Genomic DNA, 57,671 nt, shown 5'->3' on the forward strand with positions numbered 1-57,671 from the left:
CGCCGGTGGTGGCGAGGGTCGCCACGCCGACGAGGCCGGCGTTGCGGCGCGCCATTCGGCTCGGACCACGATGCTTCCCGGTGGCACGGGTGAACGCCATGTAGTGGCTGATCCTTTCCTTCCCTCTCGCCTACCGGGTTAGCTGACGGGTTCGGAGCAGGAAGGTCTCCTACGGGCCCCTCCGCGCGGAGCGAAGGCGTCCGATTCACCCCAGGGACTGCGTGCGGGTCCCCGGCTCCCCAGGCTCGCGCCTTGCGGGGACTCGGCGATGACTGTCCGTTGCCGCGGATGCGGCGTGGTGCAACGGCCGGACAGCCGGGTCGACGCTAGGCCGATCTTCGGGCAATCGCCAAACAGACGCGCTCGTTTGTAAGACATGCCACAGGGCATTCAGGCATGATCGACGACAATACGGACATACGAGAGGACCCCGACGAAGCAGGTCGTCGGGGTCCTCCGCCGTCCGTGACGGCAACTCAATCAGCCGGTGACGACGGTCACTTCACCGATGCCGAGTGCCCGCACCGGCTCCGCGATCTTCGACGCGTCGCCGACGAGCACGGTCACGAGCCGGTCCACCGGGAAGGCGTTGACCACGGCCGCGGTCGCCTCCACCGTGCCCGTCTCGGCAAGCCGCGCGTACAACTGCGCCTGGTAGTCGTCCGGGAGGTGCTGCTCGACCTGGTCGGCGAGCGTTCCCGCGACGGAGGCGGCCGTCTCGTACTTGAGCGGGGCGACGCCCACCAGGTTCTGCACCGCCACGTCCCGCTCGGCGTCGGTCAGCCCCTCGGCGGCCAGCGTGCGCAGCACCTTCCACAGGTCCTCGAGCGCCGGGCCGGTGTTCGGGGTGTCGACCGAGCCGCTGATGGCGAGCATCGAGGCGCCGTTGCCCTTGCCGTCGGAGCGCAGCACCTGGCCGAAGGCCCGCACGCCGTAGGTGTATCCCTTCTCCTCGCGCAGGACGCGGTCCAGGCGGGAGGTGAGGGTGCCGCCGAGGCAGTACGTGCCGAGCACCTGCGCCGGCCAGACCCGGTCGTGGCGGTCGGCGCCGACGCGGCCGATGAGCAGCTGCGTCTGGACGGCGCCGGGGCGGTCCACGACGACGACCCGGCCGGTGTCGTCGGCCGTGATGGGCGGCATGGGGCGGGGCTCGGCCGGAGCGCCCGTCCAGGCGCCGAGGGACTCGTCCAGCACCTTGTCCAGGTCGACACCGGTGAGGTCGCCGACGACCACGGCGGTGGCCGCGGCCGGCCGGACGTGGGCGTCGAAGAAGGCGCGGACGGCGGCCGCGTCGATCGCGCCGACGGTCTCCTCGGTGCCCTGGCGCGGCCGGGACATCCGGGCGGCGGCCGGGAACAGCTCCTTGGAGAGCTGCTTGGCGGCCCGGCGGGCCGGGTTGGCCGTCTCGTGCGGGATCTCGTCGAGCCGGTTGCGCACCAGGCGCTCGATCTCGGTCTCGGCGAAGGCGGGGGCGATCAGGGCCTCGGAGAGCAGGCCGAGCGCCTTGGGCAGCCGGGAGACCGGCACCTCCAGGGAGACCCGCACGCCGGGGTGGTCGGCGTGGGCGTCGAGGGTGGCGCCGCAGCGCTCCAGCTCAGCGGCGAACTCCTCGGCGCTGTGCTGGTCGGTGCCCTCGGAGAGGGCGCGCGCCATGATGGTGGCGACGCCGTCCAGGCCCTCGGGCTCGGCGTCCAGCGGGGCGTCGAGGAAGATCTCGACGGCCACCACCTGCTGGCCGGGACGGTGGCAGCGCAGCACGGTCAGGCCGTTGTCGAGCGCGCCGCGCTCCGGGGCGGGGAACGCCCAGGGCTTGGCCTCGCCCGGCTGGGGCTGCGGGTGGAAGGTCATGCTCGTCAAAGACGCGGCAGCGTCGGTCACTGGTCCGCTCCCTCTTCCTCGTCGCTGTCGCTCTGTTCGCCGGCCACCGGCTCGTAGACCAGGACGGCGCGGTTGTCCGGACGCAGTCGGGCCTGGGCGACCTCGCGCACCTCCTCGGCGGTGACGTCGAGGACCCGGTTCACGGCCGTCAGGGCGAGCTGCGGGTCACCGAACAGCACCGCGTACCGGCACAGTTCGTCGGCGCGGCCGGCGACCGTGCCCAGCCGGTCCAGCCACTCGCGCTCCAACTGGGCCTGGGCGCGCTCCATCTCCTCGGGCGTCGGGCCCTCGGTCGCGAAGCGGGCGAGCTCCTCGTCGACGGCCGACTCGATCCGCGGCACCTCGACGCCGCCGGAGGTCTTGACGTCCAGCCAGCCGAGCGAGGGCGCGCCGGCAAGGCGCAGCAGGCCGAAGCCGGCGGCGACGGCCGTGCGGTCGCGGCGGACCAGGCGGTTGTGGAGACGGGAGGACTCGCCGCCTCCCAGGATGGTCAGGGCCAGGTCGGCGGCGTCGCACGCGCGCGTGCCGTCGTGCGGCAGCCGGTAGGCGGCCATCAGCGCACGGGCCGGGACCTCCTCCTCGACGACCTCGCGCAGCTGCTCGCCGATGACGTCGGGCAGCGAGCCGTCGCGCGGCTCGGGCTTGCCGTCGTGGCCGGGGATGGAGCCGAAGTACTTCTCCACCCAGGCGAGGGTCTGCTGCGGGTCGATGTCGCCGACGACCGAGAGCACCGCGTTGTTCGGCGCGTAATAGGTGCGGAAGAAGTTCCGGGCGTCTTCCAGGGTGGCGGCGTCCAGGTCGGCCATCGAGCCGATGGGGGTGTGGTGGTACGGGTGGCCCGCCGGGTACGCGAGGGCGGTCAGCCGCTCGAAGGCGGTGCCGTACGGCACGTTGTCGTAGCGCTGGCGGCGCTCGTTCTTGACGACGTCCCGCTGGTTCTCCATGGACTCGTCGTCCAGGGCCGCGAGCAGCGAGCCCATGCGGTCGGCCTCCAGCCAGAGCGCCAGCTCCAGCTGGTGGGCGGGCATGGTCTCGAAGTAGTTGGTGCGCTCGAAGCTCGTCGTGCCGTTGAGCGAGCCCCCCGCGCCCTGCACCAGCTCGAAGTGACCGTTTCCGTGGACCTGCTTCGAGCCCTGGAACATCAGGTGCTCGAAGAGGTGGGCGAGGCCGGTGCGGCCCTTCACCTCGTGACGCGAGCCGACGTCGTACCAGAGGCAGACCGCGGCGACCGGGGTCAGGTGGTCCTCGGAGAGCACCACGCGCAGGCCGTTGGCCAGCCGGTGCTCGGTCGCTGTCAGGCCGCCGGAGCCGGCCTCGGCCGTGGCCGTGTGACCCATGGGCATGTACGTCCCTTCGATCGCGATGTGAAAAAGTCCTGCCACTGTATGCAAGCGCGCCGACACCTGGCGAAGTTCCCGGCCGTCACGGATGTCCCTCTTCCGGGTCGCGGTCGGCGTTGTCGGTGGCACGGTCCACAATGGTCCGCGTCAGATCAACCATGTTGGTGAAGGAGCCGCAGCCGCGATGGCCCGCCGCAGCACGAAGACACCGCCGCCGGACGACGCGTTCGAGGAGCGAATCCTCGACATCGACGTCGTTGACGAGATGCAGGGCTCCTTCCTCGAGTACGCGTACTCGGTGATCTACTCCCGCGCGCTGCCCGACGCCCGCGACGGCATGAAGCCCGTGCAGCGGCGCATCGTCTTCCAGATGAACGAGATGGGCCTGCGGCCCGACCGCGGCTTCGTGAAGTGCGCCCGGGTCGTCGGCGAGGTCATGGGCAAGCTGCACCCGCACGGCGACGCGTCGATCTACGACGCGATGGTCCGCATGGCACAGCCCTTCTCCATGCGCGTGCCGCTCGTCGACGGCCACGGCAACTTCGGCTCGCTCGGCAACGACGACCCGCCGGCCGCCATGCGGTACACGGAATCGCGGATGGCCCCGGCCGCACTGCTCATGACGGAGTCCATCGACGAGGACACCGTCGACTTCGCGCCGAACTACGACGGCCAGGAGCGGGAACCGGTCGCGCTCCCCGCCGCGTATCCGAACCTGCTGGTCAACGGCGCGTCGGGAATCGCGGTCGGCATGGCGACCAACATGCCCCCGCACAACCTGGGCGAGGTCGTCGCGGCGGCCCGCCACCTGATCCGCCACCCGAACGCGGACCTGGAGGCGCTGATGCGCTTCGTGCCGGGTCCCGACCTGCCCACCGGTGGCCGGATCGTCGGCCTGTCCGGCATCAAGGACGCGTACGAGACGGGCCGCGGCACCTTCAAGATCCGCGCGACCGCCACCGTGGAGAACGTGACGGCGCGCCGCAAGGGCATCGTCGTCACCGAACTTCCCTTCACGGTCGGCCCCGAGAAGGTCATCTCCAAGATCAAGGACCTGGTCGGCTCCAAGAAGCTCCAGGGCATCGCGGACGTCAAGGACCTCACCGACCGCAACCACGGCCTGCGCCTGGTCATCGAGGTGAAGAACGGCTTCGTGCCCGAGGCGGTCCTGGAGCAGCTGTACAAGCTGACGCCGATGGAGGAGTCCTTCGGCATCAACAACGTGGCGCTGGTCGACGGACAGCCGCTGACGCTCGGCCTCAAGGAGCTCCTGGAGGTCTACCTCGACCACCGCTTCGACGTCGTCCGTCGTCGCTCCGAGTTCCGGCGCGGCAAGAAGCGCGACCGGCTCCACCTGGTGGAGGGCCTGCTCGTCGCGCTCCTCGACATCGACGAGGTCATCCGGCTGATCCGGCAGAGCGAGAACTCGGCGGAGGCCAAGGAGCGCCTGATCGAGCGCTTCTCGCTGAGCGAGATCCAGACGCAGTACATCCTGGACACCCCGCTTCGCCGGCTCACCAAGTTCGACCGGATCGAGCTGGAGAGCGAGCGCGACCGGCTCACCGGCGAGATCGACGAGCTGACCGGGATCCTGGAGTCCGACGCGGAGCTGCGCAAGCTGGTCTCGGCGGAGCTGGCGGCCGTCGCGAAGAAGTTCGCCACCGAGCGGCGCACGGTCCTGCTGGAGTCGGCGGGCGCCCCGGTGACGGCCGTCTCCCTCGAGGTCGCGGACGACCCTTGCCGGGTGCTGCTCTCCTCGACCGGACTGCTGGCCCGTACGGTGACCGAGCAGCTGCCGACGGTGCAGGACGGCAAGCGCGCCAAGCACGACGTGATCGTCTCGACGGTCCCGGCGACCCAGCGCGGTGACATCGGCGTGGTGACCTCGGCCGGCCGGCTGTTGCGGATCGCGGTCATCGACCTGCCGCAGCTGCCCGACACGGCGAGCGCGCCCACGCTGGCGGGCGGCGCGCCGCTGGCCGAGTTCGTGTCCCTGGAGGCGGACGAGACCGTGGTCTGCCTGACCACGCTCGAGGAGGCCTCGCCCGGCCTGGCGCTCGGCACGCTGCAGGGCGTGGTCAAGCGCGTGGTGCCGGACTATCCGGCGAACAAGGAGGAGCTGGAGGTCATCACCCTCAGGGAGGGCGACCGGATCGTCGGCGCGACGGAGCTGCGCACGGGCGAGGAGGACCTGGTCTTCATCACCTCCGACGCCCAGCTGCTGCGCTATCCGGCCTCCCAGGTGCGGCCGCAGGGCCGTCCCGCGGGCGGCATGGCCGGCATCAAGCTGACGGCGGGCGCCGAGGTGATCTCGTTCACCGCCGTGGACCCGGCGGCGGAGGCCGCCGTGTTCACGGTGGCCGGCTCCTCCGGCACGCTCACCGGAGCGGCCCCGACCTCCGCCAAGCTCACCCCCTTCGATCAGTACCCGCGCAAGGGCCGGGCCACCGGCGGAGTCCGCTGCCAGCGCTTCCTGAAGGGCGAGGACGTCCTGCTCCTGGCCTGGGCGGGAGCGACCCCCGCCCGCGCCGCCCAGAAGAACGGCACCCCGGTGGACCTCCCGGAGCTCGACCCGCGCCGCGACGGCTCGGGCACGCCGCTGGCGAAGCCGGTGGACGTGGTGGCGGGACCGATCGGCTAGCCGGCCCCCGGCTCGATACCGGGACGCCCCCCGGTCCGCGCGTCGGCGCGGGCCGGGGGGCGTTCTCGTATCGAATCCGGACCGCTCAGGAGTCGTACCGAATCCGGGATCGCTCAGGAGGAAGCAGCGTCCGGCTCGTCCTCGGTGCCGGGCACGTACCGCAGCACGCCCCACATGCTGTGCTCGTCGGGGACGTCCCCCGGGCCGTTCTGCTCGCAGGCGGCGAGTTCCTTGCGCAGGGCGGCGGCGTCGACCCCGGTGCCGATGAGCACCAGCTGGGTCAGCCGGGGCTCGTCCGCGGGCCAGGGCTCCGGGGAGAAGCGCAGGAAGCGGCCGACCGCGTGGACGCCGTAGCGGTTGGCCGGGTCGGCCGTGCCGAAGTCGACGAAGCCCTTGATCCGGTAGAGGCCCTCGGGGCGCGAGTCGAGGAAGGCCATCAGACGGCGCGGGTGCAGTGGGGTCGAGGCCGTGAGCGAGACGGTCTCGTAGGCCGCGTGCGGGTGGGCGTGGTCCTCGTCCTCGGAGCCGTACAGGATGTCCTCGATCGACATCTGTCCCGCGATCTCGTCCTCGGGCACGACCCGGTCGAAGAGCAGCTCCGGGTCGACGCGGCCCTGGACGGCCTCGACCACGGCCGCCCGTCCGGCGAGGCCAGTGACCGTCTCCCGTACGGTACGGAGCTCCTCGGGCGCCACCCGGTCGGCCTTGTTGACGACGACGAGGTCGGCGGCGGCGAGGTGGCGGTCGGTCTCCGGGTGGCGGGCGCGGGTCCCCGCGAACTCGGCCGCGTCGACCACCTCGACCAGTCCGCCGTAGACGATCCGCTCGTTGTCGCTGGCCAGCACCATGCGGACCAGCTCCTGCGGCTCGGCGAGACCGCTGGCCTCGATCACGATCACGTCGAGGCGGAGCTCGGGGCGGGTCAGCACCTCCAGATACTCGTCCAGCTCGCTCGCGTCGACGGCACAGCACAGGCAGCCGTTGCCGAGGGAGACGGTGGAGCCGACCTGACCGGCGACGGTCATGGCGTCGATGCCGATGTCGCCGAAGTCGTTGACCATGACCCCGATCCGCGTCCCGCGCGCGCTGCGCAGCAGATGGTTGAGCAGGGTCGTCTTCCCCGCCCCGAGAAACCCGGCCAGGACGACGACGGGGATCTGCTGGGTGGTCAAGGGTCATGCCTCCGGGCCGTCGGGTACGTGCGGGCGGTGCCCGCGCCTGCGAAGCCCCCAGGATAGGCAGACCGTCCCCGCCGCCCTGGCGGCGACATTTCCGGTCGGCCGGCAGACCGTCCCCGCGGTCCTGCCGGTGGCATTTCCGGTCGGCCGGCAGACCGTCCCCGCCGCCCTGGCGGCGACATTTCCGGTCGGCGCCCTCGTCCCCGTACCGTTTCCGCCATGAGCCCCGCACCCTCCTCCTCCGCGCGGCCGCCCGTCCGCCGGCGCAGGTTCGGGTGGCCGCAGCGGGTGTTCTCGCAGGTCCTGCTGATGCAGCTGGCCATCGCGACCGGGGTCACGGTGCTCGCCACCGGTCTGTTCCTCGCCCCGCTCAGCGCGCAGCTCGACGACCAGGCCATGCGCCGCGCCCTCGCCATCGCGCAGACCACCGCCTCGCCGCGGATCGCCGCCGAGGTGATGACCACCCGGCCGTCGGCCGGAGGGCCGGTGCAGGCGGAGGCGGAGCGGATCCGGCGGTCGACGGGGGCCGAGTACGTGGTCGTCATGGACATCCGTGGCGTCCGCTGGTCCCACACCGACCCCGCCCGGATCGGGAGTGTGGTCTCCACCGACCCGAGCGACGTCCTCGCCGGCCATGAGGTGATGGAGATCGACAGCGGCACCCTGGGTCGCTCCGCCCGGGGCAAGGCGCCGCTGCGGGACGGCCGCGGCGAGATCGTCGGCGCGGTGTCGGTCGGCATCGAGTACGACAGCGTCCGCGACCGGCTCGTCGCCGCGATCCCCGGCCTTCTCCGCTACGCCGGCGGCGCCCTCGCCGCGGCCGCGCTCGCCGCGTATCTGATCTCCCGCCGACTGCAGCGGCAGACCCACGACCTGGCCTTCTCCGACATCTCGGCGCTGCTCGCCGAGCGCGAGGCGATGCTGCACGGCATCCGCGAGGGCGTGGTGGCCCTCGACCGCACCGGCAGGATCCGGCTGATGAACGACGAGGCCCAGCGGCTGCTCGGGCTCGGTCCCGAGGCCACCGGACGCCCGCTCGACGAGGTCCTGGGCACGGGCCGTACCGCCGACGTGCTCGCCGGCCGGGCCACCGGCGAGGACCTGGTGACCGTGCGCGGCAACCGGGTGCTCATCGCCAACCGGATGCCGACGGACGACGGAGGCGCCGTCGCCACCCTGCGCGACCGCACCGAACTGGAGCGGCTCGGCCGCGAGCTCGACTCGACGCGCGGTCTGATCGACGCCCTGCGTGCGCAGGACCACGAGCACGCCAACCGGATGCACACCCTGCTCGGCCTGCTCGAACTGGAGATGTACGAGGACGCGGCCGAGTTCGTCACCGAGGTGGTCGGCGTGCACCGCGCGACCGCCGAGCAGGTCACCGAGAAGGTCCACGACCCGCTGGTCGCCGCGCTCCTCGTCGGCAAGGCCACGGTCGCCGCCGAGCGGGGCGTCTCCCTGCGCATCGCGCCCGGCTCGCTGCTCCCCGACCGGCTCGTGGACCCGCGTGAGCTGGTCACGGTGGTCGGCAACCTCGTCGACAACGCCCTGGACGCGGCCTCCGGCAGCCTCCCCGCGCGCGTGGAGGTGGATCTGCGGGCCGAGGGCCGGACGGTGGTGCTGCGCGTGGCGGACAGCGGTCCCGGCGTGCCCGACGAGCGGCGGGAGCTGATCTTCACCGAGGGCTGGAGCACTAAGCAGCCGCCGGCGCACGGCAAGCGGGGTCTCGGGCTCGCCCTGGTGCGCCGGCTCGCGGAGCGCCGGGGCGGCAGCGCCCGGGTGGGTACGGGAGCGGACGGCGGGGCCGAGTTCACCGTGGTGCTGCCGGAGGCGCTGAGCGAGGCGGACGACGAGCTCGCCCCCGTGGCCGTGGAGGAGGCGCGGTGATCGGCGTCCTGGTGGTCGACGACGACGTACGGGTCGCGCGGGTCAACGCCGCGTACGTGGCGAAGGTGCCGGGCTTCCGCGTGGTCGGCGTCGCGCACTCGGCGGCCGAGGCCCTGGCCCGGCTGGCCGAGGCGGAACCGCCGGTGGATCTGGTGCTGCTCGACCACTATCTGCCGGACGGCAACGGGCTCGCCGTCGTACGGGAGCTGCGTGCCCTCGGCCGGCAGTGTGACGTGATCATGGTGACCGCGGCCCGTGATGTCGCGACCGTACAGGCGGCGATGCGGCACGGGGCGCTGCAGTACCTGGTGAAGCCGTTCAGCTTCGCCGGACTGCGCGCCAAGCTGGAGGCGTACGCGGCGCTGCGCCGCACCCTCGACGGCGGCGGCGAGGCGGAGCAGGCCGAGGTGGACCGGATCTTCGGGGCGCTGTCGGCCGGGTCGGTGGAGCCGGATCTGCCGAAGGGCCACTCCCCCACGACGGCCGGGCTGGTGCGGCAGGTGCTGCTCGTGGCGGACGGGCCCCTGTCGGCGCAGGAGATCGCCGAGCGGGCCGGGGTGAGCCGGCAGACCGCCCAGCGCTATCTCAAGCTCCTGGAGCGGACCGGCCGGGTGCGGCTCTCGCTGAGGTACGGCGAGACGGGCCGCCCCGAGCACCGGTACGTGTGGGTGACCTCGGCGGCGCCCTGACCCGCGGGCCGCGCCGGGGGCCTTCATCGGGCCGCGCTGGAGGCCCTCGTCAGGGGATGTCCTCGTCAGACCGCGCCGGCGCCCGTGAGTGCCCGTACCTCCGTCTCGGCGTGCCGGGCCTCGTCGGGCGGCTCGGGCGAGGTGACGGTGCCGAGCCAGCCGGCGAGGAAGCCGAGCGGGATGGACACCATGCCCGGGTTCTGCAACGGGAAGAGCTGGAAGTCGACGCCGGGGAAGAGCGATTCGGGACTGCCGGAGACGACCGGTGAGACCAGCACGAGCAGGACGGCGGGGATCAGCCCTCCGTAGACCGACCAGACCGCTCCGCGGGTGGTGAACCTCCGCCAGAACAGCGAGTAGAGCAGCACCGGGAGGTTCGCGGAGGCGGCGACCGCGAAGGCGAGGCCGACGAGGAAGGCCACGTTGAGGTCGCGGGCGAGCAGGCCGAGGCCGATGGCTGCCACGCCGATCCCGGCGGCGGCGAGCCGGGCGACGGTCACCTCGCTGTACCGCTTGGCGTGCGGGCGGCGCAGCGAGGCGTAGAGGTCGTGGGCGACGGAGGCGGAGGACGCGAGCGTGATGCCTGCGACGACGGCCAGGATGGTGGCGAACGCCACGGCGGCGACGACGGCGAAGAGGACCGTGCCGCCGGTGGAGCCCGCTCCGCCGCCGAGGTCGAGGGCGAGCAGGGGTACGGCGGTGTTGCCGGCGCTGTTGGAGGCGCGGACGGCGTCGGGGCCGACCAGGGCCGCCGCGCCGAAGCCGAGCACGATGGTCATCAGGTAGAAACCGCCGATGAGCCCGATGGCCCAGACGACCGACCGCCGGGCCGCGCGCGCGGTGGGCACGGTGTAGAAGCGGGACAGGATGTGCGGGAGTCCGGCGGTGCCGAGGACGAGGGCGAGGCCGAGGCTGACGAAGTCGGCGCGGGCGGTCCAGTCGCCGCCGTAGCGCAGCCCGGGGGCGAGGAAGTCCAAGCCGTGGCCGCTGCGTTCGGCCGCCGTGGTGAGCAGCTGGTCGAAGTCGCCGTGGAAGCGGAGCAGTACGAGCACGGTGAGGGTGATCGTGCCGGCCATGAGGAGCACGGCCTTGACGATCTGGATCCAGGTGGTGGCCCGCATGCCGCCGAGCGACACGTAGACGACCATGAGCGCGCCGACGCCGACCACGGTCCAGGAGCGCGCGGCTGCGCTGGTGCCGCCGAGCAGCAGGGCCACGAGGCTTCCGGCGCCGACCATCTGGGCCACGAGGTACAGCACCGAGACGGTGACGGAGGACGTTCCGGCGGCGATACGGACGGGGCGCTCGGCCATGCGTGAGGCGACGACGTCGGCGAGGGTGAAACGGCCGCAGTTGCGGACGAGTTCGGCGACGAGGAGGAGCACGACCAGCCAGGCGACGAGGAAGCCGACGGAGTAGAGCATGCCGTCGTAGCCGAAGAGCGCGATGAGGCCGGAGATGCCCAGGAAGGAGGCGGCGGACATGTAGTCGCCGGCGATGGCGAATCCGTTCTCCATCGGGGAGAACAGCCGGCCGCCGGCGTAGAACTCCTCGGCGGAGCCGTGCCGGTTGCGGCTGACCCAGGTGGTGATCCCGAGGGTGACCGCGATGAACGCGCTGAACAGCAGCAGCGCGAGGGTCTGGTGGTCTCCGGTCACCGTCGCACCCCCCGGGTCATCTCCTGGGTGTCCCAGCGCAGTTCCAGGGCGGCCCGGTCCCGGCGCAGCCGTGCGTGCCGCGCGTAGGCCCAGGTCAGCAGGAAGGTGGTGGCGAACTGGCCGAGGCCGGCGACCATGGCGACGTTGACCGCCCCGGCGACGGGGCGGGCCATGAGGCCGGGGGCCGCGGTCGCGGCGACGACGTACGCCAGGTACCAGAGGAGGAAGGCGAGGGCGGCCGGGAAGACGAAGCGGCGGTAGCGGCCGCGCACTTCCTGGAAGGCGGGGCTGCGCTGGACTTCCAGGTAGATGTCGGCGGTGCTGGGCGGGGCGGTCTGCTGGGCGCGCGCCTGTGCCCCCGTCTGTGCCCGCGCCCCCGTCTGTGCCTGTGCCTGTGCCTGCTGCGGCGGTACGGTCCCGGACGGGTGCGGGGCCGCCGCCGTGCCGTTCGCGTCGGATTCGTCGGCGTCGTCGGCGTCGTGTTCGCCCCAGCCGGCGGCCAGCTCGTCGTACCAGGGATCGTCGATCCGCACCGCCGCGGCGTCGCGCCCTTCCTGCTTCTCCACCGGTGAACTCTCCTTGTCAGCGAACCGTTTCGGCCGCGTGCCCAAGGATGGACAGAGCGGGAAGATCCCGGACTCTTCTCCCGCCCCTCTTCACCCCATTGTGTGAAGGAACCCCCGGATTGTGTGAAGGAACCCCCGGCGCGCGTGACGCCGGGGGCGGTGGCTCAGGCGTCGATACGCGAGCGGTCGAGGGTCGCCGCGGAGCTGGTGATGAACTCCTTGCGGGGCGCCACGTCGTTGCCCATGAGCAGGTCGAAGACCTGCTCGGCCGCCTCCAGGTCGCCGATGTTGATCCGGCGCAGGGTGCGGTGGCGCGGATCCATGGTGGTCTCCGCCAGCTGGTCGGCGTCCATCTCGCCGAGACCCTTGTAGCGCTGGATGGAGTCCTTGTAGCGGACCCCCTTGCGCTGGAACTCGAGCAGGGTCTGCCGCAGCTCGTTGTCCGAGTACGTGTAGACGTACTTGTCCTGGCCCTTCTTGGGCTGGACCAGCTCGATGCGGTGCAGCGGCGGCACGGCGGCGAAGACGCGGCCCTGCTCGACCATGGGCCGCATGTAGCGCTGGAAGAGGGTCAGCAGCAGCGTACGGATGTGGGAGCCGTCGACGTCGGCGTCGGTCATCATGATGACCTTCCCGTACCGCGCGGCGTCGATGTCGAAGGTGCGGCCCGAGCCCGCTCCTATGACCTGGATGATCGCTCCGCACTCGGCGTTCTTGAGCATGTCCGAGACCGAGGACTTCTGGACGTTGAGGATCTTGCCGCGGATCGGCAGGAGGGCCTGGAACTCGCTGTTGCGGGCGAGCTTGGCGGTGCCGAGCGCGGAGTCTCCCTCGACGATGAAGAGCTCGCTGCGCTCGACGTCGTCGCTGCGGCAGTCGGCGAGCTTGGCCGGCAGCGAGGAGGACTCCAGGGCGGTCTTCCTGCGCTGCGCCTCCTTGTGCTGGCGGGCCGCGATGCGGGTGCGGGCGGCGGCGACGGCCTTCTCCAGGACGGCGCGGGCCTGGGCCTTGGCGTCGCGCTTGGTGGAGGTCAGGAAGGCCTTGAGCTCCTTGGCCACCACGTTGGCCACGATCCGGCGGGCCGCGGAGGTGCCCAGCACCTCCTTGGTCTGGCCCTCGAACTGCGGCTCGGCGAGGCGCACGGTGACGACGGCGGTGAGGCCTTCGAGGGCGTCGTCCTTGACGATGTCGTCCTCGGCCACCCGCAGCATCTTGGAGGCGCGCAGCACCTCGTTGACCGTCTTGGTGATCGCCTGCTCGAAACCGGAGACGTGGGTGCCGCCCTTGGGCGTGGCGATGATGTTGACGAAGGAGCGGACCATGGTGTCGTAACCGGTGCCCCAGCGCAGGGCGACGTCGACGCCGAGCTCGCGGGTGACCTCGGTGGGGGTCATGTGGCCGCGGTCGTCGAGGACCGGGACGGTCTCCTTGAAGCTGCCCTGGCCGGTGAGGCGCAGCACGTCGCAGACGGCCTTGTCCTGGGCGAGGAACTCGCAGAACTCACTGATGCCGCCGTCGAAGCGGAACGTCTCCTCGCTCTTGCCCACGCCGTCGAGGTCGCGCTCGTCACGGACGACGATGGTGAGGCCGGGGACGAGGAAGGCGGTCTGACGGGCACGCTGGTGCAGCGTCTCCAGGGAGAGCTTGGCGTCCTTGAGGAAGATCTGGCGGTCCGCCCAGTAGCGGATGCGCGTGCCGGTACGGCCCTTCGGGACGCGCTTGCCCTTGCGCAGACCGCTGCCCGGGTCGAAGGGGGCGTCGGGACCCTGCTCGGTGAAGATACCGGGGACGCCGCGGCGGAAGCTGATGCTGTGGGTGGTGGTCCGGTCGACCTCGACGTCGAGGCGGGCGGAGAGCGCGTTCACCACGGAGGCGCCGACGCCGTGCAGGCCGCCGGAGGCCGCGTAGGAGCCGCCGCCGAACTTTCCGCCGGCGTGGAGCTTGGTCATGACGACCTCGACGCCGGAGAGCCCGGTCTTGGGCTCGACGTCGACCGGGATGCCGCGGCCGTTGTCGTGGACCTCGACGGAGCCGTCCTCGTGGAGGATGACCTCGATGTGGTCGCAGTAGCCGCCGAGGGCCTCGTCGACGGAGTTGTCGATGATCTCCCAGAGGCAGTGCATCAGGCCGCGGCTGTCGGTGGACCCGATGTACATGCCGGGGCGCTTGCGGACGGCTTCGAGCCCTTCGAGGACGAGCAGGTGCCGCGCGGTGTAGTTGGAACCGTCACGGTCTGCGGTCAGCAGCGCACTGGACGGCACGGACGTCTCGGCGGTCACGCGGTTCGCTCCTCGCTGAATTTGAAAACTGGCCCGGTGGGGTAAGGCCCGGCGTCGGTCACCGGTCAGAGGGTACCGATGCCTGGTAGAGCCGTTGTCACGCCACCCTCCTGATTCCTCATGCTAGTCCAGAGTCGCATGGGTGTTCGATCCCTCGATGGGGTGACGTGAACATCACGTTCCCTTCCAGGCATGAACCATTTAGGGTTCGGGCACGTCCTCATGAACAACCGGCAACCCGCCGGAGGGACTCAACCACACACAGCAATGCGAAACCCGTAGAGCGAAGCAATACGGCTCATTCGCCGCCAACCGGCAGCAGACAGCCACCTTGGGAAAAAGTTTCGAGGAAAAGCCACGAGCGGGAACGTTTTCGGCCTGGTTGGATGTTGACCCTGGTACGACAGCTCGTCGAGCTAGAGAAGAGGCGACGTGACTACTGTTCTGACCCCCGCGAGCCCCCTGACGGCCGCTGACCGCTGCGACCGCTGCGGCGCCCAGGCGTACCTGCGTGTCGTCCTGACCAGCGGCGGTGACTTGCTCTTCTGCGCCCACCACGGGCGTAAGTTCGAGCCGGAACTCAAGAAGATCGCCGCAGAGATACAGGATGAGACGGACCGGCTCACCGACGTGCCGGCCCGCACCATGGGAGACGAGCACTGACGCCTCGCGTCCACGACGAGCCAGGGGCCGGTTCCTGACATCCGGCCGACGGGCGGCCACCCCCGCGACCTCGGGGGTGGCCGCCCGTTCTCGTACGGTGACCGGCGCATGACGCGGGGTCACGAGCCCGTGCCCGCCGGTCGCCGGCAGGGCACGACGACCACGAGACGGAAGGCCCGTCAGAAGCGCTGCGGCAGCACCTCGGAGACGCGGGTGTAGACCCCGGGGTTCTCGGCCTCCCCGCAGCCGCTCCCCCAGGACACGAGGCCGATCAGCCGCCCCTGCGCCACCAGGGGCCCTCCGCTGTCCCCCTGACAGGCGTCCTTGCCGCCGTCCGGGTCGCCCGCGCACAGCATGGTGTCGGCCCGGTAGGCGACGCCGAAGCCGCTCGGGTACGCCCGCTCACACGTCCTGTCGGCCAGCACCTGGACCCGCGCCGAGCGCAGCGACATCGCGTACGTCCCGTGGCCGGTCATGTCGCCCCAGCCGTACACCTGCGCCGGCGTCCCCGGTGTGACCGCCGCATCGCCCGGGGCCGCCACCCCGATCACGTACGAGGCCGGCAGCGCCTTCTCCAGCGTGAGCATCGCCAGATCGCCGGAGTTGGTCGACGGGTTGTAGCGGGGGTTGACCCAGGTGCCGGAGACCCGCACCTCTTGACCGCCCTTCCCGCGCAGCGAGGTGCGCCCGGCGATCACCTTGAAGTCGGAGAGCTGCCACGGCTCCCCGCCCAGGACGTCACGGCCCAGGCAGTGGGCGGCGGTGAGCACCCTCGTGGGGGCCACGACCACGCCTCCGCAGAACTGCCCTGCCCGCGTACCCCCGAACCGGTCACGGCTGGAGAGCGCCACCACCCAGGGCGCCTCACTGATACGGGTCGGCTGCCCGCCGACCACGACGCTGTCGGCGGACGCGGGAGCCGCGGCGGCGAGCGGCCCCGCCGCCACGGCGATCAGGCCCAGGGCACCGGTCAATGTTCGGGCGATGGGACGACGCATGGAGCCTCCTGACTCTCCGGTGATGTCGATTCACCCAGCGTCGTCCAGGCACGCGTCCCCTGCACCCGCGCATGCGCCGAAGGGCCCGGCTCCCCGCGCGGGGGAACCGGGCCCTTCGTTCGTCGTACGCGTCCCTCGGCGGGATCAGTCGAGGTAGTCGCGCAGGACCTGCGAGCGCGACGGGTGACGCAGCTTCGACATCGTCTTCGACTCGATCTGACGGATGCGCTCACGCGTCACGCCGTAGACCTTGCCGATCTCGTCGAGGGTCTTCGGCTGACCGTCGGTGAGACCGAAGCGCATGGAGACGACGCCCGCCTCGCGCTCGGAGAGCGTGTCGAGGACCGAGTGCAGCTGCTCCTGCAGAAGCGTGAAGCTGACCGCGTCGGCCGGGACGACCGCCTCGGAGTCCTCGATGAGGTCACCGAACTCGCTGTCGCCGTCCTCGCCCAGCGGGGTGTGCAGCGAGATCGGCTCACGGCCGTACTTCTGGACCTCGATGACCTTCTCCGGGGTCATGTCGAGCTCCTTGGCCAGCTCCTCCGGGGTGGGCTCACGGCCCAGGTCCTGGAGCATCTGGCGCTGCACACGGGCGAGCTTGTTGATGACCTCGACCATGTGCACCGGGATACGGATGGTGCGGGCCTGGTCGGCCATGGCTCGGGTGATCGCCTGACGGATCCACCAGGTGGCGTACGTGGAGAACTTGTAGCCCTTGGTGTAGTCGAACTTCTCGACGGCGCGGATCAGACCCAGGTTGCCCTCCTGGATCAGGTCCAGGAAGAGCATGCCGCGGCCGGTGTAGCGCTTGGCCAGCGAGACCACGAGTCGGAGGTTGGCCTCCAGCAGGTGGTTCTTGGCGCGGCGGCCGTCCTCGGCGATGATCTCCAGCTCACGCTTGAGCTTGGGGGCCAGCTTGTCGGAGTTCGCCAGCTTGTCCTCGGCGAACAGACCGGCCTCGATGCGCTTGGCGAGCTCGACCTCCTGCTCCGCGTTGAGCAGCGGGACCTTGCCGATCTGCTTGAGGTAGTCCTTCACCGGGTCCGCGGTGGCACCGGCGACGGCGACCTGCTGGGCCGGAGCGTCGTCCTCGTCCTCGTCGGACAGGACGAAGCCCTTGCTCTCGCCCTCGGCCTCCTCGTCGTCACCCTTGCCGGGCGCGACGTCCTCGAGCAGCTCCTCGCCCTCGAGCAGCTCTTCGTCGTCCTTCTTGGACGTGGTCTTCTTGGCCGCCGTCTTCTTGGCGGTGGCCTTCTTCGCCACCGTCTTCTTGGCTGCGGTCTTCTTCGCGGCGGCCTTCTTGGCCGGCGCGCCGGCCTCGTCGGCCGGGTCCGCGCTCTCGGCCGCCGGGGCCGCGGAGGCGGCCGAGACGGTCTTCGTCACGGTCGTCCTGGCGGTGACGGTCTTGGTGGCGGTGCGCTTGGCCGGGCTCTTCGCTGCGACGCTCTTGCGGGCGCGCTTCGGCGACTCCGCTGCACTGACCATCAGCGTCACACCCTCTTCCTCGAGGATCTGATTGAGGCTGCGCAGAACATTCTTCCACTGGGTTGGCGGAATCTGGTCAGCCTCGAAGGCCCGACGCACGTCATCGCCGGCGATCTGCCCATCAGCCTTTCCCCGCTCGATGAGCGCCATCACAGACTCGGACTCGGCGATCTCCGGCGGGAGCGTACGGGATGTGCTGGCCGACACGAACAACCTCTCGGAACGATGGAAAACGGCTTCCGGCCCCGCCCTGGATCGGGCCGGAGCCGACGACCGTCGGCCGGGAATGTGCCGACGGCGCGGGCTGGACCGGGGAACTGCACAGCGCCCTGAGCGGCTGCTGTATTCCTTCCTCGGCCGTCACCTCTTAGGTCATCGCGCGGCTTCGAGGAGTGTTACGCCCAATCCGCGTGGCCCGAGTCACACCTCATTTGCGACGATCCGCCATCAAACATACGAAACGCGACGTGATCACGACGTCCCGGCCGTGCTCCCGCCCGCTCCGGAGCGTGCCGCCAGACCCTGGCGCACCCGGGGACGGTTCTCCGCCCCCGGGCTCCGCTCGGGTCCGGCGGCACGCGATGCGGGCCTCACGGTGCTTCTGCCCACGGCTCGGCGGATCAGTGCTCGCGGGGAGCCGGCACGACGCGCTCCACCTCGGGGTGGACGGTCAGCAGCTGGCGCATGGCCGTCTCGGCGGCCAGGGCGTCCCCGGCGGCGAGCGCGTCGACGATCCGGGCGTGGTGGGTGAGGCAGTTCTCGTTGGGGCGGTCGCAGCCGGTGGCGGGCGATCCGGAGACCTGGAGGGCGGCGCCGACGATGCCGGAGAGGTGCTCCAGCATGCGGTTGCCGGCGAGCTGGATGAGCAGGGCGTGGAACTCGGCGTCGGCGCGGGAGAAGGTGATGCCGTCTCCCTGGGCGTAGGCGTGGCCCATGATCTCGACCATGTCGGCGAGGCGCTGCTGGACGTCTTCGCGGCCGTGGCCCGCGGCCAGCCGGGCGGCGAGCGGCTCGATGGTCCAGCGGAGCTCGTTCAGCTCGCGGCGTTGGTCGTCGCGCTGCGGACCGAAGGCGCGCCACTCGATGATGTCGGGGTCGAGCAGGTTCCAGTCGCTGACCGGCCGGACCCGGGTGCCGACGTTGGGGCGGGCGCTGACCAGGCCCTTGGCCTCGAGCACGCGCAGCGATTCGCGGACGACGGTGCGTGAGACCTCGAAGCGCTGGCCGATCTCCTCGGGCACGAGAGGGCGGTCGGCACCGAGGTCGCCGGAGACGATCATCTGGCCGAGCTGCTGGACGAGCTGTCCGTGGAGCCCGCGGCCGCGGCTGCCGGCGGCCCTGCGGCCGACTCGGCCGAGGTCCTCCGTGGCCTCCCAGGCCGGCGGTCCGACACGGTCGGCTCCGGGCGCCTCCGCGTAGGGGTAGCGGTCGAGGTCGCCCGGCGCGCCGAGGCCGGACTCGACGGGGCGGGCGGGGGTCATCATCGTATGCGCAAGGGTACTCACGCATCCTTTGTCGGCGTGGCTCTCGCACCCCTTGAGGTCTTTGGTGAAAAGCACACGAAAGGGTGATCGGCACCCGCTACACAATTGACGATCAATCGGACATAACGCGCATTTCCCAAGGGACTTGCCGTCGGAGTGAAAGCTTTCGATCCGAAAGTGATCACCAACGGGCCCTTTTGTGACGGCCGGTGAACACATAGGCGCAGAGCAGGACCGTCAACGTCAGCGTCAGCGCCACTCCCACGGGCTGCCCGAGCACCCGCAGTGCACCCATCAGCCAGCGATCGGCCGCCGACGACCACTCGACGCTCGCGAACTCGCGCAGCCGGGCCGGAAGTCCGGCCACGGAGCGCCGGGGCATCCCGGCGAGCATCCGCTGCAGCGGCGGGGCGAAGACCACGGGCACGGCGAGGACCGCCGCGACCCCGGCGGCCGCGGCGCGGAAGACCCCCGCCCCGAGCACGCCTGCCCAGGCGCATCCGATCACCAGACCGAACCAATTCGCGGACAGCGACGGCCAGTTGCGCGGTACGGGGATCAACTCGCCCCCGTAGACGAGGCGAAGCGCCCCCAGGTCGGCCACGACGACGAGCACCGCGAGCACCGCGCCGACGGCCGCCGCGACCGCGAGTTTGGCCCGGAGCAGGCCGAGGCGGCGCGGGACGGCGCCGCGCCCGGTGGTGAGGGCCGGATAGCGATACTCCTCGCCGAACGAGAAGGCGCCGAGCAGCCCCGCCCCGAGCGCCGCGGGCGGCAGCGGGGAGATCCCCGGCCAGCCGGCCAGCAGGGCCGGCATCGGCGTGCGCCCACTGCGCGCGAGCAGCACGGCCAGGGCGACGGACACCAGCACGACCCCGGCGGCGACGAGCGGCGTGGAGGGGACACCGAGCAGACGGCGGATCTCGTAGCGCAGCGGACGCAGCGGGGACCGGTGCGGGGCGCGGCGCGCCCGGCGGCCGGGGGCGGGGGCGGGGGCGGGGGCGGGTGCGACGTCGGAGGCGGTCGTCGCGGCCGGCGTCGCGGCCGGCGTCGCGGGGTGCGGCGGGTGGGCGGCCTGGGTCTGGCGGGCCGGGGCCTTGGTGTCACCGGTCTCGTCGGCGAGGCGGTGGAGGAGCACACCGTTGCGGAAGGCGGTCTCGCCGACGGTGGCGCAGTCGCTGCCGTAGACGGAGAGGCGGTTGCCGCCCTCCGTGACCACCTCCACCGGGCGGCGGGCGGCCCGGGACTCCTGGGCGAGGACGGCGGCCAGCCGGGCCGCGTGCGGGGTGCGCACCGCGACCCGGGGGCGTAGCCGGGTGCGGGCGAACTCGACGGCGTCCTGGTCGGCGGCGAGCCGGCCGCCATCGAGGGTGACGACCCGGTCGGCGTTGCGGGCGGCGTCCTTGGGGTCGCTGGTGGTGTAGAGGACGGTGCCGCCCTCGTCGGCGTGGGCGCGCAGCAGTTCGTAGAGCCAGGCGCTCTCGCGTACGGAGAGTCCGGCGGCGGGCTCGTCGAGGAGCAGGGTGTGCGGGTCGCCCAACAGGGCCGAGGCGAGCCCCAGTCGGCGGTCCATGCCGAGGGACAGAGTGCCGATGCGCTGGTCGTGCATGCCGGTGAGCCCCACGAGCCGGAGCATCTCGTCGGCGCGGGCGGCGGGGACGCCGGTGGCGGCGCACAGCATGCGCAGTTGGCTGCGAAGGGTGCGGGACGGGTGGCCGGGGACGTCACCGAGCAGGACGCCGACCTCTCGGGCGGGGTGCGCGACACGGTGCAGCGGGCGGCCCCGGAAGTAGGTGACGCCACGGCCCGGTTCGAGCTGCAGCATGAGCCGGAGGGCGGTGGTCTTGCCGGCGCCGGCCGACCCGATCAGGGCGGTGACGGTGCCCGGCCGGGCCTCGAAGGTGAGATCGTCCACGGCGGGCGGAAGGTCCCGGCGGGGGGTGCTGGTGAGTCCGATGGCCTGGAGCATCGCTTCTCTCGCGGGTAGGTGAGACCGCTCCGCGGCAGGGCGGCTGTCCCAGCAAGATAACGTCCCATTTCGGACTTTTGGTGCAGGATTGACGGCTCGGGGCGGACGGACGACCGCCCGTCAGACCTCCGGGCGCAGCATGGGCGGGTTCAGCAGCGTGGCCCCACCAGCGCGGAACAGCTGGGCGGGGCGGCCGCCCTGACGCGTCGTGGTCCCACCCGCCGGAACCAGGAAGCCGGGCGTGCCGGTCACCTTGCGGTGGAAGTTCCGAGGATCGAGGGCCACCCCCCACACCGCTTCGTAGACCCGGCGGAGCTCGCCCACCGTGAACTCGGGCGGGCAGAAGGCGGTGGCGAGCGACGAGTACTCGATCTTCGAACGGGCTCGCTCCACCCCGTCGGCCAGGATCCTGGCGTGGTCGAAGGCCAGCGGCACCGGCGGCTCGCCCTCGGGGTCCGTCACGCCGTCCTGCCCGAGGAGCTCCTCGACGGGCGCCCAGCGCGCGCTGTTGGCGTCACCACCCGCCCGCGGCGCCGGCAGGTCCGGCGCGAGCGCCAGGTGCGCCACGCTGACCACCCGCATCCGCGGATCCCGGTCGGGTGCTCCGTACGTCGCCAGCTGCTCCAGGTGCGCGCCGTTGCCCGGCACGGGGGGCGGGGCACCCGGATCGTGGACGCAGAGCCCGGTCTCCTCGACCAGCTCGCGCGCGGCGGCGGCGTCGAGGTCCTCGTCCGCCCTGACGAAGCCTCCCGGCAGTGCCCAGCGTCCCTGGAACGGGGCCTCTCCCCGTTTCACGACCAGGGCGCACAGGGCGTGGCGCCGCACGGTGAGCACGACCAGATCGACGGTGACGGCGAAGGGCGGAAAGGCCGACGGGTCGTAGGGAGGCATGCCCGTGATCATAGTCGTCTTCCTGACGATAAACACGCCCGTGGGGAGGATCAGCCGCCACTTCTTCTCGGCCCCGCCCCTCCCCCACCCCCTGTTCTTCCGTTCCGAGCCGCCGACCGCCGCCGAAACGCCCGTGGCGGGTCACACCCCCAGCTGGAGGCCGGGCGCCGCCTCCTCGACCATGCCGAGCCCGAGCCGTCCGACACGGGCCGCGAACGGCTCCCCCGCGACCCGGAGTCCCGACAGCCGGATCTCCCCGAGCGGGGCGGAGCGCAGCGGCTGCAGGGCGACCGTGCGGCCGGGGGCGTCGGGGCGGACGCCGACGACCGCGGTCAGCAGCTGCACCCCGGCCGCGGCGGCCACCGCGGCCGGCCGGCAGGCCGCCGGATGCGGCACCGGCACGGCGCCGGTCGTCCGCCGCTCCCCCGCGTACATCTCCGGAAGCCGGTGGTCGAAGGCCTCGGCGGCGTCCAGGACACCCCGCAGCAACGACGCCGCCTCGTTCTCGTATCCGGCCGCGGCGAGCCCGGCGACGGCGACCGCCGTCTCGTGCACCCGGACGGCTCCCGACCGGTGCCCGAACGGGTTGTAGCCGGGCTCCTTCTCCCCGAGGCCGCGCAGCCCCCAGCCCGAGTCGAGCGCCGGGGCGGCGAGCAGCCGGGCCAGCCGCTCGGTCTGCGCCTTGTCGAGGAGTCCGGGGGCCGACCGACCGGCGGCGGTGAGCCCCGTGTCGAGGAGGTGCGCGGCCCAGCCGCCCAGGTGCGGCAGCGGGTGGCCGTCGGGTGTCCGGGCGAGGAGTGGCCGACCACCGGAGCGGTCGTCGAACCAGAACCGCGCCCGGAACCGCTCGCCCAGCTCCCGCGCCCATTCCCGCCACGCGTCCCCTCCGGGCCGTCCGCAGGCGTCGAGCAGGTCGGCCCCGAGCACGGCCGCGCGGTGCGCGTGGGCCTGGGTCTCGGCCCGCGTCGGCCCGGCGGGCCACGGATCCGGCACGAACCCGCCGGCGTCGACCGCGCCGCGCAGCCAGTCGAGGCACCGTTCCGCGACGGGGAGCAGCTCCGCGAGGTCCTGCTCGGGAAGACCCCAGCGGCGGGCCTCGGCGAGGACGACGGGGAAGGCGAGGGTGGCCTCGACGCCGGTGCAGCGGGGCGGCAGCAGGGGGCCCGCGTCCCTGAGCGGTCCGGGAATGCGCCCGGACTCGGGCCCCCCGCCGAGAAGTTGGGTGCGGCCGAGGGCGCGGAGGGTGGTGACGGCGAGCCGGGTGCCGAGCGGAAGGGCCATGCGGGCGGCCCAGAGCGCCTCGGCGGTGACGGGGCCGCAGCGCCAGGGCACTCCGGCCGCGAGGTGGACGTCGGCGGGATGGGCGGGGTCGCGCTGGAGCAGCGCGCGCAGGTCGGCGACGGAGGCGGACAGCAGGGGCGCGAGGCGTGGGTCGTCCCCTTCGGCGACGGCGTCGGCCAGGGCGTGCCCGCCCGGCCGGCCGGTGCCGGGGGTCTGTCGGCGGCGAGCGTGCTCGGTCCTGATCCGGAGGGTGAGGACGAAGCGGTCTCCGGGGGCCAGTTCGGCCTCCCAGCGGAGGAGTCCGGCCGCCGCCAGCGCGTCGCTGGGCGGCGGGTCCGCCGCGACGGTGACGGCGGTGCCGTCCCCGTGGGCCCAGCGGAGCCCGGTGCCGTGGACACTCGCGGCCAGCTCAGGGCCCGGCCGCCCGGCCGCCACCGCGCCCAGGTCCGCGAGATCGGTGCCCAGAGCGAGCTCCACGGGGAGCCGCAGCGGCCGGTTCGCGGAGCTGCGCAGGGTGATCCGCTCGGTCCCGTCGGCCTCGCGGGTCCGCTCGACGAGGAGGCCGGGGTCCGGGCCGGTGTCGCCGGGCGCGCGCAGGACACCCAGGAAGTCGGCGCGGTCCGCTGCGGCCGTCCGGCCGTGGAGGGGGACGGGCTCGCGTCCGGCGACGCGCAGGAAGCAGCGGGAGAGGAGGCGACGTCCGGCGAGGAAGACGCCTTCGAATCCGGTACCGGTGAGCTGCCCGTGACGGGGGCTGAGGGTGAGGGCGGGGAGGGCGACACCGATGAGGATGTCGTGGAGAGCGGGCAGGTCGCCGGGGCGGGCCGTCCCGGCTCCCGCTCCCGGCGGCGGAGCTCCGGTGTGGGACGGGCGTCCGGCGGAGGGTCCGGGGACCTGGGCGGGGCTGGGGGCCATGACAGGTGTGCGGTGCTCTCTGTGCGGTCCGGACGGCTCGGCCGGCGCCGGAGGCGACCGCGGAGGGCGCCGCTCGGGTGGTCCGGATGTCCGGCCGTGGGGCGGCACTGCTCCTGCGCGACCGCCACAGACGTGAACGCCGCCGCGGGCCGCCGAGTCACGGCCCGAACCGACCCCGACCGGAAGACGCCCCGCCACCGTGCCGCAAACCGCCCGCCCGACCGGGCGAACGCACCCCGCGGAGCAGGTGCCCAGCTCGTTACCCGGGGCCTCGACCGGGCGCCCCGGACCCCAGCGGCGAGCCCTTCACACGACCACCGCAGCCCCGCCACACACCGCCCGCCCGACCGGCCGAACGCACCCCGCGGAGCAGGTGCCCAGCTCACGGTCCTGGGCGCCCCCGACCGGAAGACGCCCCGCACCCCTGCCGCGAACCGCCCGCCTGACCGGGCTAAGGCGACCCGCAGGGCGGGTGCCCAGCTCACGGCCCGGGACGACCCCGACCGGAAGACACCCCGCAGCCCCGCCACACACCGCCCGCCCGACCGGCCGGAGACACCCCTCGGAGCAGGTGCCCGGCTCATTCGCCGGCCCTCGTCCCGCGTCGCCCGGTCCGCCGCACGGCCGCGCGCTGAGGCGGCCTGGGGGCCGCGTCGCGGCGGCGGGTGGCCGAGGGGGCACGGGCCGGGCCCCGGCCCGCGCCGGCGGCGCGCAGTCCTGCCTGCCGGGCGGTCCGCCGTGCGGCCTGCCGGGCCTGCTGTCGCCGCCGGTCCCGGGGCTCGGCGGCCGGGGAGGGATCGTGCCCGTCGGCTCGGGTGGCCTCGTCCGGGATCGGGCCGGGCTCGGACGGCAGGTTCGGCCCCTGGCTGCGCTCGGGGGTGTCGCGGTCCGCGCTCTCACCGGTGATCGCCGGTGTCGGGGGCGACGTGGCGGCGAGGCGGGCGTCCCGCTCCTTGCGCAGGCAGTCGCGCAGCGACTCGGGGTCCAGACCCTCGTTGCACGCCTGGTGGAGCAGCCGTGCGAAGAGGTACTCGGAGTCGGCTTCCAGGGCGAGGCCGAGCGCCACCCGCGCGGAGGGTTCGTCGCCGGTGGACCAGGCGACCCAGCCGGCCAGGGTGAGGGGTGCCGCCGCGTACTCCTGGTACGGGGCGACGCAGCGTCGGGACAGGGCGCGCCAGAGCCGCAGCGCGGGGGCCGCCTCGGGGCCCTCCATCCATTCGGCGGCCTGGTCGCGGGTGTCGCGGTCCTGCAGGCCGAGGATCACCGTGGCCGCCTCGTCGGGCGTGAGGAGCGCGTCGTCCCGGGCGTCGGCGGTCGCCGTCCCCGCGGCCGCCCCGTTGACGAGTCCCGCGAGACCCGCCGGAACGGCGCTCCGTCCGGCGCCGTCCCCCGCCGGCGGAGGCTCGGGCGGCGCGGCGAAGCGTGCGATGAGCCGGCGGACCAGAGCGAGGGTGGTCTCGCGCGTCTCCAGGCGGCCCAGGCCGCCCGGCGCCCCGGCGAGGATCCTGGGCACGATGACCGCGGCGGCGTCGTTCAGAGCGGCACGCTGCGCCGCGTCGCCCTCGGAGCCCCACGGCTTGAGCCGGGCCTCCATGTCCTTGAGGCTGCCTCGCACCTGGATCCCCGCGTAGGCGGCGGACGCCGCCATCACCGACGTACCGGACAGGGCGAGGGGCGTGCCGTCGGGCGGGCAGCAGCGGGCGTCGGGGCAGCAGTACGAGAAGTAGAGGCCGTCGGAGATGCAGAGGGCTTCGAGGACGGGGATGTCGAGGGCGCCGCAGGCGGTGCGCAGGCGCTGGGCGAAGGGGCGCAGCCGCTCCATCACCCGCTGCCCGGTCTCGCCAGGTGCGGGGTCCTGGCAGAGGAAGACGACGATGGCGTCCGGGCGGTCGCCGCGGCGGGTGCAGCCCTCGACGAGGCATTCGGCGAGGTGATCGGCGGTGGCGGACCATTCGTAGGGCGAGCTCGGGATGCCGACCCTGACCCGGCCGCCGAACCGTCCGCGCTCGCCGTGCAGCGCGACGAGGACGACGGAGTCGCTGGGATGGAAGCCGAGCATGAACGGCAGCGCGTCGGCCAGCTCGGCCGGGCCGCGCAGGGTGATCTGCTGGGTCGAGGACGGGCCGTGGGATTCGTGGTGGTTCGTGTTCATGGTCACGACGGTCCCGCGATCACGGTCGGTCGCGAAACCCCTGTGGATAACTCCCGCTCCGACCGCTCGGCGAGTTTTCCACAGGCTCGGCCGCTCGTTCGCGCTTTGTCGCACCCATCGGGTTGCATGGGGGCATGACCAACGCAGACCGCCCCGAGGACCGCGCCGCCCTGCGCGCGGCCGCCGACGCCGTGCTCGCCCGTCTCGTCTCGGACCCGACCGGGGCGGCGAGACTCCGCGAGGACCAGTGGCGCGCCATCGAGGCGCTGGTCGCGGACAGACGCCGGGCGCTGGTCGTGCAGCGGACCGGCTGGGGCAAGTCCGCGGTGTATTTCGTGGCGACCTCGCTGTTGCGCGAGCGCGGCGCCGGCCCGACCGTGATCGTCTCGCCGCTGCTCGCGCTGATGCGCAACCAGGTCGAGGCGGCGGCTCGCGCGGGCATCCGCGCCCGCACGATCAACTCGTCCAACACCGAGGAGTGGGACACCGTCCAGCGGGAGGTGGCGGACGGTGAGGTCGACGTGCTGCTCGTGAGCCCCGAGCGGCTCAACAACCCCGACTTCCGGGACCAGGTGCTGCCGCGGCTCGCCGCCGCCACCGGGCTGCTCGTCGTCGACGAGGCGCACTGCATCTCGGACTGGGGGCACGACTTCCGGCCGGACTACCGGCGGCTGCGGACGATGCTGGCGGACCTGCCGCGCGGGGTGCCGGTGCTGGCGACGACGGCCACGGCCAACGCCCGGGTGACCGCGGACGTCGCCGAGCAGCTGGGGACCGGCACGGACACGGACGCGCTGGTGCTGCGCGGCCCGCTGGACCGCGAGAGTCTGAGCCTCGGCGTGGTCCGGCTGCCGGACGCGGCGCACCGACTGGCCTGGCTGGCCGACCATCTCGACGAGCTGCCCGGCTCCGGGATCATCTACACGCTGACCGTCGCCGCGGCCGAGGAGGTGACGGCCCATCTGCGCCAGTGCGGGCACACGGTCGCCTCGTACACGGGGCGTACGGAGAACGCCGACCGGCAGCAGGCGGAGGACGACCTGCTGGCCAACCGGGTCAAGGCGCTCGTGGCCACCTCGGCGCTCGGCATGGGCTTCGACAAGCCGGACCTGGGCTTCGTGGTCCATCTGGGTTCGCCCTCCTCCCCCATCGCCTACTACCAGCAGGTGGGCCGTGCCGGGCGCGGCGTGGAGCACGCGGAGGTGCTGCTGCTGCCGGGCAAGGAGGACGAGGCGATCTGGCAGTACTTCGCCTCGGTGGCCTTCCCGCCAGAGGAGCAGGTGCGCCGCACCCTCGACGTGCTCGCGCAGGCTGACCGGCCGCTGTCCCTGCCCGCCCTCGAACCCCTGGTCGAGCTGCGCAGGACACGGCTGGAGACGATGCTGAAGGTGCTCGACGTGGACGGCGCGGTGCATCGGGTGAAGGGCGGCTGGACGAGCACGGGCCGGCCGTGGGTCTACGACACCGAGCGGTACGCGTGGGTGGCCCGGCAGCGGGCGGCCGAGCAGCAGGCCATGCGGGACTACGCGGCGACGTCAGGCTGCCGGATGGAGTTCCTGCGCCGGCAGCTGGACGACGAGGCCGCGGCGCCGTGCGGTCGTTGTGACAACTGCGCGGGCGTCAGGTTCGACGCGAAGGTCTCGGAGACGGCGCTCGACACGGCCCGGGGGGAGCTGGGCCGGGCGGGTGTGGAGGTGGAACCGCGCAAGATGTGGCCGACCGGACTCGCCGCCGTGGGCGTGGATCTGAAGGGGCGTATCCCGGTGGGCGAGCAGTCGTACACGGGCCGGGCGCTGGGCCGGCTTTCGGACATCGGCTGGGGCAACCGCCTGCGTCCGATGCTCGCCGACTCCGCGCCGGACGGGGAGGTCCCGGACGACGTGGTGCAGGCGGTGGTGAGGGTGCTCGCCGACTGGGCGAAGGGGCCGGGCGGTTGGGCCTCGGGGGCGGCGGACGCCCCGCCCCGGCCGGCCGGCGTGGTCACGGTCGCCTCGCACCGCAAGCCGCGGCTGGTGGGCTCGCTCGGCCGGCGGATCGCCGAGATCGGGCGGATGCCGCTGCTCGGTTCGGTGGAGTACGCGCCGGAGGCGGAGGACCTGCGGATCTCCCGGACGAACAGCGCGCAGCGGGTGGTCGGGCTGCAGCGGGCGCTGGTCGTCCCGCCGGAGCTGACGGAGCGTCTGGCCTCGGCGGGCGGGCCGGTCCTGCTCGTGGACGATCTCGCCGACAGCGGCTGGACGTTGGCCGTGGCGGCGAGGCTGCTGCGACGGGCGGGAGCGGAGGGAGTGTTCCCGCTGGTGCTCGCCGTCCAGGCGTAGAACGGGGAGTGAACAATAGGTAACTGGGCAGGGATATGAGAGGCATACCGGTTCATTCCCGTCAGCGGCCTCAATTGCTCGTTGCCGCCCGCGCACGGGCCAGGAAGAATTGGGAATCCGCCCCGCACGGCCCGTACGTGGTCCGGTAGGACCATGCCGTGGTGCGCCCTCACCCGACCCTGCCCGCGGAGCGGGCGCGTATCCGAAGGGAGGATCGTGACCTTCGGATTCGCTCCGTCCTCAGCCGCTCCGGGCAACGCGTCGTCCGGGTCGGCCAGCCGCCTCGCCCGGATGCTCGAGCCGGCGGAATGGGCCGCGGCGGGAATCCCGCTGCTGCGCAACCCTCGTGAGGTCGTCAGCGGCCTGCACTCACGTCACCGGCCCACGCCCTCGACGGCGGTGATCGCGGTGCTCGACCACGAGGAACGGCTCGCGGCGAGCGCCTCCTTCACCCGCAGGCCGGCCCCCGCGGACGGCTGGGAGTTCCGCAACGCGCTTCTCGCGCATCTGCGCCGGGTGCTCCCGCATGACCTGCGGCGCCGGTCCCCGGTGCGCACGGCCGTGCTGCTCTACTGCCGCGAGGGGGACGAGCGCTGGACCGAGGAGGACGGCGCGTGGATGTGGGGCCTGCGGGACGCCTGCACGCTCCACGGGCTGCGCTGCGGTGCGTACATCACCCTGACCGGAGGCGGCTGGCAGGTGCTCGGCGAGGGCCGGGGCGGGCGCAGGCCCAGCTCCGACTCGCGTCCCACACCACTGGGTGAGGACTCCGTGGTCGAGCAGCTGGCGCCGCGGATAGCGAGCGGTGCGCCCGAGGCACTGCGCTGGGCCGCCGCCCGCTGAGCGGACAGCCGAACACCGACCGCCCCGCGGCTCCGTACGCGACGCACAACACAGCACACCTCGGCGCTTCTCGGCGCACACGCACGCACGGCACACACGACACAACGGCAAACTGCCGCCCCACCGCGGACCGTCTACCGCGCCCCGCACCGCGCCTCGGACACACCGAGGAACGGCCGGGACGTTCTTCCGCTCCCGCACGAGGCGCGCGCTCAGGGACGGGCGTCCGCCCGGCCGCCGTGCGACGGCGGCCGGGACACGGACGGGCGTGGTCAGACTCCGGCGCCGAGCGCGGCGTTGACGCGCTGCGGGTCACCGCAGACGATCAGCAGCGCGGTCGCCCGCCGCATCGCCTCCGGGAGCCGGAGGGCGACGTCCTCGTCGGTTCCGCCGTTGACGGCGACGACGACCACGGGCCGGTCGGCGGCCCGGGACACGGAGGCGGCGTCCGCGAAGAACACGTCCTCGCGGGCGTCCTGCTGCGCCCAGTAGGCGGCCTCGCCGAAGGACAGCTCGTGCGCCGCCCACGGGTGCTGCTCGCCGGTGGTGAGCACCAGGACGTCGCCGGGCGCACGGCCGGAGTCCAGGAGCAGGTCCACGGCCTCCTCGGCCGCGTCGACGGCACCGTCGGCGGCGGCGGGGATCAGCTGGATCTTCGGTCCGGACTGCTCGTCGGAACGATTCTCCGCGCGGGCGGCGGGAGCCGGTCCGGCAGCGGACGGGCGCGGGGCCGGCGGCGCGGGCCTGGCGGGGCCGGGGCCCGGACGTCCGGGACGCGGAGAGGCCGCGGAACGCGGGCCGGGGACGGGTCGGGGGGTCGGCACGGGGCGGCCTGCGGCCGCGGTCGCGCGGGGACCCTGGGCACTCTCGTGAATCTGAGGCTCCTCGGGGGTGAGAGGCATGGGTGATGTCTATCAAACGCCGTCGCACGGGGCTCCGGCGGGTGGGCGCACTCGTGCGCCCCGGCTGCTGAGACGGCACTGCCGGAGAGTTCCCCCAAGGGCCTCACCGGAGCGTCCGTCCGGACTCGGCGTCCAGGCTCAGAAGCCGGAAGTCAAAAGTGATCGGAAGTCGTCAGCGGTCGGGAGTCCTAAGTGGTCAGAAGTCCTAAGTGGTCAGAAGTCGAAGCCGAGTTGGCCCCCGCTTTCCAGTGCGGCCGCCTCGGCGGAGATCCGGACCTTCTTGAGATGCCGCCAGCGGGGCATCGCGTCGAGATACGCCCAGGAGAGCCGGTGGTAAGGGCTGGGGCCCAGCTCATGGAGGGCCGCCTTGTGGACCGGCGACGGGTAGCCCGCGTTGGCCGCGAAGGCGTAGGCGGCGTACCCCTCCGCCTCGGCCTCCAGCTCGGCCATCAGCGCGTCGCGCCGCACCTTGGCGATCACGGAGGCGGCGGCGACGGCGACGCAGGACTGGTCGCCCTTGATCACCGTACGGACCTGCCAGGGGTTGCCGAGGTAGTCGTGCTTGCCGTCGAGGATCACGGCGTCAGGGCGGACCGGCAGACCTTCCAGCGCGCGGATCGCGGCGAGCCGCAGCGCGGCGGTCATGCCCAGTTCGTCGATCTCGGCGGGCGAGGCGTCACCCAGCGCGTACGCCGTGACCCAGCCCTCGAGTTCCATGGCGAGCGCGGAGCGGCGTTTGGGGGTGATGAGCTTGGAGTCGGTGAGTCCGGCGGGCGGGCGGCGCAGACCGGTGACGGCGGCGCACACCGTGACGGGACCGGCCCATGCCCCGCGTCCGACCTCGTCGACCCCGGCAACGATCTTGGCGCCGGTGGTGGCCCGGATCGATCGCTCGACAGTGTGGGTGGGTGGTTCGTACGGCATGGCGCCTGACAGGTTACGCCGATGGATACCTCCCTTGGTACCCGGATTCCATGTGCTGGTCCACCCCCGGGTGGACGTGGCGGCAGCGGGACCACGACCGGGTCGCTCGTCCCGGCGACCTCGGCGTCGACTCCTTCGCTGTCGCACACCTTCGAACGACACCTCGCCATCGCCGGGATCGCTTCGCGGACCACGCCATGATCCGACGCTCGATGGCACGGCAGTCGCGATCGTGAACATCACGGACCGCACCGGCGGCACAGTCGGCAGAGCACCAGGGCACGGGCTCCTCTCCATACGTACGGGGAGGAGCCCGCGCCCGGATCAGTGTGCGTAGGGGTCTGCGTCCGGGTCGTACTGCTCCTCACGCGTGGGGCTGCCGCACGACACCGAGCGGCTCACCTCGCGCTCGGCCAGGATGTCCCGGGCCCGGGCCTCGGACAGGCTGGTCTCGTACCAGGCCTCGTCACTGTCGTCGCGGAGCCGGTCGGCGATGTCCCGCAGCGCGCAGGAGCGCAGGGGTTCGGGCAACTGGTCGAGCGCGGGCACGGCGTCGGCCGAGAGGCCCTCCAGGTAGCGCACGTCGATCTTGCCGAGCCGGTCGTGGCGTTCCACGTTCTGCTGGGCGATGACGGCGTCCGGCTGGATCAGGCCGAAGGCGAGGACGAAGCCGGCGGCGCTGACCGCCAGGGCGCGCGGCAGCAGACGGGCGCCCCAGATGCCGGCCGCCATGATCAGCAGGATCGCCACACCGAGCCAGATCTCCATGGTGGCGACGGAGATCCGCAGCCTGGTGAGCCCGTACGCGTCGACGTACAGGTCCATCCTCCGCAGCGCGGAGGCCACCACGACGAGGGTGAGGACGCACAGGGTGCCCAGGACGGCCCGGACGAGACGCCGGTCTCCGGCGTCGGCGCGGGGCGCCCAGCGCAGGGCCAGGCCGATCACGCCCAGGGTGAGCAGGGTGGCCATGAGAAGCTGCCAGAAGCCCTGCCGCGCGTACTCGGCGTACGTCAGGCCGGTCTCGCTGAGGACCTTGTCGTAGCCGCCAAACAGCACGGTGAGCTGGACCGTGTTGAACGCCGCGAAGAGCAGGTTCAGGACGACGAGCGGGAGTGCCCATTCCAGCCGGCCGCGCGCCCGGCCGGGGCTGAAGGTCAGACGGTCCCAGCGCAGCGGGGCCGCCGCGGTGCGGGCGACGGCGAGGGCGCCGAACAGCCCGAGCAGGAACAGCAGCAGCCGCCAGGGCGCCTGGTCGAGCGAGATGTCCGGGATGAGGGAACCGAGCAGGTCGGCGAAGGCGGCGTCGGCCCCGGCGAACAGCGCGCCGAAGACGACCAGCAGGCCGACGGCGATCAGGATGGTGCGCAGGAGCGGCCCCCAGCGCCCCTGGGACGAGCCCGCGCGCTCGCGGAAGCCGCGCCAGCCCCACATCATGCCGGTGCCCACGGAGTCGAAGAGACCGATCGGCCCGAACAGCATGCTCGGCCAGCCACGGCCGCCGTGCAGGGCGAAGCCGGTGAGTCCGATGGCCGTGACGACAGCGAGGAAGGTCGGCCAGCCCGCGTCACTCACCGCGGGCACGACGAGCAGTCCCGCGGCGCCGACTGCCCAGACCAGCGTCCACGGACGCAGCCGACGGCCGGCCGCGAGGGCGGCGAAGGCTCCGGCGAGGGTGGCGGGGACCGCCACGAGCAGCAGGTTCACCCCGGCGCCCGCGCCGAGCAGCAGGGCCGAGCACAGGGCGGTGCCGAGCACGGCCCAGAGCGTCGCGGCGGTCGGCCGGGCCGGTGCGGCGGGCCTGAGCCGGCTCGGCGCCGGCTTCCTCGGCGGCATCCAGGTCTGGTACGGCGGGTAGCCTCCCGGCCCGTACGCCCCCGGATGCCGCGGCGCGCCGGGACCCGGCGGCCCACCGACCGCGGCGGCTCTCGCGGCGGGCGCGACCGACGGGGGCACGGCTTGCGGCGGTGCGGCTTGCGGCGGTGCGGCGGGGGCTGGCGATGCGGGGCCCGACTGCCGCTGCCCGGCCGCCGCGGCGTCCTCGGGCGCGGCGCCGGCCTCTGGCTGCGGCTTGTCCTCGGGCTCTGCCTTGCCCTCGGGCTCTGGATTGTCCTTCGGCTTTGGAGTGGCCTTGAGCTGCGGATCGTCCTTGGGCTGCGGATCGTCCTTGGGCGGCTCTGCGGGCGATGTGTCGGTCACGGGACCCCCTCCCAACCCGGTCCGCGCGGCCATGCGGCCTGAGAGGCGGTCCCGGGTGTCTCGGCGGCACGCTGTTGTCATGATCAGCGCTGCGGAGTGGCCGACTCTAACCGCGGTAAACCCCGCCTGACCGCTCAGGGCACGGCTGTGGCAGGACCGTGACACTCGGACCGCCGGAACCCGTCGCCCGCCGACGGGTTCCGCCCCCAACGTCCCGTCCCGAACGTCCGACCAGCTAGGAGCGCGCTCCCGCCGGCAGCCAGTCGGGCAGTTCCTCGGTCTGCGCCAGCCATGCGGCGGGCGGGGCGCCCGCGGCCGTGGCGGCGACGACCCCGCCGGCGATGGCGCAGGTGGTGTCGACGTCACCGCCGACCTCCGCGGTCGTCCAGAACGTCCGCTCGAAGTCCCCGAGCGCCCGGGCCGCTGACCAGAGCGCGAACGGCACGGTGTCGTGCGCGCTGGTGCGCCGGCCGCTGCCGAGCACGGCCGCGACCGTCCCGGCGTCGCCGTAGTCGAGCATGTCGCGGGCCCGGCGAAGACCGGCGCCGACCGCACTGCGCGGGACGAGGGCGACGACTCCGTCGAGCAGCGCCTCGGGCGTCGGCGGCCCGTCAGGGCTGGCGGCGAGGGCCGCCGCGGCGGCGACGGCCATCGCTCCGACGACCGCCTCGCGGTGCTGGTGGGTGGTGTAGGCGGAGATCTCGGCCTGGTGGGTGGCCTGCTCGGGGTCGTCCGCGTACCAGGCGCCCAGGGGCGCGATCCGCATGGCCGCGCCGTTGCCCCACGAGCCCTGCCCGTTGAAGAGCGCCGCCGCGAGCTGCCGCCAGTCCCCGCCCTCGCGGATGAGGCGGAGCATCCGGTTGACGGCCGGTCCGTAGCCGCGGTCGAAGTCGTGGTGCCGGGCGAACGACTCGGCGAGCGCGTCCTGGTCGATGCGGTCGTGGCTGACCAGCACGGCGAGGACCGAGCAGGCCATCTCCGTGTCGTCGGTCCATTGCCAGGGACCGGTCGGCAGCTCGTGCCGCTTCAGCAGGGGATAGTTGGCGGGTACGAAGAACTGGGAGCCCAGGGCGTCTCCCACGGACAGCCCACGCAGGCTGGCCAGGGCGCGGTCGAAGCGCCGGTCAAGAGAGGAGTCAGCGGTCATCGCCCCGCCACTCTATCCGGTGGGGCCGTACGGTTCCGGGGTACGCCAGCGTTCGAAGGGCCGGTCGAGCCGATACTTCCCGTCCTCTCCGAGCAACAGCGTCCTGGTCTCCGCGTTCCCCGGGTTGGACAGGGACTCGAAGTCGGCGACGGTCCAGTGGAACCAGCGCATGCAGAACAGCCGCATGGTCAGCCCATGGGTGACCAGGAGGACGTTGGGCGGGTGGTCGGGCGCCTCGAAGCTGCGGTAGAGGCTCTCCAGGAATGCCCCGACCCGGTCGTACACATCGGCTCCCGACTCGCCCTGGGCGAAGCGGTAGAAGAAGTGCCCGTAGGCGTCGCGGTACGCCTTCTGGAGGCGCACGTCCTCCCGCTCCTGCCAGTTGCCCCAGTCCTGCTCGCGCAGCCGGGGCTCCTCCCTCACCCGGACGAGGCGCGGGTCGAGCCGGAACGCGCGCAGCGTCTCGTGGGTGCGGCGGTACGGGGACACGTAGACACTGACCCGCTCGTCCCCGAAGAGCTCCCGCAGCCGCTCCCCCGTCTCCTCCGCCTGGCGCCACCCGGTCGCGGTGAGCCGGAGCGCGTGGTCGGGCTCCCGCTCGTACACCGTGTCGTCGGCATTGCCCACGGACTCTCCGTGCCGTACGAGGACGATGCGCCGCGGTCGTGCCATGGGACCGACCCTAGACGGAGCCCCGAGGGCCGGCTCAGTCGAGCAGGCGTCCGGAGTCCATCCGGCGTATCGTCGCGGCCCCGGCCACCGCCCCACGACCTCGGCCACCACCCCACGGCCCGGCCACCGCTCCCAGGGCCGCTCAGCCGGATCCAGCCGGATCCGGCCGTTCACACCGTCCAGGTCGGTTCGAGCTGCACCACGTCGCCGGTCATCGCCGCCACGTCGGCCTCGGTCTGGGCCCGCAGGCCGAGGCGCTCGACGCGCTCCACCCGGTACTTCCCGTGTTCCGCCACCGAGTTCCACATCGACAGGACCAGGAACTCATGCCCGGGCGCCTCCCCGAACAGGCCCCGGAGCATGCCCGGGGACCCGGCCATCGCCGGGTTCCACACCTTCTCCTGCATCAGCGCGAAGTGCTCGACCCGCTCCTCGTGCACCCGGCAGTGCGCGACCCGGGCGACGTCGGCGTCCGCGAACCGCGGCTCGAAGCCGGTCTTCACGTCGAAGCGGTGATCGAACAGCTTGACCTGGGCGTTTCGGAACGTACCGACCTGCGCCGCGGCCAGCCGGTCGTGGGACCGGGCCATGAAGGAGTCGTAGAAGGCACGGCTCTCCCAGAACGCGAAGACATGGGCGACATCCGGCCGCCGCCGGCTCCATCCCCCGCCCTGTCCCCGGAATCCCGGCTCACCGAGCAGCCCCGCCCACTTCCGCTGCCCCCGCTCGAACCCTCGACGGTCCACCACGGTGCAGCGAATCCACTTGACCAGCACCGCGCCATGGTACGGGGCGGAGCGACGCGCCGTCAGACCTCCGCGGAGTGCACCCGCACCAGGGCCGCGGCCTCCTCGTCGTCCAGTTCGATACCGAAGAGCTCGTCCAGGGTGGCGACCAACTCCTCGGGCCCGACCTTGCGTTCCTCCCTGCTGCCGTCCACGTGCACCGCGGTCAGACCGTCTCGGACCAGCGCCCAGCGCACCTCCGCCCCGGGCCGCTGGGCCACCACCTGGCCGATGAAGCGCGACCGGGGATGGCTGGAGCTGTAGTGGTTCATGAGCTCGAAGTCCTCGGGATACAGGCTGTGCGGCGCGAACGCGTACAGATCGGTCCACCCCTCCGGGCGAAGCGCCCGCAGCACATGGACACCCCTGCCCTCCCCCTCCTCCTTCTCCTGCTCCTCCTCGACAGTGACAGCGAAACCCCAGCCGTCCTGCTCGACCCGCGCGCCGTCGACCAGAGGCACCGGCTCCAGCGGCCCCTGCCACCCGAATCCGGCGTCGACCAGCCACTGTCCGCCCTCGACCGTGACCACGAGCAGCGCGTGCGTGATCGGTGTGCGCGCGTCCCCTCGTGTACGGTTCCGGGCGCCGCGCCCGGAGACATGGAAGCCGATCCGCTCCAGGGCGGCGGCGAGCAGGCTGTTCTGCTCATAGCAGTAGCCGCCGCGGCGCCGGTCGACCAGCTTGGCCCGGAGGCTTGTGACGTCCAGCGCGATCCGGCGCCCGAGCGCCACGTCCAGGTTCTCGAAGGGAATGGCCGAGACGTGCGCCCGCTGCACGGCGCGCAGCGTCGCCAGATCGGCCGCCAGCGGCCCCGAGTGTCCGATCCTCGCCAGATAGGCGTCCAGATCCAGCTCTTCCCCGCCCCACATACGACACTCCCCCGCCGCCGATGCCATGTTGATCACATGACACCATGAACGACCCGTCAGGAACCGCGCAGGGAGAGGGGATTCACGATGAGCGGACTCAACAAGGGGGTCGGCAAGGTCGAGGTGGCGCTCAAATGGGACCCCAGTCCGGCCGGCGCGCCCGCGCACGACCTGGACATCATCGCCGGGGTCTACACGGCGGACGCCCCGTACGGCCCTCCGGCCTATCTCGTGCACTTCGACAGCCGCTCCCCCGACGGCACGATCACCCTCCACCGTGACAGCCGTACGGGACAGGGCCTCGGCTACGACGAGGCGATGACCCTGGAACTGCCTCGGCTCGCGGACCGCTACGCGCGCGTGGTGGTGGGCGTGGCCATACAGCAGAGCGGCGGCCGGCTGACCTTCGGCGAGGTGGCCCGGACCGGTGTGCGGGTCCGTGAAGGCTACACCGACCTCCTGGAGGACGACCTCACGGCCGTGGCGGACTCGACCGCCGTGACCGTCGCCGAGTTCGTCCACGACGGGGCGGAAGGCTGGACCTTCCGCCCCCTTCTCCACGGCTTCGACACGGATCCGGGCGACTTCGGCGCCCTGATGGGCGCCCGGCGCTCCTGAGACGGGCACGACGGCCCTGAGGAAGTCCGTCAGCCCGCCGCCCAGCCGGGAACGGTCGGCAGCACCCGCTCGGCGACCCGCGTCAACGCGGTGTCGTCGACGGGGATCCCTTGGTCCTGGCGCCAGATGACGAGTTCATAGGAACCGCCGCCGTCCTGCGCGTCCTTGGCGATCAGCAGATGCCGGGCGATGCCGCCCGTGGTGGTCTGGGCCTTGCCGCCGCCCAGCGGGACGTTGAACGCCAGGGTGCGATCCGAGTAGAAGAACGCCGGGCGCCCCAGAACCTTCGTGGGCTCCACCGTATTCCCGAGCAGCCGCCCCATCTGGGCGACGGGGAGGCGGTCGTAGGAGACCGAGAGTTTCAAGGAGTACGTGGGCAGGTCGACGGCGCCCGACGGGGTCGGGATCCTGTCGCTGCCCCCGAGCGTGGTCCACCCGTGGGTGCCGTACGCGTTCGTGGCCTGTTCCCCCGGAGTCGAGAGCAGTGCCGGCAGGTCCGGGCGGTTCAGCGCCTGGCACAGCCGTGTCCCGGAGACGTACCGCGGCGGCACGGCATCGGTCGCCGCCGTCGTGCAGACGGCGGGCCCCCGGTCCACGGAGCCTTCCTGGGAGGTCTTGGCCAGGAACCAGAAACCGCCCGCCAGCACCGCGCCCATCGCCAGCGCGGCCGCCACCTGTGCGCCCGCGCTCGGCCCCTTCGCCGATCCGCCCACGCCCTTCGCCGATCCGCCCACGTCACCGGCTCTCCCACCGGCCACGTCACCGGCTCTCCCACCGGCTGTCTCTCCGGCCATGTTCCACCCCACCCCTGTACGCGCTCGCTGCGCGACGGCAGAGCCTAACCGGTGATCGTCCGGGCGCGAGGCCGGATTTCCCGCGCACGCGGGAGAGGGTGCCGACCACCGGTCGGCACCCTCTCTCACACGCTATTCGGTCGCGCCGGCCGGAACGGTCAGCTGCAACCGCTGGTCGAGCCGCAGCCCTCGCAGATGTAGCACGAGCCGGCGCGCTGCATCTTCGTCCCGCAGGAGAAGCAGAGCGGGGCGTCCGCGCTGATGCCGAGCTGCATCTCCACGAGCTCCGCGGAGGTGTGGGCCTGCTTGGGGGCCGGGACCTCGACCTTGGGGGCCGGGGCGGCGACCGCCTTCAGCTCCTGGGTGCGGGGCGCCGACTGGGCGAGGCCCTCGACGTCGACGTCCTCCTCGGCCGGCTCGTACGAACCGGTCTCCAGGTGGCGCTGGCGCTCCTCGGCCGAGTGGATGCCGAGGGCGGAGCGGGTCTCGAAGGGCAGGAAGTCGAGCGCCAGGCGGCGGAAGATGTAGTCGACGATCGACTGCGCCATCCGCACGTCCGGGTCGTCCGTCATGCCGGCCGGCTCGAAGCGCATGTTGGTGAACTTCGAGACGTAGGTCTCCAGCGGGACGCCGTACTGCAGACCGACGGAGACGGCGATGGAGAAGGCGTCCATCATGCCGGCGAGGGTCGAACCCTGCTTGGACATCTTCAGGAAGACCTCGCCGAGACCGTCGTCCGGGTAGGAGTTGGCGGTCATGTAGCCCTCGGCGCCACCGACGGTGAAGGAGGTGGTGATCCCCGGGCGGCCCTTGGGAAGGCGCTTGCGGACCGGGCGGTACTCGACGACCTTCTCGACGGCCTCGCGGATCGTCGCCTCGGTCTTCGCGGTCACCTCGGCCTTCTCGTCCTCCTTCTTCTTGGCGGAGAGCGGCTGGCCGACCTTGCAGTTGTCGCGGTAGATCGCGAGCGCCTTGACGCCCATCTTCCACGCCTCGAAGTAGATCTCCTCGACCTCCTCGACGGTCGCCGTCTCCGGCATGTTGACCGTCTTGGACAGGGCGCCCGAGATCCAGGGCTGGATGGCGGCCATCATGCGGACGTGGCCCATCGCGGAGATGGAGCGCTCGCCCATGGCGCAGTCGAAGACCTCGTAGTGCTCGGTCTTCAGGCCGGGGGCGTCGATCACATTGCCGTGCTCGGCGATGTGGGCGACGATCGCCTCGATCTGCTCCTCCTGGTAGCCCAGGCGGCGCAGGGCCTGCGGGACGGTGCCGTTGACGATCTGCATCGAGCCGCCGCCGACCAGCTTCTTGAACTTGACCAGGGCGAGGTCGGGCTCCAGGCCGGTGGTGTCGCAGGACATCGCGAGACCGATGGTGCCGGTCGGGGCGATGACCGAGGCCTGGGAGTTGCGGAAGCCGTTCTTGGCACCGAGACGGACGACGTCCTGCCAGGCCTCCGTGGCGGCGGCCCAGATCGGGGTGTCCAGGTCGTCCATGCGGACGGCCTTGTCGTTGGCGTCGGCGTGCTGCTTCATGACGCGCTGGTGCGGCTCGGCGTTGCGGGCGTAGCCGTCGTACGGGCCGACGACCGCGGCGAGCTCGGCGGAGCGCTTGTACGAGGTGCCGGTCATCAGGGAGGTGATGGCACCGGCGAGGGCGCGGCCGCCGTCGGAGTCGTACGCGTGGCCGGTCGCCATCAGCAGGGCGCCGAGGTTGGCGTAGCCGATGCCGAGCTGGCGGAAGGCGCGGGTGTTCTCGCCGATCTTCTGGGTGGGGAAGTCGGCGAAGCAGATGGAGATGTCCATCGCGGTGATGACGAGCTCGACGACCTTGGCGAAGCGCTCGACGTCGAAGGACTGGCTGCCCTTGCCGTCGTCCTTGAGGAACTTCATGAGGTTCAGCGACGCGAGGTTGCAGGACGTGTTGTCCAGGTGCATGTACTCGCTGCACGGGTTCGAGCCGTTGATGCGGCCGGACTCGGGGCAGGTGTGCCAGTGGTTGATCGTGTCGTCGTACTGGATGCCCGGGTCGGCACAGGCCCACGCGGCCTCGGCCATCTTGCGGAAGAGCGCCTTGGCGTCGACCTCCTCGATGACCTCGCCGGTCATACGGGCGCGCAGGCCGAACTTGCCGCCGGCCTCGACGGCCTTCATGAACTCGTCGTTCACACGGACGGAGTTGTTGGCGTTCTGGTACTGGACGGACGTGATGTCGTCGCCGCCCAGGTCCATGTCGAAGCCCGCGTCACGGAGGGCGCGGATCTTCTCCTCCTCCTTGACCTTGGTCTCGATGAAGTCCTCGATGTCGGGGTGGTCGACGTCGAGGATGACCATCTTGGCGGCGCGGCGGGTGGCGCCGCCCGACTTGATCGTTCCCGCGGAGGCGTCGGCGCCGCGCATGAAGGAGACCGGGCCGGAGGCGTTGCCGCCGGAGGAGAGGAGCTCCTTGGAGGAGCGGATGCGGGAGAGGTTCAGGCCGGCGCCGGAGCCGCCCTTGAAGATCATGCCCTCTTCCTTGTACCAGTCGAGGATCGACTCCATGGAGTCGTCGACGGCCAGGATGAAGCAGGCGGAGACCTGCTGGGGCTGCGGCGTGCCGACGTTGAACCACACCGGGGAGTTGAAGCTGAAGATCTGGTGCAGGAGGGCGTAGGCCAGCTCGTGCTCGAAGATCTCGGCGTCGGCGGGCGAGGCGAAGTAACCGTAGTCCTCGCCGGCCTTGGTGTAGGTCTTCACGATCCGGTCGATGAGCTGCTTGAGACCGGTCTCGCGCTGCGGGGTGCCGACGGCCCCGCGGAAGTACTTGCTGGTGACGATGTTGACCGCGTTCACCGACCAGAAGTCGGGGAACTCGACGCCGCGCTGCTCGAAGTTGATCGAGCCGTCGCGCCAGTTGGTCATGACGACGTCACGACGCTCCCAGGTCACCTCGTCGTACGGATGCACGCCGGGGGTGGTGTGGATGCGCTCGATACGCAGGCCCTTGCTCGCCGCCTTGGCTCCCTTGGTGCGGGAACCACGTGCCGGACCGCTCGCCGTCTCTGTCATGCCGCCTCCCATATACGGGCAAAACACCCTGGAGCGCCCGGAAAATTCCAGGGCTCGGTTTTCTGTACTGCTGTCTGTACTGCTGCTGCCACGAGCGCCTCTCGGGCCACCCGGGGCACGTCTTTCCCGGCCGCGCTGCGGCCGGCCGCCGGACCGTCCCGGTCCGGCCCGCCGGTCAGTCGGCGGCGTTGGCGGGAACGGGGACCCCTGGGGTCGCCACGGTCCCGCCGCCCTCAGCGGGAGGCCGCTCACGGAGTTCCGCGATGGCGGCCTCGAAGTCTTCGAGGCTGTCGAAAGCCTTGTAAACGGACGCGAAGCGCAGGTAGGCGACCAGGTCGAGTTCCTGCAACGGGCCGAGGATGGCCAGACCCACGTCATGGGTGGTCAGCTCGGCGCTCCCGGTGGCGCGCACCGCCTCCTCGACCCGCTGGCCGAGCTTGGCGAGGGCGTCCTCGGTGACGGGTCGCCCCTGGCACGCCTTGCGCACGCCGGAGATGACCTTGGTACGACTGAAGGGCTCGGTGACCCCGGACCGCTTCACCACCATGAGCGAACAGGTCTCCACCGTCGTGAAACGACGGGAGCAGTCGGGGCACTGGCGGCGGCGTCGGATCGACGTGCCGTCGTCGGTGGTGCGACTGTCGACGACGCGGCTGTCGGGGTGCCTGCAGAAGGGGCAGTGCATTGGTTCCGACCCTCCCTCATGGCACGACTGAATAGCTTCGCCGGGCCTGTCAAGGCCCCCTCGAAGCGACCACCAGCATAGGCGATCCGAACACCCCCGGCAGACCGGGGACCACTACTTGTGGGTGGCGGATGCAATCCAACCACTAGATCTTGGGTCGATCCGCAATTTCGGCACCTGCGCGTGTCGCGCCGCCGACGGGCGCGGGAGGCGCCGCGCGGACGGCCACGAGGGTACGGGAAGGGCGCGGCGGCGGGGATTCCGGGGTGGCCGGTGCGACACTGGGAGGGCACCCCGACGAGCGGGGTCGACCCCTGCGGCCCGGCCGTGAAGGCTACCGTGATGACCGATGTCAGCGGCGGCCGGGTCGGCGTATACACCCACCTACACACACACGTAAGCCGAACTGCGAATTTTCACTCGAACGTGTGTTTGGCGCAACCTTTCGAAAGCTACTACCGTTGTGCCAGCCAGGGAGACCATTCGAGAGGGGCCGACGACGTGACCACCACCGCAGACAGTGCCACCATTACCGCCCAGGACCGCTCCCAGGGCCGACTCGAGCCGGTGCATGCGATGAATGACGCAGTCATGAACGGGGAGGAGCCCGGCCGACCCGCCCGCTCGCTCCCCGGCCGACCTCCAGGGATCCGGGCCGACAGCTCCGGCCTCACCGACCGGCAGCGCCGGGTCATCGAGGTCATCCGCGACTCGGTGCAGCGCCGCGGGTACCCGCCGTCGATGCGTGAGATCGGCCAGGCCGTGGGCCTCTCCAGCACCTCCTCCGTGGCACACCAGCTGATGGCCCTCGAGCGCAAGGGCTTCCTCCGTCGCGACCCGCACCGGCCCCGGGCGTACGAGGTGCGCGGCTCCGACCAGCCCAGCACCCAGCCGACGGACACGACGGGCAAGCCCGCCGCCTCCTACGTCCCCCTGGTCGGCCGCATCGCGGCCGGTGGCCCCATCCTGGCCGAGGAGTCCGTCGAGGACGTCTTCCCCCTCCCCCGACAGCTGGTGGGTGACGGCGAGCTCTTCGTCCTCAAGGTGGTCGGCGACTCCATGATCGAGGCCGCGATCTGCGACGGCGACTGGGTCACGGTCCGCCGCCAGCCCGTCGCCGAGAACGGTGACATCGTCGCCGCCATGCTCGACGGCGAGGCCACGGTCAAGCGCTTCAAGCGCGAGGACGGCCACGTCTGGCTGCTGCCGCACAACGCGGCGTACCAGCCGATCCCCGGCGACGAGGCCACCATCCTCGGCAAGGTCGTCGCCGTGCTGCGACGGGTGTGATTCCACCTCGTCGGCCCTGAACCGGGCCCCGGGACCCACTGCGCCGGTCCCGGGGCCCTGCGTTTTCCCGGATACCGGGCCCCGCTCCTCCTCGCGCCCCGTGCCGTGCCGTGCCGCTACGCCTCCGCGGCCGTGGCCACCGCGTCGATGGCCGCCAGCGACCGCCGCACCTGGTTGCGGTCGGTCGTGTACCAGAAGTCAGGCAGCGAGGCCTTCAGATAGCTGCCGTACCGCGCCGTGGCGAGCCGCGGATCGAGAACGGCGACCACACCGCGATCCCCCGTCGCCCGTACGAGCCGGCCGGCGCCCTGCGCCATCAGCAGCGCCGCGTGGGTCGCCGCCACGGCCATGAACCCGTTGCCGCCAGCGTCCTCGACCGCCTTCTGCCGCGCGCTCATCAGCGGGTCGTCCGGGCGCGGGAAGGGGATCTTGTCCATGACGACCAGCTGACAGCTCGGGCCGGGGACGTCCACGCCCTGCCACAGCGACAGCGTGCCGAACAGGCAGGTCTTCGGGTCGGCGGCGAAGTTCTTGATCAGCTCACCGAGCGTGTCCTCGCCCTGGAGCAGGATCGGAAGCTCGGGGATCCTGGTCCGCAGCTCCTCAGCCGCCTGCTGGGCGGCGCGCATCGAGGAGAAGAGTCCCAGCGTCCGGCCGCCGGCGGCCTGCATCAGTTCGGTCAGCTCGTCGAGCATGTCGCCGCGCTCGCCGTCCCGCGCGGGCCGGTTCAGGTGCTTGGCGACGTAGAGGATGCCCTGCTTGGGATAGTCGAAGGGCGAGCCGACGTCGATGCCCTTCCACACGGGCACGTCCTCGCCCTGGGTGCCCTCGGGAGCGAGGCCCAGCGAGGCGCCGACTCCGTTGAAATCGCCGCCCAGCTTGAGCGTGGCGGAGGTCAGCACCACCGAGCGGTCCGCGAACAGCTTCTCCCGCAGCAGGCCCGAGACGCTGAGCGGCGCCACCCTCAGCGAGGCGCCGAAACGGTCATGACGCTCGTACCAGACGACGTCCCACTCCGAGCCCTGGGTGATCCGCTCGGCCACCCCGTGGACCGACTCGACCGAGGCGAGGGCCTGCTTGCGGACGGCGTCCTCGTCCTGGACGGAGCGGTCGCGGGTGGAGCCGAGCGCCGTGATCACCGCCCGTGAGGCGTCGCGCAGCGCCATCAGCGCATAGCCGAGGTCCTCCGGGATCTCCTCCAGACGCCCGGGCAGAGCCAACTCCATCAGCTTCTCGAAGCCCTCGGCGGCGGTCTGCAGCTGATCGGCCACCTTCTCGTCGACCAGCCTCGACGCCCGCCTCACCGCCCGGTTGACCTGGCCTGGGGTGAGCTCGCCGGTGGCGACGCCGGTCACCCGGGAGACCAGCTCATGGGCCTCGTCGACGATCAGCACCTCGTGCTGCGGCAGCACCGGCGCGCCCTCGATCGCGTCGATGGCGAGCAGCGCGTGATTGGTGACGACGACCTCGGCGAGCTTGGCCCGCTCCCGGGCCGCCTCGGCGAAGCACTCCGCCCCGTACGCGCACTTGCTCGCGCCCAGGCACTCGCGCGAGGAGACCGAGACCTGGGCCCAGGCCCGGTCGGAGACGCCCGGCGTGAGGTCATCCCGGTCGCCGGTCTCCGTCTCGTCCGACCAGTCCCGCAGCCGCAGCAGGTCCTGGCCGAGCTTGCTGGTCGGCGCGGCCGCCTCGAAGGGGTCGAAGAGGCCCTCCTCCTCGTCCTGCGGAACACCCTCGTGGAGCCGGTGCAGGCACAGATAGTTCGACCGGCCCTTGAGCATGGCGAACTCCGGGCGCCGGCGCAGCTGCGGATGCAGCGCCTCGACCGTCCGCGGCAGGTCGCGCTCGACGAGCTGGCGCTGGAGCGCCAGCGTCGCCGTCGCGACCACCACCCGCTCCCCCTGCGCCAGCGCCGGTACGAGATAGCCGAGGGACTTACCGGTGCCGGTGCCGGCCTGGACGAGGAGGTGGGAACCGTCGTCGATGGCCTCGGCCACGGCCTCGGCCATGGTGACCTGGCCGGGGCGCTCCACACCGCCGACGGCGGAGACGGCGGCGTGGAGGAGATCGGGGAGGGATGGCTTCGTCATAGCGCTTCCACCCTACGGGGCGGCACTGACAGCCGGGGCCCTCCCCGTGATCACGCCAGCGGGTTCGGGACGGTCCCGTGGACGGCCGCGTGGGGCCGCTCGGGGCGGTCGCGGTAGCCGTCGAGGTGGAGGCGGTTGCGGTTGAGGCACAGCCGCTCGATCCTCGGGACCAGGAGATCGAACAGCTCGAACCGTTCCTTCAGCTCCGGGAAGCGCGCCTGGTGGCGGAGGATCTCGGCGCGCACCAGGGTCCAGAACTCCTCCTCGGGCACGTCGAGTTGCTCCTCGCAGAGCGGCGCGAGGTAGCGGAAGACGCCCACGAAAAGGCCCGAATGGATGAACTGGGTGAGGAAGCCGGGTTCCTCCGTGAGGAGCACGGCCCGCACGTCGTCCGGCATGGTGGCGTGCTCGGGGAGCGGCACGGCGCTGATGTTGACGTCGTCGACGAAGTCCTTGATCGCCAGGCGGACCGGCACGTCCTCTTCGTCGTAGACCACGATGGCGTTCTCGCCGTGCGGGGAGAAAACGGTGCCGTACTGGTAGAGGAAGTGCAGCAGCGGCGGCAGCAGGGCGGCGAAGAGGCGCTGGAGCCAGGCGCGGGGGGTGAGGTCCGAGCGTGCGACGAGCTCCGCGACGAAGGCCCGGCCCTCGGGGTCGACGTGGAGCAGTGAGGCGAGGGTGCGGGCGCGCTCGCCCGGGGGCAGCCGGAGGGGTTCACGCCAGATCGCGCCGAGGAGTTCCTTGTACTGGTACGGCACTTCCGGCAGCCGGTCGTACAGCGGGTGCTCGACGGTGACGGACGCGACCTCGCCGAGGAGGATCACGCCGCACTCCTCGCGCAGGAAGGGGTCGGCGTCGCGCAGGCCGTGGACCCATGAGGTGACGGCGGGGGCGGCGAGGGTCCGCTCGGTGGGCAGGCCGCGCCAGACCAGGGTGTTGAGGACGGAGAGCGGCAGCTTGACGGTGTGCCGGTCGGGGCGGGTGGTGTTGAGGAAGGTACGGACGGACTGCTGCGGCAGCCGGAGGTCGGGGTCGGCCGGGAGCGGGACGACGGCCCCGGCGGCGATCGCGGGGGCGTAGAGCGGCAGCAGGATCTCGTCCCACTGCCAGGGGTGGACGGGCAGCAGCAGATAGCCGTCGGGGTCGAGGCCGCGGGCGCGCAGGACGCCGTGGAAGCCCTCCCGGACGTCGGGGTCCAGTTCGCGGGCGTAGAGCAGGTCGGGGGTGTCGAGGCCGGGGACGCCGCGATAGGCGGCGATCCGGGTGCTGACGGCGATCCAGGGAAGGCGGGCGGGGCGGCGGGCCTCGGGGGCCCAGCGGGCGGCGTCGGAGGCGGAGAAGCCGATCCGGCCCTTGTTGACGACGAGCCACGGGTGCCCGGTCTGGTGGCCTTCGAGTTCCGCGTAGCCGAGGTCGGCGAGGCGGGCGGCGGGCAGGGCGGTGTGGTCGAGCCGGGCGTCGGCGGCGAGGGTGGTGGTGAGCTCGCGGATGAGGTGGCCGAGGGTGGCGCCGTCGAGGTCGAGCAGCCGGCGGGCGCGGACGAGGAAGGCGAGGGGGTCGGTGGCGGGCCTGCCGTCGAGGGTGAGCGAGCCGGGCTCGACCCGCCAGCTGTCGTACGCGCCTCGGCGGGCGGTGAAGGCGAGGGTGCCGCCGTCGTCGAGGGTGAGGGTGTGGCGGCCGGGGCCGTCGCCCGGCCGGGGCAGGACGATCTCCTCGTAGGCGAACTCGGCGACGGCCTTGGCCAGCAGGCGTGCGCCGGCGCGGGACCAGGCGGCGGCGTGGAGCTCGGGGGGACCGTAGAGGTCCGACGGTGCGGGTGGTGCGGAGTCGTGGGGTGCAGGAGACGTCGACACGAGGACTCCTCGGGGTGGGAACCGCTGTGGGTCGAGCGGTGTATGTAAGGCAGAGGGTGTTCAGAGGACGTGGCGCAGGGCGCGGTCGCGGACCATGAGCGCGGCTCGTTTGTCGGGCAGGTCGACTTCCGCGGAGAGGCGGAAGCCGGCGGACAGGAAGGCTGCTACGGAGGGGGTGTTGCGCAGGTCGGGTTCGGCGAGGACCCGGGTGCATCGGGGCCGGTGGTCGAGCACGAGGTCGGCGACGGCTCGCAGAAGGGTGGTGCCGATGCCGCGGCCGCGGTCGGCGACGCCGCCGATGAGGAGGTGGATGCCGGTGTCGTGCGGGCGCGCGGGGTAGTGCCGGGCGAGCGGGTCGAGGTCGGCGCGGTAGATCTCGAAGTAGCTCATCGGCGTGGAGTCGAGGACGCCGAGGCAGGGCACGCTGCGTCCGTCGCCGTCGAGTTGGGCGCGGATGTGGTCGGCGGTGACGCTTTCCGGGCCTTGGAGTTCCCAGAAGGCGGCCACGGCCGGGTCGTTCATCCAGCGGGCGATGAGCGGCAGGTCGCGGTCGAGCCGGACGGGGACGAGCTGGAAGCGTCCGGCGGGTGTGCCGGCCGGGCGCCAGCCGGCGAGGCCGTCGAGAAGGTCGTCGGCGTCGCTGCGGTCCTGTTCGCCCTGGGCGAGGAGGGTGACGAGCTCCTCGGTCAGGTGCAGGTCCAGGGTGTCGTCGGTGCTCGGGTCGGCGACCCGGTCGGCGCCGGGTGGGCCTGCGGTGCCGGGGTGCGCTTCGGTGGGAGGCACGGAGCGCTCTCCTCTCGACGGATCGGGGACGGGGGGCGGATCGGACCGGAGGCCGGTCGGGTGCGGGAGACCCGGGGGCCGGTGGGGACGGTCCCGGGCGGTGGTTCAGGTGCGGAGGGGGTTGGTGATGGTGACGTAGACGGACTGGGTGTCGACGGGGCCCACGAGCTCGTCGAGGCCGTGGAGCCGGGTGAGGAGGTTGGCCTTGCAGCGCAGGGTCGCCGCTTCCAGGAGCCGGTGCGGCAGCGGGGAGCCGAGGCTGGTGGCGCCGGTGAGGAACCGGCGCAGGGCGGCGAGCAGGACGCGCTCGTCGGCGAGGTGCTGGGAGCCGAAGGCGCCGATGAGGCCGAGGACGTTGTTGATGCCGAGGTAGTAGGCGAAGCGTTCGTCGGTGACCTGGTCGGAGACGAAGGTGTCGCTGACGGTGCCGATGCCGGGCAGGCGGCTTTCGAGCTCGTCGCGGCGGGACTCCCGGAAGTAGTAGCCCTGATTGTCCCGGTAGCGGCCGCCGGCGGGCCAGCCCTCGGGGTCGAGGAGGACGAGGGTGTTCTGCTGGTGGGCCTCCAGGGCGACGCCGGCCTGGCCGTCGAGCCAGAGCACGGGGCGGACCACGAGGTCGAGGTAGCGCAGGAACCACTCCGCGGCCACGGCGGTGGTGGGCCGGCCGGTGCGGGCGGCGAGGCGGAGGACGATCTCCGCGAGGCGTGAGCGCATCCGGGGGGAGCCGGGCCAGGGGCGCGGGGCGGTGAGCCCGGCGAGGCAGACGGCGTCGTCGCCGGCGGTGAAGGGGTTGTGGCGGATCATGACGTCGAGTCCGGGGACGGGTTCGCCGTCGGGGGTGTCGACCGCGAGCCATGCCGGGTCGCGGACGATGTCGAAGCCGGGGTGGGCGGCCTGCCACTGGTCGACGAGGCCGGTGCGCAGCAGCCGGTGGACCTCGACGCCGCGGTGGAGTTCCTTGCGGAGGTTCTCCCGGCGGGAGTTGGTGATCCGCACGCCGAGGGAGAGCTTGAGCATGGCGCGGGCGCCGGGGCGGTGCACGGTGCGGACGGAGGAGGTGGGGTGCCAGCGGCTGCCGTGGGGGCCGAGGTCGTGGAGGAGGCCGGTGTCGAGGAGGGCGGCGACGGCGGGGCGATGGCGGAGTTCGCGGGCCTGCCAGGGGTGGAGGGGCAGGGCGGCGGTGCCGGCGGGGAGTTCGAGGCCCTCGGCGAGGCCGGCGGTGAGCTGGGCGGCGGCGACGTGGCGGCCCTGTTCGGTCCAGGCGGAGTCGGTGGCGAGGACGGTGGGGTCGACGGCCATCCAGTGGAGGGGGAAGGAGCCGTGCAGTTCGGGTGAGTAGAGCCGGGCCTCGGCGTCGGAGAGTCCTTCGCGGCTCTTGGGGGTGGGGTGGAGCGGATGGCCGAGCAGCAGGGACTGTTCGGCGGTGAGGAAGAGGTCGGCGTCGGGGGCGGGCCGGGGGTCGCGCCTGCGTGCGGTGATGAAGTCGGCGGTGCGGCGGCTGGAGTCGGCGACCCGGCCGACGAGTTCGGTGGCTTCGGGGCGGCCGGTCTCGCGGCTGAGCAGAGCGGCGAGGGTGACGGCGTCGACGGGCGGTGCGGAGGTGGGGAGGCCTTCGAGGGCGGCGGCGCCGAAGCGGTGCCAGCCGGTGGGCGACCAGTGGCGGACGGGGACGAGGAGGGCGGTGCCGCTGGTGTCGAGGGCGATGCGCAGGGTGCCGCCGCCGGCCGGGGCCGGGAGGTTCTTCTCCCGTACCCAGCAGCGCAGCAGGTTCTCGACGGCGGCGTGGTCCGCGGCGCGGGCCGGGTCGGGGTCGTCCAGCGGGTCGGCCGGCGCGGCCCCGGTCGGCGCCGGGGCGGGGGCCGGCGCGGCGCCGCGCGGCTCGTGGGCCGCGGGGTGGGGGCCCGGGTACTGGCGGGGGACGGTGGGCTCGGCGGTCAGCGGGCCGCCGGGGGCGCCGGTGCCGGAGGCTTCGGAGGCGGAGGTGGGGTTCACGGGGTTTTCCTTGAAGGGGAGGGGACCGGGCGGGGGCGGGCCGGTTCAGTGGGACGGCCCGGACGGTCGGGGCCGGTGGGCCCGTTCGGCGGCGGCCAGGGCGTCCGCGAAGCGGGCGAGGACGGCGGCCGCCTGCTCGTCGGTGATCGTGAGCGGGGGCAGCAGACGGACGACGGCGTTGTGCCGGCCGCCGAGTTCGACGATGAGCCCGCGGTCCAGGCAGTGCCGCTGGACGGCGAGGGCGAGCTCGGGGTCGGGCGGCGGGGTGAGGTCGTCGGGCCCGGTGGCCTCGGGGTCGACGAGTTCGACGCCGATCATCAGGCCGCGGCCGCGGACGTCGCCGATGGCGGGGTGGGTGGCGGCGAGGCCCTGGAGCTGTCCGAGCATGCGGGCGCCGAGGGTGGCGGCGCGTTCGGCGAGCTTGTTCTCCCGGACATGGGCGAGGGTGGCGGCGCCCGCGGCCATGGCGAGCTGGTTGCCACGGAAGGTGCCGGCGTGGGCGCCCGGTTCCCAGGCGTCGAGTGCCGACTTGTAGACGACGACGGCGAGGGGGAGGGAGCCGCCGATGGCCTTGGAGAGGACCATCACGTCGGGGACGACGCCGCTGTGCTCGACGGCCCAGAAGGTGCCGGTGCGGCCGACGCCGGTCTGGATCTCGTCGGCGATCAGCGGGATGGCGCGGGCCTCGGTGATCTTCCGCATGCGACGCAGCCATGCGTCCGGCGCGGGGATGACGCCGCCCTCGCCCTGGACGGGTTCGAGGATCATTCCGGCGGGGGTGGGGATGCCGCTCTTGGGGTCGTCGAGCACGGTCTCGGTCCAGCGGGCGGCGAGTTCGGCGCCGCGTTCGCCGCCGACACCGAAGGGGCAGCGGTAGTCGCGGGGGTAGGGCAGCCGGGCGACGCGGACGTCGGTGGCGCCGCCGGAGGCGTCGAGGGCGCCTGCGGTCATGCCGTGGTAGGCGCCGCTGAAGGCGACGACACCGCGTCTGCCGGTGGCGGTGCGGACGAGTTTGAGGGCGGCTTCGACGGCGTCGGTGCCGGCGGGCCCGCAGAACTGGATGCGGGCGTCGGCGGCGAGCCCGGCGGGCAGGGTGGCGAACAGCTCGGTGACGAAGGCGTCCTTGACCGGGGTGGCCAGGTCCAGGACGTGCAGGGGCGCCCCGGAGTCGAGGACCTTGCGGATGGCCTCGAGGACGACGGGGTGGTTGTGTCCGAGCGCCAGGGTGCCCGCGCCGGAGAGGCAGTCCAGGTAGCGGCGGCCGTCGGCGCCCTCGATGGTGAGTCCCCTGGCCCGCACGGGGACGATCGGCAGGGAGCGCGCATAGGTGCGGGCGGCGGATTCGCGCTGCGCCTGGCGGCGCAGGATGCCGTCGTGGGCGCTGCCCTCGGCGGCCGCGCGGGGTTCCTCACGGGTCCGCGCGGCCGGTGGTACGGCCGGAGCTGGTTCGGTCACGGCCACGGCTCGGTGTCCTCCCGCTGTAACGGTTGCGTTGCACATCGGTACGTTGCAGGGCCGCCCCAAGGAGGGCCCTGAAGGCTGCCGTTGTGTTCCCCCGCACGTACCAACGACGGCGTCTGCCGGGGATCACGGGCGGGAGCCAAGATCCTTGGCGTGTCCCGGATCACGGCACGGCAACGACCGGCGCGGGGCCGGAACCGCGGCCCTGCCTCGTACCGTCCCCTCCGGCACCGGCATAGTGGGGGCTTCGTGCGACGCGGGCTTCCGCGCCGCCGCGGTTCACTGATGCACAAGTTGACGTAGTCCCAGGGGGATCACGAGATGCGATCGATTCGTCCGCTGCTGGCCGCAGCGTCCGCCGTCGCGGCGCTGACGCTGACGGCGACTGCCTGCGGTCCGACCGAGGACAACGCGGGGGGTGACCAGAAGCCCACCGCCTCCGCGACCCCGTCCGCGGGCGGCAAGATCACGATTCCTGACGACCTGAAGCAGCGTCTGAAGGAGCACGGGATCGACGTCGAGAAATGGCGGGGCGGCGAGTGGAAGAACTGGGACAGGGACAAGTGGCTGCGTGAGGCCAAGGACTTCGTCAACCCGATCATCGAGGACCTCTGGGACCCGGACCGGATGCGGGACGCCGAGCGCCCGGACAAGCCGGTCGAGGAGGAGGACATCTCGGGTGACAAGGGCGTGACGGACCCGACGCCGGCCCCGGTGCGGGCGAAGGCCGTGGAGCCGCCCTACCACTCGTCGGAGCCGGCCTCCGGCAAGGTGTTCTTCGACGGGCCCGAGGGCTCGATGGTCTGCTCGGCGACGGTCGTGCAGGACCCGGCGCACCCGGGCAAGTCCAACATGGTGTGGACGGCAGGGCACTGTGTGCACGCGGGCAAGAAGGGCGGCTGGTACCGCAACATCGCCTTCGTCCCGTCGTACAACGACAGTGGCAAGCCGACCGCCGCGCTGGAGAGCGCGACCCGCGAGGAGATCGCTCCGTACGGCGTGTGGTGGAGCGACTGGGCGCAGACCTCTCAGCAGTGGATCGACCAGGGCGGCCAGACCGGTGGTAAGGGCGCTCCGTACGACTACGCGGTGCTGCACGTGACCCCGGAGAAGGGCGGCACGGGCAAGTCCCTGGAGGAGACGGTCGGTTCGGCGCTGCCGGTGGACTTCAACGCCCCGGCGGTCCCGAAGATCGCCAGCATGACGGCGACGGGCTACCCGGCGGGCAAGCCCTTCGACGGCCAGAAGATGTTCCAGTGCGCGGACAAGCCGGGCCGCCTTTCGGTGAAGGCGGAGCAGCCGACGATGTACCGGATCGGCTGCACCATGACCGGTGGTTCGTCCGGCGGTGGCTGGGTGGCCACGGGCAAGGACGGCAAGCCGGCGCTGGTGTCGAACACCTCGATCGGGCCCGTGTCGGCGGGCTGGCTGGCCGGTCCGCGGCTCGGCGCCGAGGCCAAGGCGCTCTACGACGGCGTCAGCCGGAAGTACGCCGACCAGTAGGACACGCACGGTTGTCGGGCGGGATCGATGCGGTCCCGCCCGGCCCGTACGGGCATACTGTGCACCGCTAGTGACGCGTCCATGGCAACCCATCCGTGGCGGCCGTAGTCGGCCCGGCCCGGACGCGCGAACACCCCAGGGGGACATCACTTCATGCGTTCCATACGACTCATGCCCGCCGTCACCGGCGTGGCCGCGGCGCTCGCTATAGCGCTGACCGCCACGGCCTGCGGCCCGACGGAGACCCCGGCGGCGGACAAGCCCGCCGACGGCACCGCCACCGCCACCGCGAGCCCGGCCGAAGGCGCCGGCGGCCCGGAGCTCCCGAAGGACCTCGCCGACAAGCTGAAGAAGCACGGCGTCGACATCGACAAGTGGAAGAACGGCGAATGGAAGAACTGGGACCAGGCCACCTGGCTCCGTGAGGCCGAGGACTTCGTCAACCCGGTGATCGAGGGCCTGTGGGACACCGAGCGGATGCAGTCCGCGAAGAGCCCCGACCCGACCGTCGAGACGCAGGCGACCTACGGCGGCAGCGACCCGGTGCCGCGGCCGGTGACGGCGCAGCGCGAGAAGACGCCGTACCACCGCAACGCGGCGCCGGTCGGCAAGATCTTCTTCGACTCGCCGCAGGGCCACATGGTCTGCTCCGGCACGATCGTGAAGGACCCGCGCCGGCCCGGCAAGTCCAACCTGGTGTGGACCGCCGGCCACTGCGTGCACGCGGGCAAGAAGGGCGGCTGGTACCGCAACATCACCTTCGTCCCCGCCTTCAACGACAAGGGCAAGTCGCCCTCGGCGCTGCGCAACGCGCAGCCGCACGAGGTCTACCCCTACGGCCAGTACTGGGCCGACTGGGCCGTGACCTCCGGCGAGTGGATCAAGAGCGGCGGCACCAACCAGGCCTGGCCGTACGACTACGCCGTGCTGCACGTCCAGCCGCAGAAGGGCCGCAAGTCCCTTGAGGAGACGGTGGGCGTCGCCCTGCCGATGGACTTCTCCGCTCCGGCGCCCGCCCAGGCCGGCACCATCGGCGCCTGGGGCTACCCGGCGGCGCCGCCGTACAACGGCGTGATCATGCACAAGTGCCTGGACCGGTCCACCCGGTACACCACGGCTCCGGCGACGCCGACCATGTACCGCATCGGCTGCACGATGACCGGCGGCTCCTCCGGCGGCGGCTGGTTCCGGGTGATGGCGAACGGCAAGACGGCGCTGGTGTCGAACACCTCGATCGGCCCCGCCGGCCGCAACGGCTGGCTGGCCGGACCGCAGCTGGGCAAGGGTGCCAAGGCGGCCCACGAGATGGTCAGCAAGAAGTTCGCCCGCTGACCTGACCCGCGCTGACCTGATACACAGCGAAGGCGCCGGCCGTCTCCCTCTCGGGAGGCGGCCGGCGCCTCTTGTGTCTGTCGAGCGGCTCCGTCGAGCGGATCCTCGGATCAGCTCGGACGGATCCGTCGCGTCAGTGCGCGGCCGGAACGAACGGCGCGAGCAGCGCCGCCAGCTCCTCGTGCACCCGTGCCTTGAGCAGCGTGCCCTCCGGGGTGTGCTCCTCGGAGAGGAGCTCGCCCTCGGCGTGCACCCGCGAGACGAGACCGCCCTGCGTGTACGGCAGGAGGACCTCGATCTCGACCTGCGGCCGCGGCAGCTCGGCGTCGATGAGTGCCAGCAGCTTCTCGATGCCCTCGCCCGAGCGGGCGGAGACCGCGATGGAGTGCTTCTCGACCCGCAGCAGCCGCTGGAGCACCAGCGGGTCGGCCGCGTCCGCCTTGTTGATCACGACGATCTCCGGCACGTCCAGCGCGCCGACGTCGCGGATCACCTCGCGGACGGCCGCCAGCTGCTCCTCCGGGGCCGGGTGCGAGCCGTCGACCACGTGCAGGATGAGGTCGGAGTCGCCGACCTCCTCCATGGTGGAGCGGAACGCCTCGACCAGGTGGTGGGGCAGATGCCGGACGAAGCCGACGGTGTCGGCCAGGGTGTAGACCCGGCCGGTGGGCGTCTCGGCCCGCCGGACGGTCGGGTCGAGGGTGGCGAACAGCGCGTTCTCCACCAGCACGCCCGCGCCGGTGAGGCGGTTGAGCAGGGACGACTTGCCGGCGTTGGTGTAACCGGCGATGGCGACCGACGGCACCTTGTGACGGCGTCGCTCCTGCCGCTTGATGTCGCGGCCGGTCTTCATCTCCGCGATCTCCCGGCGCATCTTCGCCATCTTCTCGCGGATCCGGCGCCGGTCCGTCTCGATCTTGGTCTCACCGGGACCACGGGTGGCCATGCCGCCACCGCCGCCGCCACCCATCTGCCGGGAGAGCGACTGACCCCAGCCGCGCAGTCGCGGCAGCATGTACTGCATCTGCGCGAGAGCGACCTGCGCCTTGCCCTCTCGGGACTTGGCGTGCTGGGCGAAGATGTCGAGGATGAGGGCGGTCCGGTCGACCACCTTCACCTTGACGACGTCTTCGAGGGCGATCAGCTGGCCGGGGCTGAGCTCACCGTCACAGACGACGGTGTCGGCGCCGGTCTCGAGCACGATGTCCCGAAGCTCCTGCGCCTTGCCCGAGCCGATGAAGGTGGCCGGGTCCGGCTTGTCGCGGCGCTGGATGACGCCGTCGAGCACGAGGGCACCCGCCGTCTCGGCGAGGGCCGCGAGCTCCGCGAGGGAGTTCTCCGCGTCCTGCACCGTCCCCGAGGTCCACACACCGACCAGCACGACGCGCTCCAGGCGCAGCTGGCGGTACTCGACCTCGGTGACGTCCTCGAGCTCGGTGGAGAGGCCCACGACACGGCGCAGAGCCGCGCGCTCGGAGCGGTCGAACTGGTCGCCGTCCCGCTCTCCGTCGATCTCGTGGCTCCAGGCGACGTCCTCTTCCATCAGGGCATCGGCCCGAAGGCTCTCGGTGCGGCTCGTCTCCGCGAAGCTCTGCTTGTCCTGGGAAGGGGAAGAAGAGGAGGTCATTTGATCCTTACGTCGAAGAAAAGTCCGTTACGGCAGTCACAACGCGTGCTGCCCGGAAAGAATTCCCGGGGCCCGGCATCGCCGCCGACCTGAAGATGGTGGCACGGCGGAGCCGCCCCCGTCACCCGGGTTTCACGGCCCCCGGCGCGGCCTCCGCGTCGGCGGCCCGCTGCGGGGCCCGGCTGCGCCAGTCGGGGTGCCCGGGCATGGGCGGGGTCTTGGTCCCGTACAGCCAGTCGGCGAAGAACCGGGTGAGGTCCCGCCCGGAGACCTCGGCCGCCAGGGCGGTGAAGTCGGCGGTGGTGGCCGTGCCGTCGCGGTGGTCCTCCACCCACCGGCGCTCCAGGCTTCGGAACGCCTCGGCGCCGATCTCGTGGCGCAGGGCGTAGAGGACCAGGGCGCTGCCGTCGTAGACCACGGGCCGGAAGAGGCTGATCTTCTCGCCGGGGGCCGGCGGCCTGGGGGTGGCGGGCGGCCCGCCGGCCGCCCGCCACCCGTCGGATGCGGCGTACGCGGCCTTCATCCGGCGCTCCAGGGTGGGCCCGCCGTTCTCCTCCGCGTACAGCGCCTCGTACCAGGTGGCGTGGCCCTCGTTGAGCCAGAGATCGGACCAGGTGCGCGGCGAGACGCTGTCGCCGAACCACTGGTGGGCGAGCTCGTGGACCATGACGGAGTCGACGAACCACTTGGGGTAGACGGGCTCGGTGAACAGGCGGCGCTCGAAGAGCGAGAGGGTCTGGGTCTCCAGCTCGAAGCCGGTCTCGGCGTCGGCGATCAGCACCCCGTAGTTCTCGAACGGATACGGGCCGACATGGCCCTCCATCCACTCCAGGTGGCCGGGGGTCCGCCGCAGCCAGGTCTCCAGGAGCTCCCGGTCCGCGGTGCGCACGACGTCCCGTACGGGCAGGCCGCGGGGGCCCTCGCGGTGGACGACGGTGGACTTCCCGATGGACACCTGGGCGAGCTCGGTGGCCATGGGGTGGGCGGTGCGGTAGGTCCAGGTGGTGCTCGCTCCGTTGCGAGAGGGCTTCTCGGCCAGGCCGTTGGCCACCGCCGTGAGGCCGCTGGGAGCGGTGATCCGGAAGGTGAAGAACGCCTTGTCGGAGGGGTGGTCGTTGGAGGGGAAGACACGGTGGGCGGCGTCCGCCTGGTTGGCCATGGCGAGGCCGTCGCCGGTACGGACCCAGCCGCCGGACGTGGCCGGGCCGGTCGGGTCGCTGGTGTGGGTGACGGCGATCTCGACCGCATCCCCCTGGCCCACCGGCCGGGCCGGGGTGATCACCAGGTCCTCGCCGCTGCTCGTCCAGTCGGCGGGCTCGCCCTCCACGGTGACGTCGGAGACGGTGCCGTGGGTGAAGTCGAGGTTGATCCGCTCCAGGTCGCCGGTGGCCAGCGCCTGGATCCGGGTGACGGCGTCGAGCGGGGCGGTGTTGCGGCCGGAGTAGGTGAGGTCGATGTCGTAGGTCAGGACGTCGTATCCGGGGTTGCCCAGGTGCGGGAAGAGCGGGTCCCCGATGCCCAGCGGCGTGGGCGCGGGCAGGGCGGCGGCGACGAGCCCCGCGGAGAGGGCGACGAGGACGGCGGAGCGCAGGGCACGCGCGCGGACGGACGGTCGCGGCGCACGCGCGCGTGAAGCGCGTTCACGGGGCGTACGGGAGGGGAGCGGCATGGGCTACCGCTACCAGTGCGGGGGCCGCTTCCCCGGGCGGCGCGCGCGCCCGCCACTCGAAGGGGGCACTAGATGTGGATCTTGGATATCGGATCCTGGATCGTGGATCCGATATCCCGGAGCTCGGATTCCGGAGCCCGGATATGGGAGCTCGGATATGGGAGCTCGGATATTGGATCCGATATCCGACATCAGCCCTCGGGTGCCGCCTGATGCCGGGCGCGGCTCACGTCGTACACCCCCGGCACGTCCCGCATGGCCTTCATGAGGGACGGGAGCCTGGCGGCGTCGGGGAGTTGGAGGGTGTAGGT

Annotated in this window: 42 protein-coding genes and 1 riboswitch (2 of these 43 cut by a window edge); of the genes, 10 read left to right on the forward strand and 32 right to left on the reverse strand. The window is 72.4% G+C overall.

The features are described from left to right. The 3 genes from ACFY7C_RS08400 to ACFY7C_RS08410 all read right to left on the reverse strand — a co-directional run. Positions 1-100: the 5' portion of a M23 family metallopeptidase gene (locus ACFY7C_RS08400; RefSeq protein WP_389645604.1), read on the reverse strand. The gene continues 671 nt to the left of window position 1, outside the view; only the first 100 of its 771 coding nucleotides appear in the window; it begins with the start codon at positions 98-100; its stop codon lies beyond the left edge, outside the window. Positions 101-112: 12 nt separating this feature from the next. After that, positions 113-278: riboswitch (cyclic di-AMP (ydaO/yuaA leader) on the reverse strand. A gap of 202 nt (positions 279-480) precedes the next feature. Beyond that, positions 481-1,848 (reverse strand): M16 family metallopeptidase, encoded by a 1,368-nt coding sequence (locus ACFY7C_RS08405; RefSeq protein WP_389646086.1) that lies wholly within the window; start codon positions 1,846-1,848, stop codon positions 481-483. Positions 1,849-1,874: 26 nt separating this feature from the next. Further along, on the reverse strand, positions 1,875-3,221 hold the full coding sequence (locus tag ACFY7C_RS08410; RefSeq protein WP_389645606.1) for a M16 family metallopeptidase: 1,347 nt from the start codon (positions 3,219-3,221) through the stop codon (positions 1,875-1,877). A gap of 181 nt (positions 3,222-3,402) precedes the next feature. On the opposite strand from ACFY7C_RS08410, the gene ACFY7C_RS08415 reads away from it, so the two are divergent. Next, positions 3,403-5,859 carry a DNA topoisomerase (ATP-hydrolyzing) subunit A gene (locus ACFY7C_RS08415; RefSeq protein WP_389645609.1) on the forward strand — a complete coding sequence of 819 codons (2,457 nt, stop codon included), beginning with the start codon at positions 3,403-3,405 and terminating at the stop codon, positions 5,857-5,859. Positions 5,860-5,972: 113 nt separating this feature from the next. On the opposite strand, the gene ACFY7C_RS08420 is transcribed toward ACFY7C_RS08415, so the two are convergent. Further along, positions 5,973-7,031: a CobW family GTP-binding protein gene (locus ACFY7C_RS08420; protein WP_389645611.1), complete on the reverse strand. Its 1,059-nt coding sequence runs from the start codon at positions 7,029-7,031 to the stop codon at positions 5,973-5,975. 225 nt (positions 7,032-7,256) lie between these two features. Between ACFY7C_RS08420 and ACFY7C_RS08425 the strand changes: the two genes are divergently transcribed. Together ACFY7C_RS08425 and ACFY7C_RS08430 are read left to right on the forward strand one after the other, a co-directional pair. Continuing rightward, positions 7,257-8,924: an ATP-binding protein gene (locus ACFY7C_RS08425; protein ID WP_389645614.1), complete on the forward strand. Its 1,668-nt coding sequence runs from the start codon at positions 7,257-7,259 to the stop codon at positions 8,922-8,924. Next, positions 8,921-9,613, forward strand: a complete 693-nt coding sequence (locus ACFY7C_RS08430; RefSeq protein ID WP_389645617.1) for a response regulator — start codon at positions 8,921-8,923, stop codon at positions 9,611-9,613. The genes ACFY7C_RS08425 and ACFY7C_RS08430 overlap by 4 nt, the downstream gene beginning before the upstream one ends. 65 nt (positions 9,614-9,678) lie before the next feature. Here ACFY7C_RS08430 and ACFY7C_RS08435 read toward each other — a convergent pair whose 3' ends face one another. From ACFY7C_RS08435 to ACFY7C_RS08445, 3 genes are all read right to left on the reverse strand, one after another. Then, on the reverse strand, positions 9,679-11,271 hold the full coding sequence (locus ACFY7C_RS08435) for a cation acetate symporter (RefSeq protein ID WP_389645619.1): 1,593 nt from the start codon (positions 11,269-11,271) through the stop codon (positions 9,679-9,681). Beyond that, a complete protein-coding gene (locus tag ACFY7C_RS08440) occupies positions 11,268-11,837 on the reverse strand; it encodes a DUF485 domain-containing protein (protein WP_389645621.1) in 570 nt (189 codons plus the stop codon). The genes ACFY7C_RS08435 and ACFY7C_RS08440 overlap by 4 nt, the downstream gene beginning before the upstream one ends. A 164-nt stretch (positions 11,838-12,001) precedes the next feature. Beyond that, positions 12,002-14,116, reverse strand: a complete 2,115-nt coding sequence (locus tag ACFY7C_RS08445; RefSeq protein WP_389645624.1) for a type IIA DNA topoisomerase subunit B — start codon at positions 14,114-14,116, stop codon at positions 12,002-12,004. A gap of 432 nt (positions 14,117-14,548) precedes the next feature. Here ACFY7C_RS08445 and ACFY7C_RS08450 point away from each other — a divergent pair, with 432 nt between their 5' ends. Next, positions 14,549-14,779, forward strand: coding sequence for a hypothetical protein (locus ACFY7C_RS08450; RefSeq protein ID WP_046910811.1), 231 nt, complete (start codon positions 14,549-14,551; stop codon positions 14,777-14,779). A gap of 179 nt (positions 14,780-14,958) precedes the next feature. Here ACFY7C_RS08450 and ACFY7C_RS08455 read toward each other — a convergent pair whose 3' ends face one another. The 7 genes from ACFY7C_RS08455 to ACFY7C_RS08485 form a co-directional block, all read right to left on the reverse strand. Continuing rightward, positions 14,959-15,777, reverse strand: coding sequence for a serine protease (locus ACFY7C_RS08455; protein WP_389645627.1), 819 nt, complete (start codon positions 15,775-15,777; stop codon positions 14,959-14,961). Positions 15,778-15,921: 144 nt separating this feature from the next. Beyond that, positions 15,922-17,469 carry an RNA polymerase sigma factor gene (locus ACFY7C_RS08460; RefSeq protein ID WP_356691336.1) on the reverse strand — a complete coding sequence of 516 codons (1,548 nt, stop codon included), beginning with the start codon at positions 17,467-17,469 and terminating at the stop codon, positions 15,922-15,924. Positions 17,470-17,882: 413 nt separating this feature from the next. Beyond that, positions 17,883-18,767 carry a FadR/GntR family transcriptional regulator gene (locus tag ACFY7C_RS08465; protein ID WP_389645631.1) on the reverse strand — a complete coding sequence of 295 codons (885 nt, stop codon included), beginning with the start codon at positions 18,765-18,767 and terminating at the stop codon, positions 17,883-17,885. Positions 18,768-18,927: 160 nt separating this feature from the next. Beyond that, entirely contained in the window at positions 18,928-20,715 is a 1,788-nt protein-coding gene (locus tag ACFY7C_RS08470; protein WP_389645634.1) for an ATP-binding cassette domain-containing protein, read from the reverse strand. 120 nt (positions 20,716-20,835) lie between these two features. Then, positions 20,836-21,606 carry an NUDIX domain-containing protein gene (locus tag ACFY7C_RS08475; RefSeq protein ID WP_389645636.1) on the reverse strand — a complete coding sequence of 257 codons (771 nt, stop codon included), beginning with the start codon at positions 21,604-21,606 and terminating at the stop codon, positions 20,836-20,838. A gap of 141 nt (positions 21,607-21,747) precedes the next feature. Further along, entirely contained in the window at positions 21,748-23,802 is a 2,055-nt protein-coding gene (locus tag ACFY7C_RS08480; RefSeq protein WP_389645639.1) for a glycogen debranching N-terminal domain-containing protein, read from the reverse strand. A 580-nt stretch (positions 23,803-24,382) separates the two neighbouring features. Next, positions 24,383-25,954 (reverse strand): DUF4192 domain-containing protein, encoded by a 1,572-nt coding sequence (locus ACFY7C_RS08485; protein WP_389645641.1) that lies wholly within the window; start codon positions 25,952-25,954, stop codon positions 24,383-24,385. A gap of 134 nt (positions 25,955-26,088) precedes the next feature. On the opposite strand from ACFY7C_RS08485, the gene ACFY7C_RS08490 reads away from it, so the two are divergent. Both ACFY7C_RS08490 and ACFY7C_RS08495 read left to right on the forward strand, forming a co-directional pair. Then, positions 26,089-28,272, forward strand: coding sequence for a RecQ family ATP-dependent DNA helicase (locus ACFY7C_RS08490; protein WP_389645644.1), 2,184 nt, complete (start codon positions 26,089-26,091; stop codon positions 28,270-28,272). Positions 28,273-28,488: 216 nt separating this feature from the next. After that, entirely contained in the window at positions 28,489-29,115 is a 627-nt protein-coding gene (locus ACFY7C_RS08495; protein WP_389645646.1) for a hypothetical protein, read from the forward strand. Between the two features lie 272 nt (positions 29,116-29,387). On the opposite strand, the gene ACFY7C_RS08500 is transcribed toward ACFY7C_RS08495, so the two are convergent. The 7 genes from ACFY7C_RS08500 to ACFY7C_RS08530 all read right to left on the reverse strand — a co-directional run bounded on the left by ACFY7C_RS08500 (position 29,388) and on the right by ACFY7C_RS08530 (position 36,613). Next, on the reverse strand, positions 29,388-30,017 hold the full coding sequence (locus ACFY7C_RS08500) for a hypothetical protein (protein WP_389645649.1): 630 nt from the start codon (positions 30,015-30,017) through the stop codon (positions 29,388-29,390). A 213-nt stretch (positions 30,018-30,230) separates the two neighbouring features. Continuing rightward, entirely contained in the window at positions 30,231-30,941 is a 711-nt protein-coding gene (locus ACFY7C_RS08505; RefSeq protein WP_389645651.1) for a ribonuclease HII, read from the reverse strand. 324 nt (positions 30,942-31,265) lie between these two features. After that, positions 31,266-33,173, reverse strand: a complete 1,908-nt coding sequence (locus tag ACFY7C_RS08510) for a DUF4153 domain-containing protein (protein WP_389645654.1) — start codon at positions 33,171-33,173, stop codon at positions 31,266-31,268. A gap of 202 nt (positions 33,174-33,375) precedes the next feature. After that, positions 33,376-34,287, reverse strand: a complete 912-nt coding sequence (locus ACFY7C_RS08515) for an ADP-ribosylglycohydrolase family protein (RefSeq protein ID WP_389645656.1) — start codon at positions 34,285-34,287, stop codon at positions 33,376-33,378. Positions 34,288-34,299: 12 nt separating this feature from the next. Beyond that, complete coding sequence (locus ACFY7C_RS08520) at positions 34,300-34,959, reverse strand: histidine phosphatase family protein (RefSeq protein WP_389645659.1); 660 nt, start codon at positions 34,957-34,959, stop codon at positions 34,300-34,302. A 170-nt stretch (positions 34,960-35,129) separates the two neighbouring features. Beyond that, positions 35,130-35,735 carry a YdbC family protein gene (locus ACFY7C_RS08525; RefSeq protein WP_389645662.1) on the reverse strand — a complete coding sequence of 202 codons (606 nt, stop codon included), beginning with the start codon at positions 35,733-35,735 and terminating at the stop codon, positions 35,130-35,132. Between the two features lie 32 nt (positions 35,736-35,767). Continuing rightward, on the reverse strand, positions 35,768-36,613 hold the full coding sequence (locus ACFY7C_RS08530) for an arylamine N-acetyltransferase (protein ID WP_389645665.1): 846 nt from the start codon (positions 36,611-36,613) through the stop codon (positions 35,768-35,770). An 87-nt stretch (positions 36,614-36,700) separates the two neighbouring features. Here ACFY7C_RS08530 and ACFY7C_RS08535 point away from each other — a divergent pair, with 87 nt between their 5' ends. After that, positions 36,701-37,231: a TerD family protein gene (locus tag ACFY7C_RS08535; protein ID WP_389645668.1), complete on the forward strand. Its 531-nt coding sequence runs from the start codon at positions 36,701-36,703 to the stop codon at positions 37,229-37,231. Between the two features lie 29 nt (positions 37,232-37,260). Here the strand turns inward: ACFY7C_RS08535 and ACFY7C_RS08540 are convergent, their stop codons facing one another. From ACFY7C_RS08540 to nrdR, 3 genes are all read right to left on the reverse strand, one after another. Beyond that, positions 37,261-37,989 carry a DUF6215 domain-containing protein gene (locus tag ACFY7C_RS08540; RefSeq protein ID WP_389645671.1) on the reverse strand — a complete coding sequence of 243 codons (729 nt, stop codon included), beginning with the start codon at positions 37,987-37,989 and terminating at the stop codon, positions 37,261-37,263. A gap of 194 nt (positions 37,990-38,183) precedes the next feature. Next, the gene (locus ACFY7C_RS08545; protein WP_389645674.1) at positions 38,184-41,075 is read right to left on the reverse strand and encodes a vitamin B12-dependent ribonucleotide reductase; all 2,892 of its coding nucleotides are present in this window, start codon (positions 41,073-41,075) and stop codon (positions 38,184-38,186) included. 175 nt (positions 41,076-41,250) lie between these two features. After that, positions 41,251-41,760 (reverse strand): transcriptional regulator NrdR, encoded by a 510-nt coding sequence (gene nrdR / locus ACFY7C_RS08550; RefSeq protein WP_389645676.1) that lies wholly within the window; start codon positions 41,758-41,760, stop codon positions 41,251-41,253. Between the two features lie 501 nt (positions 41,761-42,261). Here nrdR and lexA point away from each other — a divergent pair. Then, a complete protein-coding gene (gene lexA / locus ACFY7C_RS08555; protein WP_361177788.1) occupies positions 42,262-43,050 on the forward strand; it encodes a transcriptional repressor LexA in 789 nt (262 codons plus the stop codon). Between the two features lie 116 nt (positions 43,051-43,166). On the opposite strand, the gene ACFY7C_RS08560 is transcribed toward lexA, so the two are convergent. The 5 genes from ACFY7C_RS08560 to ACFY7C_RS08580 form a co-directional block, all read right to left on the reverse strand. Next, entirely contained in the window at positions 43,167-45,140 is a 1,974-nt protein-coding gene (locus ACFY7C_RS08560) for an ATP-dependent DNA helicase (protein WP_389645680.1), read from the reverse strand. Positions 45,141-45,190: 50 nt separating this feature from the next. After that, positions 45,191-46,993 carry an IucA/IucC family protein gene (locus tag ACFY7C_RS08565; RefSeq protein WP_389645683.1) on the reverse strand — a complete coding sequence of 601 codons (1,803 nt, stop codon included), beginning with the start codon at positions 46,991-46,993 and terminating at the stop codon, positions 45,191-45,193. 60 nt (positions 46,994-47,053) lie between these two features. Then, positions 47,054-47,776 carry a GNAT family N-acetyltransferase gene (locus tag ACFY7C_RS08570; RefSeq protein ID WP_389645685.1) on the reverse strand — a complete coding sequence of 241 codons (723 nt, stop codon included), beginning with the start codon at positions 47,774-47,776 and terminating at the stop codon, positions 47,054-47,056. A gap of 105 nt (positions 47,777-47,881) precedes the next feature. Continuing rightward, the gene (locus ACFY7C_RS08575; RefSeq protein WP_389645688.1) at positions 47,882-49,768 is read right to left on the reverse strand and encodes an IucA/IucC family protein; all 1,887 of its coding nucleotides are present in this window, start codon (positions 49,766-49,768) and stop codon (positions 47,882-47,884) included. A 45-nt stretch (positions 49,769-49,813) separates the two neighbouring features. Beyond that, positions 49,814-51,229, reverse strand: coding sequence for a diaminobutyrate--2-oxoglutarate transaminase family protein (locus ACFY7C_RS08580; RefSeq protein ID WP_389645691.1), 1,416 nt, complete (start codon positions 51,227-51,229; stop codon positions 49,814-49,816). A gap of 321 nt (positions 51,230-51,550) precedes the next feature. Here ACFY7C_RS08580 and ACFY7C_RS08585 point away from each other — a divergent pair, with 321 nt between their 5' ends. Together ACFY7C_RS08585 and ACFY7C_RS08590 are read left to right on the forward strand one after the other, a co-directional pair. Beyond that, a complete protein-coding gene (locus ACFY7C_RS08585; protein ID WP_389645694.1) occupies positions 51,551-52,732 on the forward strand; it encodes a trypsin-like serine peptidase in 1,182 nt (393 codons plus the stop codon). Between the two features lie 153 nt (positions 52,733-52,885). After that, positions 52,886-54,064, forward strand: coding sequence for a trypsin-like serine peptidase (locus tag ACFY7C_RS08590; protein WP_389645697.1), 1,179 nt, complete (start codon positions 52,886-52,888; stop codon positions 54,062-54,064). A 133-nt stretch (positions 54,065-54,197) separates the two neighbouring features. Here ACFY7C_RS08590 and hflX read toward each other — a convergent pair whose 3' ends face one another. The 3 genes from hflX to ACFY7C_RS08605 all read right to left on the reverse strand — a co-directional run. Continuing rightward, positions 54,198-55,691, reverse strand: coding sequence for a GTPase HflX (gene hflX / locus ACFY7C_RS08595; protein ID WP_389645700.1), 1,494 nt, complete (start codon positions 55,689-55,691; stop codon positions 54,198-54,200). A 121-nt stretch (positions 55,692-55,812) separates the two neighbouring features. Then, positions 55,813-57,360, reverse strand: coding sequence for a M1 family metallopeptidase (locus ACFY7C_RS08600; RefSeq protein WP_389645702.1), 1,548 nt, complete (start codon positions 57,358-57,360; stop codon positions 55,813-55,815). 191 nt (positions 57,361-57,551) lie between these two features. Beyond that, positions 57,552-57,671, reverse strand: partial view of a RelA/SpoT family protein gene (locus ACFY7C_RS08605; RefSeq protein WP_389645705.1) — the 3' portion only. 2,031 nt of this gene lie beyond the right edge of the window; only the last 120 of its 2,151 coding nucleotides appear in the window; its start codon lies beyond the right edge, outside the window — the gene reads right to left on this strand; the stop codon is at positions 57,552-57,554.

This window comes from Streptomyces sp. NPDC012769 (assembly GCF_042901205.1).
Lineage (GTDB): Bacteria > Actinomycetota > Actinomycetes > Streptomycetales > Streptomycetaceae > Streptomyces.

What these genes read in the sequence shown, in the direction of transcription:
- ACFY7C_RS08475 (WP_389645636.1), bottom strand. Translation starts at nt 21,606, where the DNA reads ATGCCTCCCTACGACCCGTCGGCCTTTCCGCCCTTCGCCGTCACCGTC.
- hflX (WP_389645700.1), bottom strand. Translation starts at nt 55,691, where the DNA reads ATGACCTCCTCTTCTTCCCCTTCCCAGGACAAGCAGAGCTTCGCGGAG.
- ACFY7C_RS08560 (WP_389645680.1), bottom strand. Translation starts at nt 45,140, where the DNA reads ATGACGAAGCCATCCCTCCCCGATCTCCTCCACGCCGCCGTCTCCGCC.
- ACFY7C_RS08520 (WP_389645659.1), bottom strand. Translation starts at nt 34,959, where the DNA reads ATGGCACGACCGCGGCGCATCGTCCTCGTACGGCACGGAGAGTCCGTG.
- ACFY7C_RS08590 (WP_389645697.1), top strand. Translation starts at nt 52,886, where the DNA reads ATGCGTTCCATACGACTCATGCCCGCCGTCACCGGCGTGGCCGCGGCG.
- ACFY7C_RS08500 (WP_389645649.1), bottom strand. Translation starts at nt 30,017, where the DNA reads ATGCCTCTCACCCCCGAGGAGCCTCAGATTCACGAGAGTGCCCAGGGT.
- ACFY7C_RS08585 (WP_389645694.1), top strand. Translation starts at nt 51,551, where the DNA reads ATGCGATCGATTCGTCCGCTGCTGGCCGCAGCGTCCGCCGTCGCGGCG.
- ACFY7C_RS08600 (WP_389645702.1), bottom strand. Translation starts at nt 57,360, where the DNA reads ATGCCGCTCCCCTCCCGTACGCCCCGTGAACGCGCTTCACGCGCGCGT.
- ACFY7C_RS08470 (WP_389645634.1), bottom strand. Translation starts at nt 20,715, where the DNA reads ATGCTCCAGGCCATCGGACTCACCAGCACCCCCCGCCGGGACCTTCCG.
- ACFY7C_RS08530 (WP_389645665.1), bottom strand. Translation starts at nt 36,613, where the DNA reads ATGTGGGGCGGGGAAGAGCTGGATCTGGACGCCTATCTGGCGAGGATC.
- ACFY7C_RS08405 (WP_389646086.1), bottom strand. Translation starts at nt 1,848, where the DNA reads ATGACCTTCCACCCGCAGCCCCAGCCGGGCGAGGCCAAGCCCTGGGCG.
- ACFY7C_RS08485 (WP_389645641.1), bottom strand. Translation starts at nt 25,954, where the DNA reads ATGAACACGAACCACCACGAATCCCACGGCCCGTCCTCGACCCAGCAG.
- ACFY7C_RS08535 (WP_389645668.1), top strand. Translation starts at nt 36,701, where the DNA reads ATGAGCGGACTCAACAAGGGGGTCGGCAAGGTCGAGGTGGCGCTCAAA.
- ACFY7C_RS08510 (WP_389645654.1), bottom strand. Translation starts at nt 33,173, where the DNA reads ATGGCCGCGCGGACCGGGTTGGGAGGGGGTCCCGTGACCGACACATCG.
- ACFY7C_RS08410 (WP_389645606.1), bottom strand. Translation starts at nt 3,221, where the DNA reads ATGCCCATGGGTCACACGGCCACGGCCGAGGCCGGCTCCGGCGGCCTG.
- nrdR (WP_389645676.1), bottom strand. Translation starts at nt 41,760, where the DNA reads ATGCACTGCCCCTTCTGCAGGCACCCCGACAGCCGCGTCGTCGACAGT.
- ACFY7C_RS08545 (WP_389645674.1), bottom strand. Translation starts at nt 41,075, where the DNA reads ATGACAGAGACGGCGAGCGGTCCGGCACGTGGTTCCCGCACCAAGGGA.
- ACFY7C_RS08480 (WP_389645639.1), bottom strand. Translation starts at nt 23,802, where the DNA reads ATGGCCCCCAGCCCCGCCCAGGTCCCCGGACCCTCCGCCGGACGCCCG.
- ACFY7C_RS08505 (WP_389645651.1), bottom strand. Translation starts at nt 30,941, where the DNA reads ATGCCGTACGAACCACCCACCCACACTGTCGAGCGATCGATCCGGGCC.
- ACFY7C_RS08515 (WP_389645656.1), bottom strand. Translation starts at nt 34,287, where the DNA reads ATGACCGCTGACTCCTCTCTTGACCGGCGCTTCGACCGCGCCCTGGCC.
- ACFY7C_RS08425 (WP_389645614.1), top strand. Translation starts at nt 7,257, where the DNA reads ATGAGCCCCGCACCCTCCTCCTCCGCGCGGCCGCCCGTCCGCCGGCGC.
- ACFY7C_RS08455 (WP_389645627.1), bottom strand. Translation starts at nt 15,777, where the DNA reads ATGCGTCGTCCCATCGCCCGAACATTGACCGGTGCCCTGGGCCTGATC.
- ACFY7C_RS08490 (WP_389645644.1), top strand. Translation starts at nt 26,089, where the DNA reads ATGACCAACGCAGACCGCCCCGAGGACCGCGCCGCCCTGCGCGCGGCC.
- ACFY7C_RS08415 (WP_389645609.1), top strand. Translation starts at nt 3,403, where the DNA reads ATGGCCCGCCGCAGCACGAAGACACCGCCGCCGGACGACGCGTTCGAG.